General features: G+C 43.5%; 36 protein-coding genes (1 of these 36 running past the window's edge). 21 read left to right on the forward strand and 15 right to left on the reverse strand.

Going from position 1 to position 57,671, the window contains the following annotated elements:
* Window positions 1-58: 58 nt before the first annotated feature.
* Window positions 59-1,762 (forward strand): VapE domain-containing protein, encoded by a 1,704-nt coding sequence (locus tag IR173_RS11880; protein ID WP_394800670.1) that lies wholly within the window; start codon window positions 59-61, stop codon window positions 1,760-1,762.
* 134 nt (window positions 1,763-1,896) lie between these two features.
* The gene (locus IR173_RS11885) at window positions 1,897-3,414 is read left to right on the forward strand and encodes a TlpA disulfide reductase family protein (RefSeq protein WP_237039815.1); all 1,518 of its coding nucleotides are present in this window, start codon (window positions 1,897-1,899) and stop codon (window positions 3,412-3,414) included.
* A 348-nt stretch (window positions 3,415-3,762) separates the two neighbouring features.
* On the opposite strand, the gene IR173_RS11890 is transcribed toward IR173_RS11885, so the two are convergent.
* The 8 genes from IR173_RS11890 to IR173_RS11925 form a co-directional block, all read right to left on the reverse strand.
* On the reverse strand, window positions 3,763-6,885 hold the full coding sequence (locus IR173_RS11890; RefSeq protein WP_237039816.1) for a PL29 family lyase N-terminal domain-containing protein: 3,123 nt from the start codon (window positions 6,883-6,885) through the stop codon (window positions 3,763-3,765).
* A gap of 44 nt (window positions 6,886-6,929) precedes the next feature.
* Window positions 6,930-7,427 (reverse strand): helix-turn-helix domain-containing protein, encoded by a 498-nt coding sequence (locus IR173_RS11895; RefSeq protein WP_237039817.1) that lies wholly within the window; start codon window positions 7,425-7,427, stop codon window positions 6,930-6,932.
* 585 nt (window positions 7,428-8,012) lie between these two features.
* Window positions 8,013-9,536, reverse strand: coding sequence for a pectate lyase (locus IR173_RS11900; RefSeq protein WP_237039876.1), 1,524 nt, complete (start codon window positions 9,534-9,536; stop codon window positions 8,013-8,015).
* Between the two features lie 114 nt (window positions 9,537-9,650).
* Entirely contained in the window at window positions 9,651-11,240 is a 1,590-nt protein-coding gene (locus tag IR173_RS11905; protein WP_237039818.1) for a fibronectin type III domain-containing protein, read from the reverse strand.
* Between the two features lie 29 nt (window positions 11,241-11,269).
* Window positions 11,270-13,045: a RagB/SusD family nutrient uptake outer membrane protein gene (locus IR173_RS11910; RefSeq protein ID WP_237039819.1), complete on the reverse strand. Its 1,776-nt coding sequence runs from the start codon at window positions 13,043-13,045 to the stop codon at window positions 11,270-11,272.
* Window positions 13,046-13,066: 21 nt separating this feature from the next.
* Window positions 13,067-16,282 (reverse strand): SusC/RagA family TonB-linked outer membrane protein, encoded by a 3,216-nt coding sequence (locus tag IR173_RS11915; RefSeq protein ID WP_394800669.1) that lies wholly within the window; start codon window positions 16,280-16,282, stop codon window positions 13,067-13,069.
* Window positions 16,283-16,412: 130 nt separating this feature from the next.
* Complete coding sequence (locus IR173_RS11920; RefSeq protein WP_237039820.1) at window positions 16,413-17,360, reverse strand: pectinesterase family protein; 948 nt, start codon at window positions 17,358-17,360, stop codon at window positions 16,413-16,415.
* 4 nt (window positions 17,361-17,364) lie between these two features.
* Window positions 17,365-18,597 (reverse strand): glycoside hydrolase family 88/105 protein, encoded by a 1,233-nt coding sequence (locus IR173_RS11925; protein ID WP_237039821.1) that lies wholly within the window; start codon window positions 18,595-18,597, stop codon window positions 17,365-17,367.
* 289 nt (window positions 18,598-18,886) lie between these two features.
* On the opposite strand from IR173_RS11925, the gene IR173_RS11930 reads away from it, so the two are divergent.
* The 3 genes from IR173_RS11930 (at window position 18,887) to IR173_RS11940 (ending at window position 22,986) form a co-directional block, all read left to right on the forward strand.
* Window positions 18,887-20,284 (forward strand): PTS galactitol transporter subunit IIC, encoded by a 1,398-nt coding sequence (locus IR173_RS11930; protein WP_237039822.1) that lies wholly within the window; start codon window positions 18,887-18,889, stop codon window positions 20,282-20,284.
* A gap of 40 nt (window positions 20,285-20,324) precedes the next feature.
* Window positions 20,325-21,281: a 5-dehydro-4-deoxy-D-glucuronate isomerase gene (kduI, locus tag IR173_RS11935; protein WP_237039823.1), complete on the forward strand. Its 957-nt coding sequence runs from the start codon at window positions 20,325-20,327 to the stop codon at window positions 21,279-21,281.
* Window positions 21,282-21,510: 229 nt separating this feature from the next.
* Window positions 21,511-22,986 (forward strand): MFS transporter, encoded by a 1,476-nt coding sequence (locus IR173_RS11940; RefSeq protein WP_237039824.1) that lies wholly within the window; start codon window positions 21,511-21,513, stop codon window positions 22,984-22,986.
* A gap of 111 nt (window positions 22,987-23,097) precedes the next feature.
* Here IR173_RS11940 and IR173_RS11945 read toward each other — a convergent pair whose 3' ends face one another.
* The 5 genes from IR173_RS11945 to IR173_RS11965 all read right to left on the reverse strand — a co-directional run bounded on the left by IR173_RS11945 (window position 23,098) and on the right by IR173_RS11965 (window position 32,354).
* Complete coding sequence (locus IR173_RS11945; RefSeq protein ID WP_237039825.1) at window positions 23,098-24,621, reverse strand: M48 family metalloprotease; 1,524 nt, start codon at window positions 24,619-24,621, stop codon at window positions 23,098-23,100.
* 86 nt (window positions 24,622-24,707) lie between these two features.
* Window positions 24,708-28,037, reverse strand: a complete 3,330-nt coding sequence (locus tag IR173_RS11950) for a DEAD/DEAH box helicase (protein ID WP_237039826.1) — start codon at window positions 28,035-28,037, stop codon at window positions 24,708-24,710.
* A gap of 237 nt (window positions 28,038-28,274) precedes the next feature.
* Entirely contained in the window at window positions 28,275-28,838 is a 564-nt protein-coding gene (locus IR173_RS11955) for a DUF4858 domain-containing protein (protein WP_237039827.1), read from the reverse strand.
* Between the two features lie 88 nt (window positions 28,839-28,926).
* Complete coding sequence (locus tag IR173_RS11960) at window positions 28,927-31,392, reverse strand: bifunctional UDP-N-acetylmuramoyl-tripeptide:D-alanyl-D-alanine ligase/alanine racemase (RefSeq protein WP_237039828.1); 2,466 nt, start codon at window positions 31,390-31,392, stop codon at window positions 28,927-28,929.
* Window positions 31,368-32,354, reverse strand: coding sequence for a GSCFA domain-containing protein (locus tag IR173_RS11965; RefSeq protein ID WP_237039829.1), 987 nt, complete (start codon window positions 32,352-32,354; stop codon window positions 31,368-31,370). Before IR173_RS11965 ends, IR173_RS11960 begins: the two co-directional genes overlap by 25 nt.
* A 92-nt stretch (window positions 32,355-32,446) precedes the next feature.
* On the opposite strand from IR173_RS11965, the gene dxs reads away from it, so the two are divergent.
* The 14 genes from dxs to IR173_RS12035 all read left to right on the forward strand — a co-directional run bounded on the left by dxs (window position 32,447) and on the right by IR173_RS12035 (window position 47,504).
* The gene (gene dxs / locus IR173_RS11970; protein WP_237039878.1) at window positions 32,447-34,345 is read left to right on the forward strand and encodes a 1-deoxy-D-xylulose-5-phosphate synthase; all 1,899 of its coding nucleotides are present in this window, start codon (window positions 32,447-32,449) and stop codon (window positions 34,343-34,345) included.
* Window positions 34,346-34,360: 15 nt separating this feature from the next.
* Window positions 34,361-35,701, forward strand: coding sequence for a Trk system potassium transporter TrkA (trkA, locus tag IR173_RS11975; RefSeq protein WP_237039830.1), 1,341 nt, complete (start codon window positions 34,361-34,363; stop codon window positions 35,699-35,701).
* A complete protein-coding gene (locus IR173_RS11980) occupies window positions 35,701-37,155 on the forward strand; it encodes a TrkH family potassium uptake protein (RefSeq protein ID WP_237039831.1) in 1,455 nt (484 codons plus the stop codon). Before trkA ends, IR173_RS11980 begins: the two co-directional genes overlap by 1 nt.
* A gap of 265 nt (window positions 37,156-37,420) precedes the next feature.
* Entirely contained in the window at window positions 37,421-37,651 is a 231-nt protein-coding gene (locus tag IR173_RS11985) for a hypothetical protein (protein WP_237039832.1), read from the forward strand.
* A gap of 107 nt (window positions 37,652-37,758) precedes the next feature.
* Window positions 37,759-38,109 carry an NADH-quinone oxidoreductase subunit A gene (locus IR173_RS11990; protein ID WP_237039833.1) on the forward strand — a complete coding sequence of 117 codons (351 nt, stop codon included), beginning with the start codon at window positions 37,759-37,761 and terminating at the stop codon, window positions 38,107-38,109.
* Entirely contained in the window at window positions 38,100-38,687 is a 588-nt protein-coding gene (locus IR173_RS11995; RefSeq protein ID WP_237039834.1) for an NADH-quinone oxidoreductase subunit B, read from the forward strand. The genes IR173_RS11990 and IR173_RS11995 overlap by 10 nt, the downstream gene beginning before the upstream one ends.
* Window positions 38,688-38,690: 3 nt before the next feature.
* Window positions 38,691-40,247: an NADH-quinone oxidoreductase subunit D gene (locus tag IR173_RS12000; protein WP_237039835.1), complete on the forward strand. Its 1,557-nt coding sequence runs from the start codon at window positions 38,691-38,693 to the stop codon at window positions 40,245-40,247.
* A 29-nt stretch (window positions 40,248-40,276) separates the two neighbouring features.
* Window positions 40,277-41,353, forward strand: a complete 1,077-nt coding sequence (nuoH, locus tag IR173_RS12005; protein ID WP_237039836.1) for an NADH-quinone oxidoreductase subunit NuoH — start codon at window positions 40,277-40,279, stop codon at window positions 41,351-41,353.
* Window positions 41,353-41,805: a NuoI/complex I 23 kDa subunit family protein gene (locus IR173_RS12010; protein WP_237039837.1), complete on the forward strand. Its 453-nt coding sequence runs from the start codon at window positions 41,353-41,355 to the stop codon at window positions 41,803-41,805. Before nuoH ends, IR173_RS12010 begins: the two co-directional genes overlap by 1 nt.
* 15 nt (window positions 41,806-41,820) lie before the next feature.
* Window positions 41,821-42,324, forward strand: a complete 504-nt coding sequence (locus IR173_RS12015) for an NADH-quinone oxidoreductase subunit J family protein (protein WP_237039838.1) — start codon at window positions 41,821-41,823, stop codon at window positions 42,322-42,324.
* An 8-nt stretch (window positions 42,325-42,332) separates the two neighbouring features.
* Window positions 42,333-42,641, forward strand: coding sequence for an NADH-quinone oxidoreductase subunit NuoK (gene nuoK, locus IR173_RS12020; protein WP_237039839.1), 309 nt, complete (start codon window positions 42,333-42,335; stop codon window positions 42,639-42,641).
* 2 nt (window positions 42,642-42,643) lie between these two features.
* On the forward strand, window positions 42,644-44,563 hold the full coding sequence (gene nuoL, locus IR173_RS12025; protein WP_237039840.1) for an NADH-quinone oxidoreductase subunit L: 1,920 nt from the start codon (window positions 42,644-42,646) through the stop codon (window positions 44,561-44,563).
* 28 nt (window positions 44,564-44,591) lie between these two features.
* A complete protein-coding gene (locus IR173_RS12030; protein ID WP_237039841.1) occupies window positions 44,592-46,073 on the forward strand; it encodes a complex I subunit 4 family protein in 1,482 nt (493 codons plus the stop codon).
* 6 nt (window positions 46,074-46,079) lie between these two features.
* Window positions 46,080-47,504, forward strand: a complete 1,425-nt coding sequence (locus IR173_RS12035) for an NADH-quinone oxidoreductase subunit N (RefSeq protein ID WP_237039879.1) — start codon at window positions 46,080-46,082, stop codon at window positions 47,502-47,504.
* Window positions 47,505-48,160: 656 nt separating this feature from the next.
* On the opposite strand, the gene IR173_RS12040 is transcribed toward IR173_RS12035, so the two are convergent.
* Together IR173_RS12040 and IR173_RS12045 are read right to left on the reverse strand one after the other, a co-directional pair.
* Window positions 48,161-50,758: a DUF4988 domain-containing protein gene (locus tag IR173_RS12040; protein WP_237039842.1), complete on the reverse strand. Its 2,598-nt coding sequence runs from the start codon at window positions 50,756-50,758 to the stop codon at window positions 48,161-48,163.
* Between the two features lie 34 nt (window positions 50,759-50,792).
* Entirely contained in the window at window positions 50,793-51,299 is a 507-nt protein-coding gene (locus IR173_RS12045) for a helix-turn-helix domain-containing protein (protein WP_237039843.1), read from the reverse strand.
* Window positions 51,300-51,921: 622 nt separating this feature from the next.
* On the opposite strand from IR173_RS12045, the gene IR173_RS12050 reads away from it, so the two are divergent.
* Together IR173_RS12050 and IR173_RS12055 are read left to right on the forward strand one after the other, a co-directional pair.
* A complete protein-coding gene (locus tag IR173_RS12050; RefSeq protein ID WP_237039844.1) occupies window positions 51,922-56,004 on the forward strand; it encodes a hybrid sensor histidine kinase/response regulator transcription factor in 4,083 nt (1,360 codons plus the stop codon).
* A gap of 200 nt (window positions 56,005-56,204) precedes the next feature.
* Window positions 56,205-57,671, forward strand: the start of a protein-coding gene (locus tag IR173_RS12055; RefSeq protein WP_237039845.1) for a SusC/RagA family TonB-linked outer membrane protein. The gene runs 1,788 nt beyond the window's last position; the window shows 1,467 of its 3,255 coding nt (coding positions 1-1,467); the start codon lies at window positions 56,205-56,207; the stop codon falls past the right edge of the window.

Below are 57,671 nucleotides of genomic sequence, written 5' to 3' on the forward strand. Positions count from 1 at the left end.
TCCTGTTCCCTCCGACGGAACACCACGCCGTGACCTCGTATCCGCCCTCAACGGACTGATGCCGCTTTGTCGGACCATGCCCGGTGTGCATCTGGCAGTGGATATCCGCGAAGGCCGGGTGGCTTTGGTGCTGGACTGGACTCCGCGCACCGACGGAAATGCGCTGGCGGGCAGTTATCACTACATCGTTTCCGATGAAGAAGGGGTGAAGGAAGTGGACAAGTCACAGGTTCTTCTTGCTGAAAACGGCAAGGGAAACTTGTCGGAAAGCAGAAACGGTTTTTCCGGATGTCCGACAGACTTAACAGAAGAAACGGAGGAAGATTCCGTGCGACCGAGAAGCGTTCGAAAGGTCATGAATACTGTACGCTTGAAAGACACTGAAAAGGAAGTCGGACCGATATCTTTGGAAAATATCCGAAAGGAACTCGGAGTGAAGTCCTCGAAATATATTGAAAATAAAGTCGGAGTGATATCTTTGGAAGACATCCGAAAGGAGCCCGGACTGAAATCCTCGAAAGATATTGAAAAGGAAGTCGGACCGATATCTTTGAAAGACACTGAAAAGGAGTCCGCGCCCATATCTCCGGAAGAAACTGTTAGGAAGGCGAAATCACGCTCCTTGATGCAGGAAGTGACCGCTTTCCTTACCTCCCGCTACCGCTTCCGGTTCAACGTGCTGACCGAAGAAACTGAGGTAGCGGGCGTGGAACACGGCATTCCCGATGACCACTTGCGCTACGCCAAAGTGGACGAACGGTGGATGAACTCGCTCAGTCTGGAAGCTATCGAAGCGGGCATAGACTGCTGGGACAGGGATATCCAACGCTTTGTGCGCTCGCGCCGCATCAGCGAATACCATCCCTTTACCGCCTACTTTGAACGGCTTCCCGAATGGGACGGCACCGACCGGGTATCGGCACTCGCCCGCAGGGTGTCTGATGACCCGGTATGGGTGAACGGTTTCCACCGCTGGATGCTGGGGCTCTCCGCCCAATGGATGCAGTTCCGGCCGGATACCAACCGCGCCAACAGCGTGGCTCCCCTGCTGGTGAGCAGTCGTCAGGGACTGGGGAAAAGCACGTTCTGCCGCCTGTTGATGCCCGATGCGCTGAAAGCCTACTATACAGAGAGTTACGACCTCAGCTCCCCGGCATCCGCCGAAGCCAGGTTAGCTGCCTACGGCCTGATTAATCTGGATGAATTCGACAAGTTGGGTGCGTCCAAAATGCCCCTGCTGAAGAACCTGATGCAGGCTTCCGCNCGCAAGGCCTACAAACGCAGTGCCTCGGCACTTCCCCGCATCGCCTCGTTTATCGGCACCAGTAACCGGGAAGACCTGCTGGTGGACTGCACCGGCTCGCGACGTTTTCTTTGTGTCAGCCTGGAACACGCCATAGACTGTACCACTCCCGTAGCCCATGAGCAACTGTACGCCCAGCTCAAGGCGGAGCTTCTGTCCGGTGAACGTAGCTGGTTTAATAAAGAAGAGGAGCAGGCCATACAGCAACACAACGCCCTGTTCTACAAGCATGTACCCGAAGAGGAGGTGTTCCGCCTCTGCTTCCGCTTTGCCACGGAAGAGGACCATCCGCAGGAGGTGCTGACCCTTTCCGCCACCCAGTTGTTCGAGCGGATGAAGTCCGTCCATCCCTCAGCCATGAGGGGCATGACGGCCTACAGCCTGAGCCGCATCCTGCCCCAGTTGGGCGAGCGGGTACATACTGCCAAGGGGAATGTGTATCGGGTGGTGGAATGCTAGGCATATTAGACAAGCGAAAGCTCGTTTTGTATCCTCTATAATATGCAAAAATATTAAAGAATAATAAAGATTGAAGCAGTCTATAAAGAAAAGCTCTACCTTGTGCACTAATCTATAATAAAAAAAATAATATCATGAGAAAATTACTATTTAGCAGCCTTCTTTTATTTGCCTCTCTTGTTGCACAAGCACAAGAAGAATATACGATTGAAGGTAAAGTGGAAGGTGTAAAAGACGGAACTCTTGTTTCTCTATTTTTACTTGACGGGAACGTAGGAAGTACAGTTGCTATGGATAGCATACATAACGGAACTTTCTATTTCAAACGGAAAGCAGGAGAAAGTGGTCTGGATATATTATCTCTTATGTGTACTCGTCAAAAAGGTTTTCCTCCTATGTCACTGAAAATTTATGCAACTCCAAATGCTAAAATAAAAGTGACAGGTACAAATACTTTAATTTATACTTGGGAGGTTAATAGTCCTGTTAAAGAACAGCAAGAATACAATAATTTTACTATGGATTCACGCGATTTATGGGATGAGTACCAGCGATTGGTAATTAAAGAAAAAAGCTGTACTTCAGAAACCGAATGCAAAATACTAGAAGCTAAACAAGATAGCATATCGGCAATAATCAGCAATAGAGAATTAAAGTTGATGCAAAAACTTCCTATTTCTAGTGTATGGATGGAGAAGCTAAATAAATTAAGTATGTCTGTTAAGTATAATCCAAAATTCTCTTATAAAGAAGAAACATTAGCTTTATATAACAGACTAAATGAAGAACAAAAAGCCACTACGATAGGACAGGCAATAACTGTAAACCTCTTTCCTCCTACAGTAGTTAAAGAAGGAGATGATATGGCAGATGCCGATCTATTCGATTTAAATGGGAAAATTTATCATTTGGAAGATTTTAAAGGAAAATATATGCTGCTTGATTTTTGGAGTAGCGGTTGTGGCCCTTGTATCATGGCACTGCCAGAAATGAAAGAGATTCAAGAACAATATAAAAACCGACTGACTGTTATTAGTATTAGCTCTGACACCAAAAGCCGATGGAAGGAGGCTTCGACACAACATGAAATGACTTGGCCAAATTTAAGTGATCTGAAACAAACAGCCGGATTATATGCTAAATACGGTGTTCGTGGTATTCCTAATTATGTGCTTATTTCTCCGAATGGGAAAATTATGCAAATGTGGACAGGATATGGCAAAGGCAGTTTGAAATTTAAAATGCGTAGATATTTGGATACTCCCAAACACGAAATGAGTATTATGCAACGTGGCAACACAAGAATCGTAAATTACCCGTCTATAACTTCAACCAATACTGATATTCTAGAGATAAAACAGGTAGAATTGACTGATACAGCTACCATTGTCCACTTTAATGCTTATTATACTCCTAAATATTGGATACAAGTAAGTCCAAATGCTAAATTAGTTGATGAAAAGGGGGTATCATATACTCTAAAAGGAGCTATAGGAATCACTCCTGGCGAGCATTTCTTTTTACCGGAAAGCGGACAAGCAGAAGTCAGCCTAATATTTGAAGCATTACCTTTGGAAACGAAAGTAGTTAATTTCACAGAAGGAACGGCTAAAAAAGATTGGCAGATAAATGGAATAAAGGTTTCTAAATAAAAGAAGTTTCCTAAAAAATTGTTTTCTACCATTTCTCATTAGCATCTCATTAAAATTGGGACGAATTAAATTAAGCGATATTTAACTAATGGAACGCCAGATATCCGCCTTTCCTTTCCATCCGGATTGTGACAGGATGCCCATTGAGTGCGCTTACGCTCAAGGATTTTTGTGCATGAACCAAGAAAATCGTTTCAATCAAGTTCAATAAAAAAATCGGGAAGTGAATAGAATCCGTTACCGGAGATATTCACTTCCCGATCGAATGGGATATAATTCTCAACTGAGAATTTGAAGCCGCCTCCCACTAAAGAGGAGGCTGGCTTGAAATTGTTCAGGTTGTAATAATTACTTAGTTTTCAAAGTAATAGTAAATGGAACAGTCATAGTCTTATTCCAAGCATCTACTACAATAAGTTGCATTTCAACAGGTGCAGATTCCGTTACGCCTTCTGACAATTCATCAACAGCTGTAATAATTGTACTGCCTGCAAACTCATTAACATTCTTAGTTCCATCAAAGTTTTCTACATTCTTAATCAGAGCTTTTGCATATTCAGGATCAACCACCTTCAAATAAACTGCTTTAATCTTAGCATTGGCTTCTGTAGCTGCTGTTTCTCCAACTTTTATGTCTTTCACTACTGCAAAATTAACCTTGCCTGCATAAGTTGTAAACAAGTCATAAATAGCCTTATCATCATCCGCAACTTTTACAGGTGCATTATCTTCATATTTACGAACATAATAATCGTTATGGCCAGCTGCTTTTACATAATATTTGTTCAAAACATCATCGTTATCAGTCCAAATCTCAGCAAGAGTTTTAACGCCTACATATTCTTTAGAATCCGCATCACTTTCGGTTGCTGTATTTGCAGCCAACAAATAATATTTAGCTGTTCCTTGCTGTGCTTTCAAGATTGCGTCAGACTTGAATCCGAAGGCTTTCATATCTGCAACTACAATTTCAATCATCATATCATTCGCATCAACAGCAAACTTAAGTTTATCATCTGCACTGGCTACTGAAGGAATAGTACCATATTGATAACCATTAACCTTAATGTCGCCACCTTTGACAGCAAACAAGTTATAAGTCTTACCCTTATCAGAACCCGCTACAAATACATTGCTCTTTATAGCTTTAGTTATGTCAATCTGATTAGTCTTGTCTTTACCGCCATATACAGCAGACAATTTATCTTCATTCATAACAATTGCCTTAGAAGCATCTTCGCTATAAACTTCTGATTTAACGATAACTTCGAAATCAAAGTCTACGGTATTATCGGTATTACCAAACAATGGATAAGTAGCACGAACCTTACGTACTTTGTACATTTGCTGCTCGGCATCCGTTACTTCCTCATCATCATCCCACTTATTAGCTTTCAATTTCGGAGAAGTTTCAATCCAGTTCGGGAATGCAAAATGAGTGTTATCACTACCACCTTCTTCTACATAATTAGCATTATCCAAATCTTTAAATGTCACCGAACTAATATCACCTGTAATATAAGTCTTATCGATAATGATACCTTCGGTTAATGTATAATTCACTTCATCATCAGTAGCAATTGACTTACCACCGGTAATTTGCAGAATTCCATTTTCTACGAAAGCAGGATTCAATTTAATAGCAGTAGTCGGATTAGAAACAGTCAATGTAGCTTCTGCAGAGAAGATAACAGTGTTACCGTTGGTAGAAGTCAATGTCAATACATATTCTTTCGGCAAGAACTTTTCTGCTGTATAGTTGTCAAGAGCATCACTTTCAGCTGTAGCATCCAAATTAAATCCGAATGTCACTGCATCGCCATTGTTCCATTTAGATGTAGCACTAGTGTAGGTAGTCTCCTTACCCTTAGCATTGTAGAATGTTACGGCAGCGTTATAAGCTACTTTTTTAGTTTCTGTGTCAGCATCATAACGAGTGGCAGTCAACTTCACATTAGCGCCATCACCGTTCAAGAAATTATCCAACTGAACAGCACTCAGACCAAGGTCTGCAATGTTCCATCTTAATGCAGCATCTGCAGGTTTAGCAGCCAAAGTAACCGACTTGTCAGCCAATTCGCCTGTTGCTTCCACACCTTGAGAAATAGTAAATGTTGCTTCTTTAGAAACAGCAGAACCATTCAAACCAAGAGCTGTCAATTTCAATGTTACAGAAATAGAAAGGTCACTGCTCGGCATCTTAGCAATAGTCAGCTTGCTGCCTTCAATAGACAATCCGTATTTCTCAACCTGAACAGCGTTGGTTGCTTCAAGAATAAAGTAACCGTCATACTGGTTAGCCAAAGTGAACATAGCCTCTTCTGTATCCGATGGTTTTTCAAACACATCAATTGTTTCTGCATATTTTGCTGATGCAGGGCTGGCAGGAGTAATAGTTACATCGCTGTTAATATCATCAGAATACACTTGATAAGCAAATGCAGTTCTTACTACTGTTCCTTTTGCATTTTCCACCAGCAAAGAAGCATCTTTAACTTCTGCATAAGTCTTTTTAACAGCATCAAAGGCAGGTTCTACCTTCAAAGTCCAAAGACAATCGTTAGCACCGGCTACTCTTGTTTGCATTGCTCCGTCCACAAAAGTAGTACCTTCGGGCAAACCCTTAGAAGGAGTAGAAACAATAATATCGGCTACTTTACCCTTCACATCCAACAAACTGTATGAGAAATTGTCAGTCAGTTCAACTGTGGCAGGAGTAACAATCAAAGGCAGATTACCACCTTGTTTTACAGTTTCATTCTTCTTAATGTCAGCAATTCCCGGGAAAGCCTTCAGCAATGCTTTAGACTCATCTTTTGTAGCATTCCATTTAGTCCACTTCGCTGTTTCAAATTTCACATTCACCTTGGCAGCCACAGCTTCCACTACAAATGCATCAGAAGTAGCAGGCAATGTAATATCCTGGAACTTACCAGTTTCATCAGCAATATGCAAGATGTAAACGCCATCTTTTGCTACTACATATGCACTAGTGCCCTGAGCCGGGATTTCAGTAGTCTTTTCTACGAATTCGCCCTTAACGGCATCCCATTCGTAAACTACCCACATGCCGTTGGCATCGATTTTTGGGGAAGGAGCTGTAACGCCTGCTTTTCCGTCTTCACCTACAGCCTGAGAATCGGTCTTTTCACCGTCCTTATACCAGAAACCGTCTTCGCCGATAGTCCATTCAGTACCGTTCTTTCCGTCTGCACCCTTGATGCCGGTTACTGTCTGAGTAGTACCGTCACTCATGGTTACAGTGAAACCATTTTCGATAGAAGAAATAGAGGTTACCCATTTTCCTTCGCCCACCAACTTCTGCAAAGCTGTAATAGCGTCTTTGTTGGAGTTAATTTGTTCTTGCAAGTCTTTGATGTCATCGTCGTAATCTTTACAAGACACAAATGTTCCTGTCGAGGTAACCATCAAGGCTCCGAACAGGATTGCACTTAAAAACTTTTTGTTCATAATAGAAAAACTTTAAATTTATAAATTTAAAAAACTAAAATTGGTTATACATATTCTATCAGTTCCGAGGGCACAGCCCTCTGTTCTTGTTTCATATATCTTTTTGGAGAGACACCCGCTACCTTTTTAAAGGAAGTGTAAAACGTACTTCGCGATAGGAATCCGCATCGTTGGGGCAGTTCCTCCAACGGACATTTGCCTGAACGGAGCAGTTCCTTGGCATATTCCACCCGATAACCGTTCACCAAATCTTTCAGGTGACAGCCGAAGTAGCGGTTCACCACGTTCGACAGATAGGTCTGGTTCGTTTCAATCATATCGCTCAGCTTATTCAGTGAGAGCTTCGGGTCAAGAAACACCTGGCGAACTTCCAAATAGTACAATACATATTTATATAGCTCACAATCGACTTTCCTTGCCTGCTCCACGTTACGGTCTGCGAACTTCTGCTTCCAGTAAAGATGGGCAGCCCGGAAGAGCAGATTCTTCTGCCTTTCGGAAGTAAAGGTGCGCTTGTCGCGGTGTAGGAACAGGTAGTCCATTGTACTCTCTTTTTATCGTCTCTATTTCAGATAAATACACATTTTTCAAACCCTTAAAAAAGGGTTGCGTTCGGTGCATCTCTTAGTAAGAGATACACCGAACGCACATAAACGACTTATTATTAATTATTTAAGCCGATAAAAAAGTATCCTACAACTTAAGACTAAAGATATTTTTGCATTTGTCTTGTGATTTTTCTTCTCAAAAAGTTTTAATTATCAAAACTTTGTGTAAATTTGCATCGAAAAGTGTATCTCTTACTAAGAGATACACTTTTTTTCTTCTTTCCCCGAAAATCTTATTCACTACATTATCAATCGGTTAAGTATCGATTGACATTTCCTTTTCTCCTGAAAAGCAAGCATTAAAAGTTGTAAAGGTATTATAAATGAGGAGCTTAGAAATGTTTCGAAAAGAATGGATTGCTTCAGAAGGAGACTTAAGCTTTTTTCAAAAACTCCACCGACTTAAAAAAGTTACCATACAAAACTCGAAGACCTCCCTGAGTGCGCTGTTCTATGGGAAGCGTGGGAGGTCATATCATTACATTTTTTCTATAACAGCATCAAGCATACACAATATACCTAATTGGCAGGGTATGTACCTGCAACAAGGCTATTGAGATAAACTTCAAGATTGGTATATTCAGGACTCAGATTATACTTCGCACCGTCTGACGCATCATTCGGATTGAGTCCCTGTATCACCTCCCATTCATCGGGCATTCCGTCACCGTCACTGTCTTTCAAGACTTCTGTCTGTTTGTATTCCGGCCATCCTTTTACATCTTTCTGACTGTCTATCAGTCCCAGCTTGCTGCCATTAGAACCGGTATAAGTAAAAGTCCCTTCACGAGTTTCTCTGACAATACGGCTGTCAACAGCATCGCGCGCCAAGGAAGCACCGGCATAATCCAGCACCGATTCATACGCTTGCCGGGCGGTTTCCGTAAAGCTTGTATCTGCAATAGGAAATTCGGCAGAAGAGAGAACTTCGGAAGCCGGAGCAAAATTGCCCTTAATCACGAATCCGGCAGCATTGGCCAAGTTCACAGTTTCCAGCTGCTTCCGCTGCTTATCAGACAGTGCAGGACAGGTAGAGTCGAAATAATTTCCTTTCAAATAAAAGACTCCGTGTGTCCCTTTCTTATTCTGATTCTTCCCATCATCTTCGTATGCCGTAAAAATGCGGGCATAAGAGGATTTTGTAGCCGTATAAGGACCCGGCTTATAGTAGTTGTTCACCAAGTTATAAGACCCGCCTTCACCGGCATAAGCTCCTTCATTGCCGAAATTGTAAATAACATTATTGCGCAAGTCCACCTTCTCTGCATCAGGACGCCCTGTATAACGGCTGCCGCAAAGACGTGGAGTACGGTTGCTGTGATGTGCCAACAGGTTATGATGGAACGTAGCCCCCTCTCCTCCCCAAATGCCGCCATAGCCATGAGCACCTTTGGCATGAACGGAATTTGTGAGACTTTCGCTTAAAATACACCATTGCATCGTAAACTCACCGGCACCATAGAAACTGCCACACTCATCGGTACACCAACTTAAAGAACAATGATCCAGCATAATCTTCCTATTGCCGGAATGTCCGCCCATCGCATCATCTTCCGTTCTTGCCACATCTCCCATGCGGGAACGGATAAAACGGACAATGACGTTGTCGGCTCCTATATAAAAGGTATAATTACGGAGACAGATTCCATCTCCGGGAGCTGTCTGACCGGCAATAGTCACATCGCCATGCTTTATTTTTAAGGGCGATTGCAATTCAATGATACCGCTAACCGCAAATACAATGGTACGCGTACCTTTCTTTTCGACAGCCCAACGGAGGGTGCCTTCCGTCCCGTCGTCGGCAAGTGAAGTGACTGTATATACAGCCCCCCCTGCTCCGCCACTGACATAGCGCCCGGCTCCTGCCGCTCCAGGGAAAGCTAAAATGGTGGAACGGTCGGGAACAGGATATTCTGTCAGTGTACCGGGACTGTCAGGTGATTCCGGTCCCAACGGTATTTCAGGCAGGTCTCCATTGTCTATGCTCCCTTTACCGCAGGCTACAACTGATAAAAACAAGCCCGACAATATAATTTTTTTCATCATAACGTATATCTATTAAAAAGGCACGGATTCAAGGATTGACCGGGGTCACCGCATAAATCCATATAATCCGTGCCTAAAAGTAACTATTTAAATAGTCTTATCCTAAAAATCCTAATACCAACGCGGGTCACCAACCTGATTATAAATCAAGTCTTCATCAGACAGGGTAAAATCACCTCCGGCAGCATCCTTGAAGCCCGGATTTAATGTGGTGGCACTCTTGTCCTCAGCCACTACCTTAGCGGTATCGCCCGAACCGGTGATAATAGAACCGGCAGTCGGAGCGTCAAAGTAATTGTTTCCAGCAAAGTCCGGATTGGCATCCGTGTTAGCCTGATTACTGAACAGGCCGGCAGTCGAGGCTACCAGATTGTTCTTGAAGGTTATCTGATTACCTTTGAAACGGACATACATCAACCGTTTACCGGAATTATTAGAGATGCCCACCAATGTACAATTGGTTATGCTGATAGCAGGAGTAACACCGGCAAATGTAGAAGAGGCATCATCGTAACGCACAAAGTCACGGGCCGCACAGCTGTTATAGAAAGTAGAGTTGGACAAAGTAAGTACTTTAATAGCTCCCTTGCGCGAATCCAACATATCACCTCCGTCACACTCAATGTCGTGAACCAGACAATTATTGAATACAATCTCATTGACCATAGCAGCTACATTCAGATAATACAAACCTTTGGTATAGTTCTTGATTTCGCAATCTTCCACCGTCAGCGCATTGTAAGTGGCACCGGCTGTGTTGAAGGTTATTGCCTGACTGCCATCCGTACCTGTACCGTCCATCACAATCTGTCTCAACAATAGAGACGCACCGTCATTCAACGTGATACATCCATTGATTATAGGACGGTCGTTGGGACGGACTGCTTTCAGTTCAATACTCTTCGAAATGGCAATTTTGGCTATTGACTCCACACCGTCTGCCGTATTCATCACTTTATAAGTCCCCGGATACAGCGCAAAAGCATCTCCATCTTCAGCATTCGCCAATACTTCGGCAAAGTCATCCTCGGGAGTCACGGCAATGGCATCACCCAAATCAAGTAAAGTAGTGAAAGTCAGCGTACCGCGTACTTTCGTTCCGTTCATCAACTTGGCTGTATAAGTGGTTTCGCCGGTCAATCCGGTTATGGTAGCGGCACCGGCTGCTATCTCGTCGGCAGTCACGGTATGAGTGATATCACCCGGAGTAAGAATAATTTCTGTAGCCGCTTCACCGGCAGTCCATCTCAGAGTAGCACCGGTTGCCTGTAAATCTTCATCATTTACCGCTTCAAATATTTGTTCCGCATCTGTTTTAAAGTAAACACCACTCCATTTGGATTCGGCAATTCCTTCGCCTACAGCCTGCACACGGGCTGAGTATTTCATACTGCCCTCCAACTTGGATACTGTATAAGGCAGCTGGTCGGCAGTCACACCGCTGATGGTCTTTGCAGGCGAACCGGCGAAAGTCAGACTGTCGTTCTCAAAAACCTCAATGTTATATGCGGTTGCCCCTTTCACAGTCGACCAAGTCAAACGTACATTGGTACGGTTGGTCACTCTCGCTTCCAGATTGACCGGTGAGAAAAGACGGTCATAGTCAATATTCGTGATTTCTTCGTCCGGGTCATCGCAAGCGGCGGTCAGGGCTGCTATTGCCAGCCCCAACATATATGTATATTTCTTATACTTGTTCATAATTTTGGTATTTATGTGTTTATCAACTATTAGTCGTTGGACAAGGTTCCGTTGCTGCTGTCAACAAAAGTCTGCCAAATGGGCCAGAACTGGTTTTCATCCGGGTTCTTCTGATACAGGACATTGATAAGTTCGTCCGTCAGTTTTTCGGTAGAAATCCATGTTGTACTCGATTCATACCCCAAAGCTGCTCCCTCTTCATCTGTATCTCCATGATTCAAACCATAAATCATCAACGTTTCACCATCTGCGGCAGTCTGATAATAGATTTTTTCGGGCAAATCGGCATAAGCGCCTTCCCGTCTTGCCAACTGCGACATCTTGGTTTTGGCTTCGTCCAACTTCTCTTTCAGTAAGTTCCAACGAATCAGGTCGGCCTTTCGAAGAGATTCTCCGGCAAACTCAAAAGCGCGCTGTTCAACAATGGCATTGAAGAAAGCATCCTTGCCGGCAGTGGCCTGAGCCAGATAAGCCGAAACTTTGGAAGTAGGAAGTGCACGGTCAAGAATCGGTTTCAAATAGGCAGCCGCAGCCGACGGCCCTTCCAGCTCATTGATGGCTTCGGCGGCCATCAGGTAAACATCTGCCAAACGCATATACTGCCAGTTCACACCATCGTCGTTGGTAGAAGTCACCACTCGATTCATCCATTCATAACGCAGTTTTCCAAAACACCAGCTTTTCAGGCTGCGCGGTGTCTGCCAGCTTTTGCCATCCTTCTGGTCTTTTGACCATTCGTAAGGAACGCAAGTAATGTCACGACGAACATCTTCCACATCATAATCATAATATAAATAAGGTAACGGACCATTTACGCCGCCCTGTGCCTGTTGTGTATATTGGTCGGTCTTCTGATGTTTCACACCCAAAGTATACAGCACACGTCCACGACCATCCGAGAACGGAATTTCCCAAATAGACTCGCCTCCGGCTGCTGTATTGTCCTGACAAAGTTTCAAGAAGTTATCTTTGAAAGTACCCAAACGGCATCCACTGTTATTGATGATGTCAAGACACTCTTCCTTTACCAAAGCATACATATTGGCAACGCTCAGTTTCGGGTCATTACTGCGGCGGACACCGTCTGCACGTTGGCTGTATCCGGCTGCATAAAGGGCAATACGTGCACGAAGGCCCTTCACGAATGCCTTATTGACGCGTTCCGTACTCTTGGTTACCGCAGAGCCGTTCGGCCACGGAACCAAATCTTCCGCTTCTTCCAAATCATTTAACAAATGTAAATAAATGCTATCCCGGTCTGTACGAGGCAGATAAACGGTTTCGGAAGTATTCGGTTCAAAACGAGCCGGGACATCTCCCCAACCTTTCACCAAATCAAGATAAAGAACTGCTCTCAATGTAATCGCTTCACCTAGTAATTGCTGAAAAGCAGGATCAGTCAGGTCGGAATAAGTACGCAACCCGCGGATACACAAATTAGCACGCTCGATTCCTTCGTAAAACTTAGCCCAAGCATTGTTTGAGGTATTCATCTGACTGTTCGTGGCGCGAGTGGCATAGGTACAAAGCTCATATTTGCCATCATCCGCCACTTTAGACGCTTCCATATTATTAATCCATTCGATGTCAGTATTGATTCCATAGTAAGGAAGATACCGTCCGCGATAAGAGTTGGTTTCTCCGAAAGACTGGTGAATACCCATTACTGCGGCCTCAGCCAATGATTCTACCGTAAATAGATTGGGTTCTTCCATTGCCGACTGAGCAGGCGACTCTAAGTCACATGAAGTCATAGCTCCCATTAATGACAAAGACAAAAGAGAAGTATATATAAATTTTTTCATTGTTCAATACATTTTTCCTGATTAGAAATTCAAATTAAGGCCAACCACAAACTGACGGCTCTTGGGGTATGCTGAATAGTCCACACCCGGAGTCAGGTTTGTTTTGCGTATAGTGGATACTTCCGGGTCATATCCCGAATAATTGGTCCAGCAGAACAGATTGTAACCGGTCACATAGAAACGTAAGTTCTGGATTCCCACCTTATTCAGCAAAGTGGCCGGAAGAGTATAACCTAATGTCAGTGTATTCAGGCGTAAGAAGGAAGCATCCTCCACTGCCCAATCACTGAAAATCATACGTTGTGTGTAAGGTGACCACATAGTAGTATTGGCATTCATTGCAGCCAGTTTTTCGGGATCGTTGCAAATAGTACCGTTTTCATTCAAATTCGTCCAACGCTTACCGTCAGCCATCTCCGAAATCATGTTGCGGTATTGATATTTACTGGTTTGTGTAAACTCAATCTTGTTGGCATTATATACATCATTTCCCACACTCCAGTTAAAGTTTGCACTCAGGTCAAAACCGTATGCACGGGCATTGATACTGAAACCGCCTGTATGGACAGGATTGGCATCACCTATTATTTCACGGTCGGCAGTAGTGACCTTGCCGTCTCCGCTTCCATCAATATCAGCCAGTTTCATCATACCCGGACGGAGTGTACCTACCACAGCGGAAGCATCGACTACGCCTTCTTTCAAAATCCATTTCTTGGCGGCAGCATCATAACCCTCAAAGTCGCTTACTTCATAACGCCCTGCAGAACGGTAACCGAACATTTTACCTACAGCACCGCCTTTGGCAATCCAAAAGTCATTACCGATTTCTGAAGAAGCCCAATAGGTTTCAGCTCCAAAGTCATCCATGATACCTAAATCTTTAATCTTATTTTTGTTGAAACCGATATTGGCACTAAAGCTCAAACCAAAGTTTTTCTTATCAACGGCAATCCAATTCACACTGGCCTCAAAACCTGTATTCTGTGTCTTGCCCATGTTACGATATTGATAATCATAGCCTGTGCCGGCTACAGGAAACTGAATCAGCAAATCTTTGGTTGTATTGAGATAGGCTTCCAGCGTACCGTTCAATCTTCCGCCCAATGTGGTAAAGTCCAGACCAATGTTACGGGTAATGGTCGTTTCCCATTTCAAATCAGGATTAGGCATCGTCTTTGATGCGGCCCAATAGTTATTAAAGCCGTTAATCCATGAAGTGGAAGAAGAAGCATAATTCAAGTTCATCTGGCCCGACGGAATATTGTTATTACCGGCAGTACCGTAGCTGAAACGGAGTTTCAAATCGTCCAGCCAACTCTTGGTTCCTTCCATAAACGGTTCTGAAGACACACGCCATGCAACTGCTGCCGAAGGGAAATAGCCCCAACGGTTTCCGTCTGAGAACTTGGAAGAACCGTCGGCACGGAAAGTAGCACTTAACAAATATTTGCTCTTATAGTCATAATTGATACGTCCGAAAAATGACAAGAGTTTATCGTCAGGGTTAAGGTAATTATCAATGGAATAAGGAGTACCCTGTGTAGAATATTTCCATGCATCCTGTGATGTGAACGATTCGGGGAAACCGTGAACCGTATTGGTCAGTTTCTTTGATTTGGTGACAATCCATTCATGGCCTATCATGGCATTTAAATGATGGTCATCATTCTTCAGCAATTTTTCGAAATCATAATTAACGGTATTCGTATTGCGGAACTTATGACGGAATGTGTTTGCAATCTCCATAGCCGGTTTGCCTTGATTATCCTTTGCAGGAACATTCTTTATATAATAAGTTGTCAATCCCCAAAAGCGTGAATCTTCTTCGCGGTAATCATCATAACCGAATTCTGTCTTGGCACGGAAATTCTTGAAGATTTCCCATGTAAAGCTACCTGCCATATTCAGATTCTTACGCTCACGTTCACGGTCATTATCCGAAATGGCTGTCAATGGATGATACAGGTTACCTAAATCATCATCCGAACTGCCACTTTCCGAATTCAGGTTTTCCAAAGGTATCGGAGTATAAATCACTGAATATTTCAAACGTTTGTCCGAGTCATACGTGCTGCTGGTATCATTGGCACCGCCACCCTTTACATCTGTATCCGAATAACGGACTGAAAAGTCAAGAGTCACATTCTTTACCGGCTTGCTATTCAACTTCAGACTGAAATTATCACGCTTAAAAGATGAACCTTGCATAATAGCCTTATCATTCATGTGGCTGTAGCCGAACGCATATTTTATTTTATCGCTACCGCCATTAATGTTCAAGCTTTGATTGAAAGCGTGTCCGGTACGTCCGAAAGTCTGATCCTGCCAATCATTTCCGGAAATATTCTGATACATATCCATATCCTGATAGTTTCCAAAATAATCGATATAAGAACTCATATCATTTTCTTTAATCAAGCCGGCCAGCTCATATTGCCATTTGGCATAGTCGTATGGAGAAAGTACATCCAATGTTTTTGCAATTTTCTTAATACTGTAATATGCGTTATAAGTCACACTCAGTTTTCCCTCCTTACCGGATTTAGTTGTTACCAAAATAACTCCGTTCGCACCGCGGGAACCGTAGATGGCAGTAGAGGAAGCATCCTTCAGCACCGTCATATCTTCAATATCGGAAGCCGGAATGTCGGAAATGGTTTCTACAGGAAAACCATCGACAATAAACAATGGAGTATTATCACCCGTAATAGAGCCACCACCACGCACACGGATTTTCATTTCGGCATCAGGAGAACCTTCTGTAGTGGTAATCTGTACACCGGCCATTTTACCGGTCAGCGCCTCTGTTGCCGAAGCAACCGGAACCGCAGCCAACTTATCAGCACCCACTGATGTGACAGAACCGGTCAAATCCTTACGTTTTACCGTACCGTAACCAATAACGACCACTTCTTCCAATGCTTGTGAGTCATCATTCAATGTTACATCAAATTGTGTTTGATTTCCGACCTTAATTTCTTGTGTGACGCACCCTATGTAAGAGAATACAAGGATATCACTCGACTTAACGTCGGACAAGGAAAATTTACCTTCAAAATCGGTAATAGCGCCGTTGGTTGTCCCTTTTACTAAAACATTTGCCCCAATCAGTGATTCGCCGGTAGCGTCTTTCACAATACCGCTCACCTGATGTCCTTGAGCAAAAGCGACCAAACAAAGCATACTCAGAAAAAGGGTTGAGACTGCTTTTCTAGCTAATTCTTTTAGATTCATAAGATGTGTTTTTATAGTTGTTATTTTTTCTAAGGCTACAAAGAACCTATATTCACTGAGGCAAAAGTAGATGTTTCAAAATGTCCCGATGTGTAGTTTTTATCATTTTATGTGGATTAATCAACTATTCTCAGAATTTCCACGTATTACACCGGCTGTAAAACAGATTTTCAACAGTTATCTTTTGAGCCTCTTCCGATGATAGCTGCCTGCTCCATTCTACCCTTCCGGAAATATCAGCGCCCTCACCTGCATTTTTATATTCCCGATAACGGACTGTCTGTTCGTTATCAGAATTCTTCCAATTATGCCATCCGGCAGGAAGAATATGTTTTCCTAATTCGCACTCTATAAATAAGGTATAGGCAAAAGGACGCCACGGACGCCCCAGATATACCTTTTCCACTCCGGGAGCAGCCGTCAGTTTGCAATGTTGAAAGACATAACCGTATTCCGCCTCTGCAGGAGTGGAAGCGGCAGTTATATAAGAATCTCGTTTACTGTGAATAGTACACCCCTGAAACAGAGCTGTGGAAGGTCCAAAAATAAAATCGGTAGTTCCCTCAATATAGCAATCTTTAAAATACAGACGTGTAAATTTTGCTCCAGTATATACCGTATCCTGATTTCCAAGGAAACGACAATTGATAAAACGAAGACAATCCCCTTCCGTATGGAGTGCTACGGCTTGTCCCAATGGAGCAGCATTATTTTCAATAGTCAGATTTCTAAAAGTAACATGACTGCCTTCCACCTTTACCGTATAGGTACGGAAGGTTCCCATTTTATTTATATTGGCGTGGTCGTCATAGGTAATAACGGTCTTCTCTTTGTCTTCACCTATTATCTCAAGGTTCTCTAACCAGGACGGAACAACCACTTTCTCTTTATACACACCATTCTTTATATAAACGGTCACTGTATAGTCCATAAAAGCGCGAACACTTTCCAATGCATCTCCCAGAGTGTGGTAATGGCCTGTCCCATCGCACGAAACGATGAGTGTATCTCGCCGTTGTTGTCCCCATAAAGTAGCGACAACCAACCACATACATCCTATAATCGCTATTCTTTTCATTTCATTATTCCAATGGAGTTTTACAACCGCTGCCACCATTTGCATGCAAGCGCTCCCATTCCAAACTTGCCATGATAAACGGACCTACAGCCTTCGCATCATTGACACGTATCTGTTCATTTATATAATAGTCATAGTCTCCCATACGATAGTTTTTACCTCCCAAACCGGCTACGGCACACGCACTCGTAATAGAAACCAGTCCTTTATCATCCACTTCTATAAACTGCTTCAAAATACCTTCATATCCTTTTTGAGCCACCTCCATATAAGATGGACAGATATATCCTTTACGAACAGCCTTCAACAGTGCGTACACAAACATAGTAGAGCAGGAAGACTCCAAATAGTTTCCTTTATCACCGCTACGGTCTATCACTTGATACCATACACCGGTGCGGGTATCTTGAGTACGTTTTATTTGAGCAGCCAACTTATTTAAAATGGCAATCACCGAATCCCGTCCCACTTCATGCTGCGGAATAAAATCAAGCACATCTACACATGCCATAGCATACCATCCCATCGCACGCCCCCAGCAATGTTGTGATTGTCCGGTGACCTTATCCGCCCATCTCTCCCGTTTACTTACATCGCAGGCATGACGATAAAGATCATTTTCTGCATCGTAAGTATGGCGGGCAACTGTAACAAATTGGTTAATAATATCCGCATAGTCATTTACACGATTATTGCGATAGGCATATTCTGCATAAAAGGGCTGTCCCATATACAGTCCATCCAACCACATCTGATGCTCATAAATCTTCTTATGCCAGAAACCGCCGTCAGCATTCCGGGGATGTGTATCCAATTGACTTCGCAACAAATCCAAAGCTTTCCTATACTTTTCATCCTTAGTCTGCTCATAGATACGAAATAACATTTTGCCTGAGTTCAGACGGTCAATATTATACTCATGCAACTTATAAGTCTCGATAGAACCGTCGGCATGAATCATCGTATCGGCATAGGCCACCGCATAATCAAAGAATTTCTTGTCTCCATACGCATCATACACATCAAGCATCGACTGAAGTTCCAGTCCATGACAATAATCCCACTTCAAACGAGTCTGGAAGTCAAGTTGCCAAGACTCGGGACAACGCATCATTTCTGAAGTTGCCATACGGACAGACCACGGCTGTTTATCACACACCTTCTGAGCACCGCACAATAGCGGAGCAATCATCAGTAATCCTGATACAATAAATTTACAGATAGATTTACTTTCCATGCTGTTGTTTTGTTTTAGTATTAGACCTTTTATCTTTTATAAAACAAAAGTAGTTCTTTTACTGAAAAACATTGTGGATTTTTAAATATAGAGAGTGTATTATTTGGTTTTCGTGTACGAAAACGATAAAATTGTGCACGGTAACGATAAAAAGTGTGCAAAATTGTCCATTTTACTAATAATTAAGGTTTTCCCGTTTGATTAATTGAGAAAAGGTTTTATTTTTGGGGCAGTTTTTAATTCATACTATTGTAGGAACACATTCATTTAACTATTAAATCACAAGAGAATGGAAGAAGTTTTCAGTTATATCATCGGTCTGGGTGCAGCTGTGATGATGCCTATTATCTTTACAATCTTAGGAGTTTGTATCGGTATTAAATTAAGCAAAGCATTAAAAAGTGGTTTGTTGGTCGGAGTCGGTTTTGTTGGATTATCTGTTGTTACAGCCTTGTTAACCAGTAGCCTTGGTCCCGCTTTAAGTAAAGTTGTCGAAATATACGGTCTCCAATTAAAAGTATTCGATATGGGTTGGCCTGCTGCTGCTGCCGTTGCTTATAATACTTCCGTAGGTGCATTTATCATTCCGGTTTGTCTGGGTGTCAACATATTGATGTTATTAACAAAGACTACACGTACGGTTAATATCGACTTATGGAACTATTGGCATTTTGCCTTTATCGGTGCAGTAGTCTATTTTGCAACAAGCAGCATCCTATGGGGATTCTTTGCTGCTATCATCTGTTATATCATCACTTTGATTCTGGCAGACTATACGGCAGACAAGTTCCAGGGCTTTTATGAAAAGATGGAAGGAATTTCCATTCCCCAGCCTTTCTGCGCAGGATTTGTGCCATTTGCTATTGTTATCAATAAAGTATTGGATAAAATACCCGGATTCAACAAATTGAATATTGATGCCGAAGGCATGAAGAAAAAGTTCGGTCTGCTAGGCGAGCCTTTGTTCTTAGGTATTTTGGTCGGTTGCGGTATTGGCGCACTGTCTTGTAAAAACGGACAGGAAGTGGTAGACAAGATTCCTTATATTTTAGGTTTAGGTATTAAGATGGGTGCCGTTATGGAATTGATTCCACGCATCACCAGTTTGTTTATTGAAGGTTTGAAACCCATCTCTGACGCTACCCGCGAAATGATTGCAAAGAAATTTAAAGGTGCAGTCGGACTGAATATCGGTATGAGTCCTGCTCTGGTAATCGGCCATCCTGCAACTTTGGTCGTATCATTGTTACTGATTCCCGTTACACTGTTGCTGGCAGTGGTACTCCCCGGCAATGAATTCTTACCTTTGGCTTCATTGGCAGGTATGTTCTATGTATTCCCATTGGTATTGCCCATCACTAAAGGTAACGTATTAAAAACCTTCATTATCGGGTTTGTTGTATTGGCTATTGGCTTGTACTTCGTAACAGATTTAGCTCCTTACTTTACTCAAGCCGCACAAGATGTTTATGCCAAAACGCAAGATGCAGCCGTTAATATCCCCCAAGGCTTTGAAGGCGGTGCATTGGACTTTGCATCCAGTCCCTTCTCTTGGGCAATATTCCACATGACTTATACATTTAAGATAATCGGTTCGGCTATTTTAGTGTTAATAACCCTATTCCTGATGGTATTAAACCGTCGTGCCATCATCAAATATCAGAAGTCGGTAAAAAACGCTCAATAATAAAAACAGAAAATAAGATAACTAATAAATAAGAACGAAAATGAAAAAATTAGCAATTGCAATGATGCTGGGCGTGTCTGCTTTGGCAGCTTCAGCTCAAGTAAATTACAAGGTACAGACAGCTTGCCATCCGCAAGATGTAAAACACTATGATACAGAACGTCTGCGCAACTCGTTCATGATGGAGAAAGTAATGGCACCGGATGAAATCAATGTCACCTATACTCTCTACGACCGCCTCATTTATGGAGGTGCCATGCCTGTAAACAAAGTCCTGAGACTGGAAACATTCCGCGAACTGGGTCCGGAAATCACTTACTTCCTCGAACGCCGTGAACTGGGTGTGATTAATGTTGGCGGTGACGGTGTAGTCACTGTAGACGGTAAGGAATATCCCATGAAGTACAAAGAAGCACTTTATGTAGGGTGCGGCAACAAAGAGGTTACCTTTAAGAGTAACGATGCTACCAAACCGGCTAAATTCTATATCAACTCAGCACCGGCTTACAAGCCATACGTCACTCAGCTGATTACAACCGATGCCAAACTTCAAAAGGCAAACCCCAAGAAATATGCTTTGGCTATCTCTGACCACTACGGAAAAATGGAAGACAGTAACGACCGTATCGTAAACCAGTTGATTGTGAAAGATGTATTGGAAAGAGTAAAAGACGGTGGTACGAACCAATTGCAGATGGGACTTACCGAACTTGCTCCGGGTTCTGTATGGAATACCATGCCGGCACATACTCACACACGCCGTATGGAAGCCTATTATTACTTCAACCTGCCCGAAGGAAATGCTATCTGCCACTTAATGGGTGAACCCCAAGAAGAACGTCTGGTGTGGTTGCACAACGAACAGGCTATTACTTCTCCCGAATGGTCTATCCACGCAGCTGCAGGAACCAGCAATTATACCTTTATCTGGGGTATGGCAGGAGAAAACCTGAAGTATAGTGACAAGGATGAAATCAAATATACAAAAATGAAATAAGCGGATTCCACTCTCGTCCGATTCTCATTGATGTTTGTCATTCTGAATGTGATGAAGAGCTTTCATGATTATGATTGAGATTCTTCGCCGCTTTCGGAATGACAAACTTGTTTTTTAATCATTGTTGACCGAATAATACATGGTTTCTACCAATTTTTACATAGAAACCGACACCAAAATACTTACTTTTGTACCATTAAGAAAAATATAATCTACTAAATCTATTATTATGAGTACATTTCAAAATGCCAGCGGGAAGATGACAAACTTCAGATGGATTATCTGTGCCATGTTATTCTTCGCCACTACTGTCAACTATCTGGACAGACAAGTATTGTCGTTGACCTGGAAAGATTTCATCGCTCCCGAGTTTCACTGGACAGATTCAAATTATGGAGATATCACGGCTATTTTCTCTATTGTATATGCAATAGCCAACTTATTTGCCGGACGTTTTATTGACTGGATGGGTACCAAGAAAGGTTATCTCTGGGCTATTGCCGTATGGTCAATAGGAGCTTGTCTGCATGCACTTTGTGGTTGGGCAACCGAGCATACACTAGGTATCCACAATGCGGAAGAAATGATTTCCGCCACCGGAGCCGTCGCTTCTACCATTGCCATCACCAGCGTATATTACTTTATTGCAGCACGCATCGTGCTTGGTGTAGGTGAGGCCGGAAACTTCCCTGCCGCCATTAAAGTGACAGCCGAATATTTCCCCAAGAAAGACCGCGCCTATTCCACTTCCATCTTTAATGCAGGAGCTACCATAGGAGCTTTGGCTGCTCCCGTTACCATCCCGACTTTGGCACGTTACTTCCAGAGTATAGGTATCGGCAATGGTTGGGAGATGGCATTCGTTGTCATCGGCGGACTGGGCTTTATCTGGATGGGATGCTGGATGTTCCTTTATAAGAAGCCGGCAGCCAACCCACGCGTCAATGCAGCAGAACTCGAATATATCGAACAAGATAATAACAATGCAGACCAAACAGTGGAGCAACAGGCCAGCGCCAATGAATTCGACAACAAGAAAATTCCATTTTGGAAATGTTTCAAATTTCCTCAAACATGGGCAGTATTCATTGGAAAGTTTATGACTGACGGTGTGTGGTGGTTCTTCCTTTTCTGGACCCCTGCTTACATTTCAGATGTATATGGATTTGCTTCCGACACCGGTACGGCACAATTGTTGATTTTCGTTTTATATGCCATCACCATGTTATCTATCTATGGCGGCAAGCTTCCTACTATCATCATCAACAAGACCGGCAAGAACCCATATGCCGCCCGTATGCAGGCTATGTTTATCTTTGCCTTATTCCCTTTATTGGCCTTATTCGCACAGCCGCTTGGCAACTATTCCTATTGGTTTCCGATTGTTATTATCGGCATTGCGGGAGCAGCACACCAATCTTGGTCTGCCAATATTTATTCCGTTGTAGGCGATATGTTCCCCAAGAGCACCATTGCCACTATTGTAGGTATTGGCGGTATGGCAGGCGGTATCGGCTCATCCCTTATTAATATGGGGTCGGGCAGACTGTTCGATTATGCCGCACAGACCGGTATGAAGTTTATGGGATTCGAAGGAAAACCTGCCGGCTATTTCATTATCTTCTGCATCTGTGCAGTAGCCTACCTGCTGGGTTGGGTAATAATGAAAATACTAGTACCGAAATACAAACCTGTCGATGCCTAAAGTCCAGTCAGCCGGTTCATTATAACCCATATAAATTCCCCTGTCCCGAAGAATCGAAACAGGGGAATTTTCTGTTTAGTTTTAGTGTTGCGTTCTCTGATTTATAGCCTTTTACATAATATATGTCCTATCCAGTAGTTTCTCCGCCCAGGTATGTTCGCCGGCAATCCACTGTGAGTCTTCCTGACTGTGAGGTTGCTGATACATCCTGTTTAACAGTTCCTGATACTCATGCAACAAATTAACGGCATCCGCCTGTTTGTTTTCTCTGAGCAGCAATAATATCTTCATCTTACAGATATTCACATTCGTTATTTTAGATGTCTCATCCGCCTTATTCAGGTACTCCAGACATTCTGCATTGCTTTCTTTGCTATTAGACAATTTCATAATGCTGCGTGCCACCATCAGATAATCATCCGAACAAGCCATAGCATTATTTATATTCTTCATTGCCAAACGCCTTGATTCGTTATATTTCTTATTATAATCCATCATGCCTGCCTCATAGCTGACCACAGTAGAGGTTTTCTTTAAATAATTCCGGTCTTCAGCCAATGGGGTGAACTTACCCAGCTTCCCCACCCTTTCGGGCAAAGAACCATACGCACCGTACTTGGATAATACTTCCACATCTTTATTGCGCTGATAATATTGATTGATTTTATTCAAAGCAGAGATGACTGCCTCCTTATTCTTTTCCATCAAACTCATAAAGCTCATGGCCATACGGTCAGCCTCTTTCTCTTGTTTCTCCGAGTAATCCAGTCCCATACGGTTAGCGATATTATCATTAACCAATGCCTGAACTACATCATTCGTTGCAAAAATCAGTCCGGGAACATAATAATCATAACGATCATACAGATATTCCTCCGTAGCGGCAACCACTCCGTCCGCTACAGCTCCCCAAAACTGTGCACGCTTGGCACGGGCAATATTCTTGTTTACGGTGATAATGGCATGATCGAGCACATAATGGGCCACTTCACGACTCATTACCGCATACAGTTCCTCTTCACTGTCCAATGTAGTCAACATTCCCGTAGAAACCAGCAAGCAGTCATTTCCCAACATCAACATATCAGGAGCCGGAGATTTCAACACACGCACCAACGGAGTTCCGTCGCGCATTACTGCCATCTTTTCGGGTATGATACTCAACAGCATACATTGCAAATAATCCTCTATTGCGGCATCATCATAAAAGAGTTTGGCCTGCTCCAATTCTTTCATATAATCATCTGCTTCACGAGCCTGCTCTTTCCGCATTCCCTCTTGATAGCCTTTCTTCTCGTAATAAGAGATTAAATCATTTGATAACTGTGCTGTCTGCCAGAATGAATTCTTATCCGTGGCTTTGAGCGCTATCACACCCAATTCATTCACTGGAACACCTACCTGTATTCCATTGGCAACCACCACAGCCTGCAATTTGGACTCACCCTGTTCAGTCGGTCTTTTCAACTTGATAACACGCTGCAAAATACAAGAGGTGCCTTTCTTCACATCTTTATAGTCCTGTTTGAACTCACCCGGAATATTCAACATCGGACTCAATGGCCGGTTATTCTGCGAAAACATGATTCCGCATTCCAGCATTGCGGCTAAAAGAAAAAGAATGTATCGTTTCATAGTGCCTTATTTTTAGAACACTACAAAAATAGGAAAGGGAAAAAATACAATAAAAGGAAAAGCCCTACAAACAGGTAGGGATTTCCCTAATTAATAGCCTGTATCAGACGGCGATATATCAGGTTATGGTTCAAAATATCGGGCACTCCCGTTATATACAACTGCTTTCGGGCACGCGTCAATGCCACATTTAATTTACGGTCTATCCATACTCCATTCTCTTCCGTCAGGTTAGGCAAGAACTTCAACTGATAAAGGTAATTTACACAAAAAGAATAAATGATTACATCACGTTCACTTCCCTGATAACGCTCCACCGTATCCACTGATATTTCATTCAAAGCCGGTATCCCCAAAGACTGAATTTCTTTCCGAATCAATGCTATCTGACTACGATAAGGAGTGATAACCCCTAAAGTACGGTTAGTATCAAAACCCTCCTTATAAAGATGATACACATCAGCCGCCAATTGAGCGACAATACACGCTTCATTCCGGTTCGTCTTTCCCGAAACACTTTCCGTATTCCGCTCCGAAGGAATAAACCGAACCGGAGCATCAACATCTTCCAACTGATGCGGCAGTCCCAACGCCTCCAACTTTCCGGCATAAAACTCCCGATTAGGAAACAAGGCCACACCGGGATGCATACGTCCCTGACGGCAAAGCATATCCACCGCCGGAGAATGTTCTTCCTGCAAATGAAAACGATAAAGCCGTTCAAAAAGAGAATCTTTCAGATTATAAAGTCCTATCCGCCGCAACTCTTCATCGTGCACTTCAGACTGTTCATTACTCTGCAACACAACAGCCGGCAACTGTTTATGATCACCAATCAGGATAAACTTTCCTATTCCGTTACGTCCGTCCTTAAACCGTGCACAAAGGACTCCCAGTAACTGAGGTTCCAATATTTGTGTAGCCTCATCAACAATTGCCACATCAAAATGCTTCAACTTGAACAGTTCCGATTTAGATGCAATTGATGCAACCGTTCCCACATAGATACGACAATCTGCCATACGGATGTTTACCTCCCGACGGTTGTTACATTCCGACAACACATTTTCCAACAAATGTTTGCGGAAACGCGCATCACAAGACAATTCACTTCCCACTCGTATGTAATCCACTTGCGGCCGGATGGAAGAAAGCGACTGGCATATCTCATCCACGGCCCGATTGGTGTAAGCCAACAATAGAATCTGCATCGAGGGACAAGCATAAAAATGCTCCACCATACGCCTCAAAGCGCGAGACGTCTTTCCGGTTCCCGGAGGCCCCACCAACAAGAAATAATCACGGGCTGCCACCGCTTTCAGAGCTACCCGTTCAAAATCATCGGTCGCACAGGCTATTCTATTTTCATAAGCTGTATCAAAACGAGGAGGACGTTGTCCCAACAATAAATCCCTACGCTCCGGATTCGCATCCATAAAAGAAGACAGCCCCAAATACATACTTCGGAAAGTGGTATCCATCGTATCATGCTCCACAGCATAACGGCTGTTTTCGGGAAACACCAACGGATTCCGTTGTGATGCCCGAAGGCGAATCCGCAACTCACTGTCGGTTATGGATTCTATATTTCCCTTAAACACCATTTTATTGGTCACGTTATCCGTATCTTTATTACGTTCATAAAGCACCACCACATCTCCATTACGGAAGTTGGGCAGAAAAGTTTCTTCATATTGAGGTATAGCCAACACAATAAAGGCTTTATGAGCCTGTGATGCACGGTTTTCAACAATGGCAAGATCATACAAAATCTCGCCGGCCTCCCGTTTTTCATCCAGCGTACTAAGCCATAAGGCAGAAGCACCTGTTCTGCTATCGCAATCCACATCCCCCGATTTAGAAGTATAAAGTTCTTTTGTAATAAAATTATAGAGCGTATAGAAATAGACACGTTCCAACGGAGTAAGCAATTCCAAACGCTCACCAAAACGAGAAATAGACGGTTTAAGATACTGCTCCCAAAACCGTCCTTGTAAGCCCTTCTGATTGAGTACAGAAGGATTGATTTGCGCCAACAGCTGTTGGGTGAACGAAGGATGATTATGCAACTGCACCCCATATTCCAAAGCAACAATACAGTTGCGCAGATTAATGATGCGCCGCACTTGCGCCCAAGACGCCCGTGCCGGATAAAGTAACGGATAACGAGTATATAATAAGTAAGGATGCATACGGCGACGGTCTTGCTCCATGCTATATTCCAACACCGCCATATAGAGCAACATCTGTACACGATTATTCTCTTTCGGTTCCAGCCTGCCTTGCATGGAATATTCGTCCGCCTTGCCCGACTTCATTTCTATAAAGCTGCTCATGTCACGCTGCATATAGTCCAAACGCCCCTGAATGCCGAGTGCCTCACAAATATAAGAAGGTTCCAACACAGCATCGTTCTTATCAAGATTATATCCCGGTTGCATAAATGTCTCCTGCACTGTTTCACGGATATGTTCGAAATGCATTCTACAGTCTTGTGCGAACTCTTTCTCTTTTTGAGGATTCAAAAGCTCCTCACAAGCAGCCAGTTCGATAGGATACTGCCGGAAAGCCTTTCTCATACATTCAGTGTAATCGGGCTCTTCCTCTTCTGCATGTATCCATTCATCCAAAAACAGATTGGCAATGTTACCCAGCAATAAGGGACGGGCATTTTCAATAGGAACCAGACGGCTCAGGAAATAATTGGCGGGATGGCTGCCATAATCCTTATAACACTCCGCCAATGAACTGATATCCAATAAATAGTCAGGCTCAAGTACTATAAAAGAAGGAGTATAAACCCCATCATCATCGACGGTTACATCCAGCAAGTTCAATTGAGCATACCGCCAAAGTGCCTCCACCGTATCTTTAAACTCCTCATTTACACCAGACTTGTTATAATTCACCTTTACCGGTTCTTCTTCAAGCACATCTATCGGGCGAACATACAAATAGCTTTCATCAGCATATTCAAAGCACACCCGGATACGACGAATCCGGGCCTCTTTCGCCCTTTCCATCACAGCAATCACTTCCTGCTTAGGAAGCTGCACATAAAGTTTCAGCGGAATATCTTCATGAAAAATCTTCCGATAGGCATAAGCCACGGCACGGAGGTCTCGCAAAAATTCCTGTTCGGACGGTTCCTTGCGGTGATTCAGAATATCATTCGAAGTCAGACGAAATGTATGTAATTGATTCTGTTCCTTACCATCCAACGCAAATTGAGTGGACACATAATTAATACGGGCAGCCAAATCTGTAACTTGCAGACTCGTTCCCTGCATTTGCTGCCTCATCACCCGTTCCAGTGCTTCACGCAACTGCCTGTAACGGCGTGTCAAAGGCTGTTCCTTTTCAACGACACACAGGTTGTATAATTCTTCGTAATATTCTGCTATTTCTTCATTCATGCTTTTCTTGATTTGCTCTCACGAATACAAAGGTACTAAAATGAAAGCAAACCACCCTCTATACTCATCCGGAATCGTTAAGCAGATGAAGCAATTCCTTACTAAAGACTAAGGTCTTTTAAGCGGCAGATTATTACGTTCCACTATAATGGGACGTACGTTCTACTGTAGCGGGACTTAATAATCTACAGTACAAAATGGCTTAATAGAAAGGAAGAAAACGCTTAATCCTGTAAGCTAATATCCTTCCCACGACTTGGCTTCCTTGGTATTCTTTTCCTTGGCACGCATTTTTTTGCTAAATATGATGCCCAAGAGTTTATCTGCATTAAAAGTGGTGCTGATACCGGCTCCCACCATCAAAGCACTGGGAGTGAACTTTCCTGCCGATGCCGGTTCGAGCCGCGAATCATAACCAGCCAGATATTCCTTATTAAGCGGAATCTCCACATAAATCTTTTCTTCGTCAGGAGAATTAAAAGGACCGTAAGGCAACAGACGGATATACCCTTGGCCGTCAATCGTATCTATCTGAGAAATATAATAGCGGGGAAGTTCTGTCTCAAACTTCATATTCTTTTTAGGGAAAGGAGTGGACTTCATTTTCCACTTCTCCGGATTAAACAAGCGGTCTATCTCTTGTTGGGTTTCATCATCGATAACGATTTCCACCTGTCCGTTCAACAACTGTTGCAAACGCAATGAATCCTGTTTTGTCAATTGCCTTGACTCTCCTGTCTTCTGGGCAAAAGAAAAGAACGGCAAACACAAACATACTAAAAGGAAGAATATACGTTTCATGGCATTCCGTTTTTTGGTTATTTCCAAATATACAGAAAAGAAACGTAAATTCTTCCTTCTTACCGGGATTATTGAGGTCGTTTTTTCGTTAATCCTGGTAATAAACTCTTTTCACCCGATTAGAGACACTTGTCAATATCTCGTAAGGAATTGTCTCCAGAATTTCAGCCAAGACCGTTACCGGTAAATCATCACCAAATATCACTGCCTTGTCCCCTTCTTTGCAGTCGATATCCGTCACATCTATCATGCACACATCCATACATATATTACCTACATACGGTGCTTTCTGTCCGTTCACCAAACAGTAAGCGTGTCCATTACCCAATTTACGGTTCAATCCGTCGGCATAGCCGATAGGGATGGCCGCTATGCGGGAATCACGCTCCAAATGCCCCTTCCGACTGTAGCCCACAGTCTCCTCTTTGGGTACATCGTGTATCTGGAGAATCGTTGTTTTCAACGTACTGACATTATGAATAATCTTATTGGTAAAAGGATCCACACCATATAGCCCTATTCCCAGACGAACCATATCGAACTGCGCACCGGGATAACGCTCTATGCCCGCAGTATTACAGATATGGCGCAATATCTTATGCGGAAAAGCATCCTGCAACTCCTGTGATGCTTTTTCAAAAGTTTCTATCTGACGGCGCGTGAAGGAATCAAACTGTTCGGCATCACTTCCCACCAAGTGCGAAAATACGGAACGAGGAATGACAGCCGTCTGCTTTTTCAGACGCTCTATCAACTCTGGTATCTCATCCGGCGTAAAGCCGAGCCGATGCATACCGGTATCCAGTTTGATATGAATAGGGAAATTAGTCACTCCTTCTTTTTCGGCAGCCTTTATCAATTCATTCAATAAATGGAAACTATAAACTTCAGGTTCGAGCTTATAATCGAACATGGTTTTGAAGGCGGTCAATTCCGGATTCATAATAATGATGGAACTGGTTATACCGGCTTTTCTCAAGTCCGAACCTTCATCGGCAACCGCTACAGCCAAATAATCCACCCGATGGTCTTGAAGGGTCTTCGCTATCTCGTATGAACCGGCTCCATAAGCCGATGCCTTCACCATACACACCATCTTTGTCTCCGGTTTCAACTTACTACGATAATAATTCAGGTTATCAACCAATGCATTCAGATTTATTTCCAGAATCGTTTCATGTACTTTCAGCTCCAGACGATCCGAAATATCATCGAAATGGAAACTTCGTGAACCCTTTATCAAGACAACCTCATTACGCAAGTTGAACAATAGGTCAGACTTCAACAATTCTTCCGTGCTGTGAAAGAAATACTTCTCTATTTCAAAACGAGAAGAGGCTGTACGAATCTCATCACCTACCCCGATAATCTTTTCCACTCCACGGCTATGCACCAGTTCGGCCACCTGACGGTAAAGCAGTTTACTGCTTTGCCCCGTTTCAAGCATATCCGAAAGAATCAGCGTACGTCTCTTGCCTTTGTCTTCCGAGCGGCGTGACATAAAATCAAGTGCAATATCCAATGACGCCAAATCCGAATTGTAACTATCATTGATAATGACACAGCCATTCTTTCCTTCTTTCACCTCCAAACGCATCGCAATTTGTTCCAAATGCGCCATACGCTCTGCAATGTCTTCGGCAGGTACCATCATATATAAAGCCACCGCCAGACAATGCAATGAGTTTTCAATAGATGCATCATCAATAAACGGTATCTTATATTCATTCGGCATCCCCAAATAACGGTATTTAATAGTGGTGGAGTCCTCTCCTTTCCGAACAGACTCTATAAACAAAGGACGTTCATTGTCCTTCTTAGACCAGGCAATCTCACGCGAAGTAAAAAGAGACTTACTTACACAAGAACTGATTAGTTCATTATCACCATCATAGATAATCACATCACAGTCCTTAAAAAGTGTCAGCTTCTCCATACATTTCTCCTGAACAGAAAAAAAGTTCTCTTGATGCGCACCGCCGATATTTGTCAATATACCGATAGTAGGACGGATAATACTCTGCAAAGCCTCCATTTCACCCATCTCAGAAATACCGGCTTCAAAGATAGCCAACTGGGTTTCTTCATTCATCAACCACACAGAAAGCGGTACCCCAATCTGTGAATTATAACTGCGAGGAGAACGAGTAACCGCACGGTCGGGGCTGAGCAACTGATACAACCATTCTTTCACTACGGTTTTGCCGTTACTTCCGGTAATGCCGACCACCGGAATGAGGAACTGCTCCCTGTGTTTCTCCGCCAGCTTTTGCAACCCCTTTAACGGATTGGCCAATTGCAAAAAATTGGCATCGGCATAAACATCCTTGTTTTCAGGCAGTTCACTCACTACAAAATTACGCACTCCACGTTCATACAAATCGGGAATATACTTATGACCGTCATTACGTTTGGTTTTCAACGCGAAAAATAAAGTTTCTTCGGGAAAGCACAACGAACGGCTATCCGTTAAAATCCAATCAATCTGTGCATTGCGGTCACCAACACGTTTGGCACCCAAGACCTTTACTATATTTTCAATTGAGCTTGACATTGTTCTAATTCTTTTTGAAGTTCAAAATACGGGAACTTTTCTTTCATCCTGCTTATCTTTAACACTATTTGAGTTAAAAAACTACGGTATGCCTCTGAACCGGCATCGAAAGGTTTATGATTCAATCCTTTGCATATCTCTTCCCATTCTTTCATTATCTGCCGTGTCTGAGTACTGAAATAAGTATCTCCGAAGCACTCCCACAAATAAGATACGGCCACACGCGAAGGATGAAGCATATCGTCTGCATAAAAGCGGTAATCGCGAAGTTCATCCATCATAATCTCATAAGAAGGGAAATAATGACACATCGGAAAATGGCGTTGTAAAGTATCTACCGCCAATAAAAGGGTCGACTTACTTATCTGATTACCATGCATACCATCTTTAGCGTGCCGGATGGGACTGACCGTGAACAGAACATTCAGACGAGGGTTCAATTCCCGCAAAGTTTTCAACAAGTTGAAATATTCGCTCACTATTTCTTCTACTGAAAGAAGCCTGCGAGTGAACAATTTATCCGGTTGTTTATGGCAGTTACCCACAATCGTCCCAGTCTCTTTCAGAGAATAGACCCATGCCGTCCCCCACGTTATCATCAGCCAGTCGGTTTGCGGCAATTCCATGGCAGCTCTCCCCAACCTGTCATTAATCCGCGACAGACATTCTTCTGCCGAATTGCCTGAAAAAGAGCTATGATGCATAAAACTATGCCAACCCGCCCTGTCGCAAAACAAATCCGCCTCATTATAAGTTTTATAAGAGAGAGTTTGACGGATAGCCTCTGCCACAGATAAAGGATTATATAGAATACCAAAAGGGTTCACATCACACCGAAACTTATTTGCCAGCAACAAATTTCCGATATTTTCGGCAAAACAGGAACCAAATAGCATAATTCGGTCAGAATGACGGATTTCTGTTTCCTTTTTAGGCAGTTCTACTTGCGTTCTGAAATTCATATCAATAAGAGTCTATCTAATTTTTAAGGACAAATGTAATCATAATACACATAATTATGCTATTTTTGCAAGATATTTATCATATCATAGGAATGGAACAGGATACTTCATATATGTTGCTGAAAAGTTTAGATACACCGGAAGATTTGCGCCGCTTAGGGGCAGACAAACTGCCCGAAGTATGTAAAGAGCTGAGGCAAAAAATAATAGATGAGCTCTCACGCAATCCGGGACACTTCGGTTCCAGTCTGGGAGTGGTAGAACTGACCGTAGCCTTACATTATGTATTTGATACTCCTTACGACCGCATTGTATGGGATGTAGGCCATCAGGCTTACGGCCATAAGATATTGACAGGCCGCAGGGATACATTCTGCACGAACCGCAAATTACACGGTCTGTGCCCTTTTCCATCTCCTCACGAAAGCGAGTATGACACTTTTACGTGCGGGCACGCTTCCAACTCCATTTCAGCTGCGCTCGGAATGGCTGTTGCAGCCAAGAAAAACGGTGAAAACAACCGCCATGTGGTGGCAGTCATCGGTGACGGCTCAATGAGTGGCGGTCTGGCATTCGAAGGGCTAAACAACGCTTCTTCTACTCCCAACAATCTCTTGATTATCCTGAATGATAACAATATGGCTATCGACCGCAGTGTGGGCGGGATGAAACAATATCTGCTAAACCTCCAGATGTCTGAAGGTTACAACAAGATACGATACAAGATTTCAAAAATGTTCCATAAGTGGGGCATACTGAACGAAGAGCGCCGGAAGAGCCTGATTCGCTTCAATAATAGTCTGAAATCCATGCTCGTACAGCAACAAAATGTGTTTGAGGGAATGAATATCCGCTATTTTGGTCCTATTGACGGGCACGATGTCAATAATCTGGCACGTGTCTTGAAAGAAATAAAAGACATGCAAGGCCCCAAGTTGCTCCATATCCATACCACTAAAGGCAAAGGATTTGGCCCGGCAGAAAAAGCTGCTACCATTTGGCATGCACCCGGCATCTTTGATAAGGAAACCGGAGAACGCATTGTGGTAGATACCGACGGACTTCCCCCTTTGTTTCAGGATGTATTTGGCAATACGCTATTGGAGCTGGCACAACAAAACGATAAAATAGTGGGAGTGACACCGGCAATGCCATCGGGCTGCTCTATGAATATATTAATGAAAGCAATGCCCGACCGTGGATTTGATGTAGGCATAGCAGAAGGTCATGCTGTTACCTTCTCCGGTGGTATGGCAAAAGACGGATTAATCCCATTCTGCAACATCTATTCGTCCTTCATGCAACGTGCATACGACAATGTCATCCACGATGTAGCCATTCAAAAGTTGAACGTCGTTCTTTGTCTGGACCGGGCGGGAATTGTGGGCGAGGACGGCCCTACCCATCATGGTGCATTCGACTTGGCATATATGCGCCCCATTCCTAATCTGACGGTGGCATCTCCTTACGACGAGCATGAGCTGCGCAATCTGATGTATACCGCACAACTTCCGGATAAAGGACCTTTTGTGATTCGTTACCCACGGGGAAGAGGAGTGCTGGTGGATTGGAAATCTCCTTTTGAAGAAATTGAGATAGGCAAAGGACGAAAACTGAAAAACGGAAAAGATATAGCAGTCATCACCCTCGGTCCGATTGGCAATGTGGCACAAAAAACAATTGCCCGCGCTGAAGCTGAAAGCAAGATGAGCATCGCCCATTACGACCTGCGCTTCTTAAAGCCGTTGGACGAAGAGATGTTGCACGAAATAGGAAAGAACTTCCACCGGATAGTCACCATCGAAGACGGTGTGCTGAAAGGTGGAATGGGCAGCGCTATTCTGGAGTTTATGGCAGACAACGGATACACTCCCACTGTCCGCCGCATCGGTTTGCCGGATAAATTTGTAGAACACGGTCCGGTGAAAGACCTGCATCGTTTATGCGGTATGGATGAAGAAGGTATTTACAAGGTATTGGTATCATTCTAAAAGAGAAAGATAAAAATGAAGATTATTATTGCAGGAGCCGGAGCCGTAGGCACCCATCTGGCAAAACTGCTTTCAGGTGAAAAACAAGATATTATCCTGATGGATGAGAACGAGGAGAAGTTGAGTAAATTGGATTCCAACTTCGACTTGATGACAGTCAATGCATCCCCGACTTCCATTTCCGGTCTGAAGAATGCCGGGGTAGCGGGAGCCGATCTCTTTATCGGTGTCATGCCGGAGGAAAGCCGCAACATGACAGCATGTATGCTGGCTACTAACCTAGGTGCCAAAAAGACTGTAGCCCGTATTGACAACTACGAATATCTATTACCCAAACATAAGGAATTCTTTTCACACCTAGGGGTTCATTCACTAATCTATCCCGAAATGCTGGCTGCAAAAGAAATTGTAGACGCCATCAAGATGAGCTGGATTCGCCAATGGTGGGAGTTCTGCGGCGGTGCACTGGTGTTGATTGGTACAAAGATGCGTGAAACGGCAGAAATCCTGAATGTGCCTCTGCACGAACTGGGCGGACGCAATATTCCATTCCACATTGTAGCGATTAAAAGAGGCAATGAAACGATTATCCCACGCGGAGATGACACCATCAAACTACATGACATTGTTTATTTTACCACTACCAAGAAATATATTCCTTATATCCGTAAAATAGCCGGAAAAGAAAATTACGCAGATGTGCGTAACGTAATGATTATGGGAGGCAGCCGCATAGCCGTCCGTACGACTCAATACGTACCTGAATACATGCAGGTAAAAATCATCGAAAACGATATCAACCGTTGCAATCGCCTGACCGAAGTGGTAGACGATAAAGTAATGATTATCAATGGAGACGGTCGGGATATGGATTTGCTGTTAGAAGAAGGTCTTCGCAATACCGAGGCCTTTGTAGCGTTGACAGACAATTCGGAAACAAATATCCTGGCATGCCTTGCAGCCAAAAGAATGGGCGTAACCAAAACCGTTGCAGAGGTGGAAAACATTGATTATATCAGTATGGCAGAAAGTTTGGATATCGGTACGGTCATCAATAAAAAGATGATTGCTGCCAGTCATATTTACCAAATGATGCTGGACGCCGACGTATCCAATGTAAAATGCCTGACTTTTGCCAATGCCGATGTTGCTGAATTTACGGTAAAAGCCGGTTCACGCATTACCAAAGATACCATTAAAGACATGGGGCTTCCCAAAGGAGTGACCATCGGCGGCCTGATTCGAAATGGAGAAGGTATCTTGGTAACAGGTAATACAATCATCCAGCCGGAAGACCATGTAGTAGTATTCTGTTTGGGGATGATGATTAAAAAAGCTGAAAAATTCTTCAACTGATGATTAACTCTAAAATGATATGCAAAATCATGGGCTCTCTTTTCTTTATCGAAGCGGGCTTCCTGATTTTATGCGCATTGCTTGCCATATATTATAAAGAAGCAGATTTAACTGCATTCCTTTCTTCGGCCGCCATCACAGCAGGGGCCGGTATTGTCTTCTCCCTATTCGGAAAGAATGCCGAAAGGAAAATCAGCCGTCGCGACGGCTATGTAGTAGTATCCCTTGCTTGGATTTTCTTCTCCCTGTTCGGAATGTTGCCGTTTTATCTGAGTGGACATATTCCCAGCATCACTGATGCGTTTTTTGAAACCATGTCGGGATTCACCACTACCGGAGCCAGCATTTTGGATAATATCGAATCATTGCCCCACGGGTTACTTTTCTGGCGAAGTATGACCCAATGGATCGGAGGGCTGGGAATTGTATTCTTTACCATTGCCGTACTACCCATTTTCGGAGTAGGCGGTGTGCAGTTATTTGCAGCCGAAGCTACAGGACCTACCCATGACAAAGTACATCCCCGCATCGGTGTCACCGCCAAATGGATTTGGAGCATCTATCTGGGACTGACCATAACGGAAGTATTCTTACTATTGCTGGGCGGAATGAATCTGTTCGACAGTGTGTGCCATTCATTGACAACTACTGCTACAGGAGGATACTCCACCAAGCAAAACAGCATTGCCGCTTTTCATTCTCCTTATATAGAATATGTAATCACGCTTTTCATGTTCTTGTCGGGTATCAACTTTACCCTGCTGTTTCTATTCTTCCTGAAAGGAAAGTTCAAACGGCTGATTGAGAATACCGAGTTTCATTGGTATCTGGGTACTGTAGGCTGTTTTACCCTGTTCACCACCATTACACTGGTCATTACCAGTCCGATGGGAGTGGAAGAATCATTCCGAAAAGCTATTTTTCAAGTAGTCTCCTTACAGACCACCACCGGATTTATTTCTGCAGATTACATGACCTGGGTGCCGGTACTGTGGACATTAATGTGTATCATCATGTTCTTCGGAGCATGTGCAGGTTCCACTTCCGGAGGTATAAAATGTATTCGTATTGCCATCATGAGCCGTGTATCAAAGAATGAGTTCAAGCGAATCATCCATCCCAATGCAGTTCTGCCGGTCCGTATCAACCGTCAGGTGATTTCTGCCACAACCAAATCGGCTATACTGGCATTTACCTTCCTTTATATAACTATTGTCTTTATAGGGTGGCTATTGCTTATGATGTTGGGAGTAGGATTTGAAGAAGCATACAGTGTCGTGATTTCCAGCTTAGGCAATGTCGGCCCGGGCATAGGCAAGTGCGGACCTTCTTATTCGTGGAGCGGATTGCCCGATATGGCCAAATGGATTAGTGCATTACTCATGCTCATCGGCCGTTTGGAATTATTTACCGTCCTATTGTTGTTTACTCCCGGATTTTGGAAGAAACACTAAGAAGTACGGAAGTCGCTTCACCTATGGAAAGAGAAAAAAAACAATTTATAATGATAAAATTCCAAATTTATGGCTAACTTTGTGACCTCTAAATAAAATCATCATTATGAACAATATGCTGAAGATATTTATTTCTCTTTTGTTTTCCCTGCTCTTGATGACAATAGTGGGACAAGAAGAGTGTACTTCAGTGACGAGTTCATCTCCCCAGAAATCAAGTATAACCTCTTCTTATCAGCAAACACAAAGTCCGTGTAAAAAGACCATGGATTTCCTGTTTATCAACCGTTTTGCTGATATGCCACAAGTAGCAATAGCTCTTGACAATCCGGATTTGACTTCAAAATCCAAATGTGCTCTCCGTCTGCTTGCGACACTGAATGATTTCTGGAAACAGGAGCTACAAACAAACAACATACATTTTCATTCATTCATTTCCCATTACTCGCATGCCGTGGATTACTATATCTATGCACTACGGCGAATCATTATTTAATTTTATACATTCAGGTCAAAGGCCCAAACAAAGTATCTTACATTAAGCGTTATGTAAGCAGGCTTTGCATTCAATCACATTTTGTCTAATCACAAAAAAGTTTAGATATGTATTTTACATTATTAGTTGTCGTTATCCTGACGGCAATCGCACTAGTTGCCGTGGCTTTGGGCATTGCCCGTGCCATATCCCCCCGTTCGTACAACCCGCAAAAAGGGGAGGCTTATGAATGTGGTATCCCCACGCGCGGACAGTCATGGATGCAGTTCAAGGTAGGTTACTATCTGTTTGCTATCCTATTTCTTATGTTTGATGTTGAAACGGTATTTCTTTTTCCGTGGGCGGCAGTCGTTCAGGACTTAGGAGTATACGGTTTAGTCAGTATCCTCTTCTTTATTGTAGTACTCGTATTAGGTCTGGCATACGCCTGGAAGAAAGGAGCATTGGAATGGAAATAAAGAAACCGGTCATAAAATCTATCCCTTATGAAGATTTCAAAGATAATGAGTATCTGGAGAACATGGTCAAGCAACTTAATGAAGGAGGTACCAAAGTACTTATCGGTTGTTTGGACGACCTCATCAACTGGGGACGCAGCAACTCGCTGTGGCCGCTTACCTTTGCAACCAGTTGCTGTGGAATCGAGTTTATGGCAGTCGGTGCTGCCCGGTATGACTTTGCCCGTTTTGGGTTTGAAGTAGCCCGTGCCAGTCCGCGACAAGCAGATATGATTATGGTAGCCGGAACCATCACACACAAAATGGCACCGGTATTAAAACGACTTTATGACCAAATGGCAGACCCTAAATATGTGATTGCAGTGGGCGGATGCGCCATCAGTGGAGGTCCGTTCAAGAAGTCATACCATGTGCTGAACGGAGTTGACAAGATATTACCGGTGGACGTATATATCCCCGGATGCCCTCCACGGCCCGAAGCCTTATTATACGGCATGATACAACTGCAACGTAAAGTAAAACTGGAAAAATTCTTTGGCGGAGTGAACCGCAAGGAAGAAGAACCACGAAAGGAATAACTTATGGATGATATTATCAAAATAGAGCCCAACGAACTCCGCACCGAGATGCAAAAGCTACGCGCGGAAGGCTATGACTTTATGCGTTCGCTCACCGGCATGGACTGGGGAGAAGATGGACTGGGAGTAGTCTACCATCTGGAAAAGACAACTACCGGAGAGAATAAAGTAATCAAAACCGCTACTGCTAACCGTGAGAAAGCTGAATTGCCCACTGTCTGCGATATTTGGAAAGGCGCAGAATTCAACGAACGTGAGGTATATGATTACTTCGGCATCCGTTTTGTGGGACATCCCGATATGCGCCGCTTGTTCCTGCGCGAGGACTGGGTGGGCTATCCGCTCCGCAAAGATTATGACGAAAGCCTCAACCCGCTGCGGATGACCAACGAAGAGCCGGTCGACACTACCCAATATATGGAAGTGCAGCATGACGGCAGCGTAATTGAAAAACGAGAAACCATCTTCGACGAAGATGAATACATTATTAATATAGGCCCGCAACACCCGGCAACTCACGGAGTGCTCCGCTTCCGCGTATCACTGGAAGGTGAGATTATAAAGAAACTGGATGTACACTGCGGATATATCCACCGTGGTATCGAAAAGATGTGCGAAAGCCTGACCTATCCCCAAACACTCGCCTTGACCGACCGTCTGGACTATCTGGGCGCACATCAAAACCGCCATGCACTCTGTATGTGTATCGAAAAGGCAATGGGCGTGGAAGTGAGTGAACGGGTACAGTATATCCGTACCATCATGGACGAGCTGCAACGCATTGATTCACATTTATTGTTTTTTTCCTGCCTGTGCATGGACTTGGGAGCGCTGACGGCCTTCTTTTATGGATTCCGTGACCGCGAAAAGATTTTGGACATCTTCGAAGCAACTACCGGAGGCCGCTTAATCCAAAATTATAATACCATCGGTGGTGTGCAGGCCGATATCGCACCGGACTTTGTACAAAAGGTAAAAGACTTTATCGCTTACCTCCGCCCCACGCTAAAGGAGTATCACGAAGTCTTCACCGGCAATGTCATCGCACAAGAACGCATGAAAGGCGTAGGAGTGCTCACCCGCGAAGACGCCATCTCTTTTGGTGCAACCGGAGGAACAGGACGCGCCAGCGGTTGGGCTTGCGACACCCGCAAACGCCACCCCTACTCCATGTATGACAAAGTAGACTTCAAGGAAATTATCCATACCGAAGGTGATTCATTTGCACGCTATATGGTGCGCATGGAAGAAATTATGGAAAGTATGAACATCATCGAACAATTGATAGACAATATTCCTGAAGGAACATTCCAACAAAAGATGAAACCGATTATCCGTGTGCCCGAAGGTTCTTATTATGCTGCAGTGGAAGGCAGCCGTGGAGAGTTCGGCGTCTTTTTGGAAAGTCGTGGAGACAAATATCCTTACCGCTTGAAGTTCCGTGCTACCGGACTGCCATTGGTTTCGGCAATGGAAACCATGTGCCGCGGTGCCAAGATAGCCGACCTGATTGCCATCGGCGGAACGGTGGACTACGTGGTACCGGACATAGACAGATAAGATTAATAATAAACGAAACGAAATAATATATGTTTGATTTTAGTATAGTAACCCAATGGATACACTCGATGCTTACTTCCTTCATGCCCGAAGGGTTGGCCGTATTTATAGAGTGTGTAGCTATCGGTGTATGCATCATGCTTGCCTACGCAGTGATTGCTATCATTATGATATTCATGGAACGCAAGGTCTGTGCAGCATTCCAGTGTCGCCTGGGGCCGATGCGTGTAGGACCTTGGGGCACCATACAGGTCTTTGCCGATGTATTCAAGATGTTGATAAAAGAAATCATCACCATCCGTCACGCCGACAATTTCCTTTATAACCTCGCTCCCTATATTGTGATACTGGCATCTATCCTGTCATTCAGTTGCCTGCCCTTCAGCAAAGGAATGGAAGTACTCGACTTCAATGTCGGTATCTTTTTCCTGATGGCAGCCTCCAGTATCGGTGTGGTAGGTATCCTGCTTGCCGGATGGAGTTCCAACAACAAATACTCACTAATCGGTGCCATGCGAAGCGGTGCACAGATGATTAGTTATGAACTGTCTGTCGGACTGAGTATCCTCACTATTGTCGTATTGACCGATACCATGCAACTTTCAGAAATAGTAGAACGTCAGGCCGACGGCTGGTTCCTTTTCAAAGGACATATCCCGGCAATGATTGCCTTCATCATCTATCTGATAGCCGGTAATGCAGAAGTAAACCGTGGTCCGTTCGACTTACCCGAAGCCGAAAGTGAGTTGACGGCCGGATATCACACCGAATATTCGGGAATGCACTTCGGGTTATTCTATGTGGCAGAGTTCGTCAACCTGTTCATTATTGCCGGGGTAGCCACCACCATTTTTCTGGGCGGCTGGATGCCGTTGCATATTCCCGGTTTGGACAGCTTCAATGCTATAATGGACTATATTCCCGGATTTGTATGGTTCTTTGCAAAGTCATTCTTTATTGTCTGGCTGCTAATGTGGATAAAGTGGACTTTCCCGCGTCTGCGTATCGACCAGATTCTTACACTGGAATGGAAATATCTGGTACCGATAGGTCTTTGCAATTTGTTGCTGATGGTTATTATTGTTGTATTTAAATTGCATTTCTAATGAAAGAAGAAAAACGTTCATATATAGGAGGACTGTTACACGGTATCGGTACACTACTCACCGGAATGAAAATCACCGGACGAGAATTTTTCACACCGAAAGTGACCGAGCAGTATCCCGAGAACCGTGCTACACTGGAAATCTCTCCCCGCTTCCGTGGTCGCCTCATCATGCCGGCCGATGAAGACGGAAACAATAAATGTATTGCCTGCGGACTGTGCCAGATGGCCTGTCCCAACGACACCATTCATATCACCAGCGAGACACAGACTGATGAAGAAACAGGCAAGAAGAAAAAAATATTGGTGAGATATGAATATGACTTGGGCGCCTGTATGTTCTGTCAACTCTGCGTCAATGCGTGTCCGCACGATGCCATCCGCTTCGATACGGAGTTTGAAAATGCCGTGTTTGACCGCAGTAAATTGGTTCTCACCTTGAATAAGAAATAAAAAACAAACGATATTATGACACTACAACTAATTGTATTCATTGTGCTGGCATTGTTTATCGCTGTCTGTTCAGTATTGGCAGTCACCACATCACGCATCCTGCGTGCGGCGACCTATCTGCTGTTTGTGCTATTCGGAACGGCAGGCATTTACTTCCAGCTCAATTATTCGTTTTTAGGAGCCGTCCAATTACTGATTTATGCCGGCGGCATCACGGTACTGTATGTTTTCAGTATTCTGCTTACCTCCTCACAAGGAGACAAGTCCGAACGGCTGAAAAACGGAAAGATGGTGGCAGGAGCTGTTTCCACCCTTGCCGGGCTGGGTATCTGCCTGTTTGTTATGTTGAAAAACGAGTTTCTCCCCTCCCACTTCACTCCCGGCGAACTGCATGTGCAGACCATCGGCCACACATTGATGGGAATGGGGAAATATCAATATGTACTGCCTTTCGAAGTAATCAGCATATTGCTGCTGGCTTGCATTGTGGGAGGTATAATGATTGCACGTAAAAGATAAGTTTGACTATGGTACACATGGAATATTACCTGGTGGTTTCCACCTTTATGATGTTTGCAGGCATCTATGGTTTCTTTACCCGCCGCAACCTGCTTGCCATGCTGATTAGTGTGGAACTGATTTTGAACTCCGTCGATATCAACTTCGCCGTGTTCAACCGCTACCTCTTCCCCGACGAACTGGAAGGAGTGTTCTTCGCCCTGTTCGCCATCGGAGTGAGTGCTGCGGAAACAGCGGTAGCTATTGCCATCATCATCAATATCTATCGTAACATCCGAAACATACAAGTGAAGAACTTAAACGAAATGAAAAATTAATTATGGAATATACAATTCTAATCCTCATCCTTCCTTTTCTCAGTTTTCTAATACTGGGACTGGCAGGTATGCGCATGAAGAACAGCGTGGCAGGTGCCATCGGCACAGCTTCACTGGCAGGGGTGGCATTGCTTTCCTACCTCACCGCCTTCCACTATTTCACAGGCGGCCGTACGGCAGCAGGCACCTTCCCCACCCTCATGCCCTATAACATTGAATGGTTACCGTTCACAACCGACCTTCATATCAACATGGGCATCTTGCTCGACCCTATTTCCATCATGATGTTGGTTGTGATTTCTACCGTATCACTGATGGTACACATCTACTCCTTCGGCTATATGAAAGGTGAAAAAGGCTTTCAACGCTATTATGCTTTTCTGAGTCTGTTCACCATGTCAATGCTGGGGCTGGTAGTAGCAACCAATATTTTCCAAATGTACATCTTTTGGGAATTGGTAGGTGTCAGTTCTTATCTGCTCATTGGTTTCTATTATACCAAGAAAGAAGCCATTGCAGCCAGCAAGAAAGCATTTATCGTCACCCGTTTTGCCGACCTCGGGTTTCTTATCGGTATCCTTATCTACGGCTACTATGCAGAAACATTCTCTTTCACACCGGCAGCAAGCACCCTGGTTGCGGCAGGAACAATGATTCCATTGGCACTGGGACTGATGTTTGTCGGCGGAGCCGGAAAGAGTGCCATGTTTCCATTACACATCTGGCTGCCCGATGCCATGGAAGGCCCTACTCCGGTCAGCGCCCTGATTCATGCCGCTACCATGGTAGTAGCCGGTGTATATCTGATAGCCCGCATGTTCCCATTGTTCATCGGTTATGCTCCCGAAGTGCTCCATTGGACAGCCTACATCGGTGCTTTCACGGCATTCTACGCTGCCAGTGTAGCTTGTGTGCAAAGCGATATCAAACGCGTACTGGCTTTCTCCACCATCTCGCAGATAGGTTTTATGATTGTAGCCTTGGGCGTTTGCACCTCGATGAATCCCCACGAAGGAGGATTGGGCTACATGGCTTCCATGTTCCATCTGTTCACCCACGCCATGTTCAAGGCATTACTCTTCTTGGGAGCAGGATGCATCATTCATGCCGTACACAGCAATGAAATGAGCGCGATGGGCGGGTTGCGCAAATACATGCCCGTCACCCACATCACTTTCCTGATAGCCTGTCTTGCCATTTCGGGCATTTGGCCTTTCTCGGGCTTCTTCTCCAAAGACGAAATTCTGACCGCCTGCTTCCAGTTCAGCCCGGCGATGGGATGGATTATGACGGGTATTGCCGCCATGACCGCATTCTATATGTTCCGCCTTTATTATTGTATTTTCTGGAATGGAGAATGGAAAGGACAAACAGCCACCGTAGGGGCGGCCCCATGTGTCCGCCCGGAAACGCATACCCCACATGAAGCTCCATTAACTATGACCTTCCCCTTGATGTTCCTGGCTGCCGTAACCTGTGTGGCCGGATTCATCCCCTTCGGTGATTTAATCAGCAGCAATGGAGAAGCCTACACCATCCATCTGGATATGCAGGTGGCCACAACGAGCATCATTATTGCACTGCTGTCCATCGGCCTTGCCACATGGATGTATGCAGGTTCCAAACAGCCTGTTGCCGACAAGCTGGCACGCACTTTCAGTCGTTTACACACAGCTGCCTATCACCGCTTCTACATGGACGAAGTCTGGATGTTCTTCACCAAGAAGATTGTATTCCGGTGCATCAGCACTCCGATAGCCTGGTGGGACCGTCACGTCATCGACCAGTTCTTCAACTTCACCGCCTGGAGCACTCACGCCACAGCCGACGAGATACGCGATATGCAAAGCGGAAATGTGCAGCAATACAGTATTTGGTTTCTGGCAGGAGCCCTGATATTGACACTGATTCTATTAGTTTAACCAGCCAAACGAATAATTAAGTATACAAATGAACATACTAAGTTTTTTCATCATAGTTCCTTTATTGATGCTCGCGGGGCTTTGGGCTTCGCGCAGCGTCAATAAAGTACGCGGAGTGATGGTAACCGGTGCTTCCCTACTGCTGGCACTGTCTGTCTACCTCACCGTCGATTATATCGGGCTCCGCCAAGCCGGTGCCATGGAAGAAATGCTGTTTACCGACAGCATGTCCTGGTATGCCCCCTTACATATATGTTACTCCATCGGAGTAGATGGCATCTCCGTAGCCATGTTACTGCTGAGCGCCATCATTGTCTTCACCGGAACATTTGCATCATGGAAGCTTCAGCCTCTCACCAAAGAGTATTTCATGTGGTTCACACTGCTTAGTTTGGGAGTGTTCGGCTTCTTTATCTCGACAGACCTATTCACCATGTTTATGTTCTATGAGGTAGCGCTTATCCCGATGTACCTGCTGATTGGCGTATGGGGAAGCGGCCGTAAGGAATATGCCGCCATGAAACTCACCCTGATGCTGATGGGCGGCTCCGCCTTTCTGCTGATAGGTATTCTGGGTATCTTCTACGGAGCAGGAGGCGAGACAATGAACCTGCTCGAAATAGCCAAACTGCATATTCCCGATACAATGCAGCACATATTCTTCCCGCTTATTTTTCTGGGATTCGGTGTGCTGGGCGCACTATTCCCATTCCATACATGGAGCCCCGACGGTCACGCTTCCGCCCCCACAGCCGTCAGTATGCTTCATGCCGGCGTACTGATGAAGTTGGGAGGTTACGGCTGTTTTCGTGTGGCCATGTATCTGATGCCCGAAGGAGCAGCCATGTGGGGTGATGTATTCCTCGTGCTGACCACTATTTCTGTGGTTTACGGTGCATTCAGTGCTGTGGTACAGACCGACTTGAAATACATCAATGCCTATTCATCCGTATCGCATTGCGGCTTGGTACTTTTCGCTCTTCTGATGATGACACGCACCAGTTGTACGGGAGCCATCCTCCAAATGCTGAGCCACGGCCTGATGACTGCTTTGTTCTTTGCCCTAATCGGTATGATTTACGGCCGCACCCATACACGCGATGTACGCCTGATGGGAGGACTGATGAAAATCATGCCTTTTCTGGCTGTAGGCTATGTCATTGCCGGTCTTGCCAATCTGGGACTGCCGGGACTGAGTGGATTTGTAGCAGAAATGACCGTCTTTGTCGGCTCATTTCAAAACAACGACACCTTCCACCGTATATGCACGCTGATAGCCACTACAAGTATCGTGATTACTGCGGTTTATATTCTGCGTGTGGTAGGTAAGATTCTGTATGGCAAGGTATTGAACCCTAATCATCTGAAACTCACCGATGCTACTTGGGATGAAAGAGTGGCAGTCATATTCCTGATAGCCTGCGTAGCCGGACTGGGTCTTGCCCCATTCTGGATAAGCAACCTGATTAGTAACAGTGTAGAACCGATTATCACTCAATTAATACAATAACATACGATTATGGACATTACATCTATTTTACAAATGCATCAGGAGCTGAGCCTCACCGCGGTATTTCTGTTGATGTTTGTACTCGACCTCTTCCTGCCTGTGCGCCTTCGCCACTGGTTGCGCCCATTGGCCTGCATTCTGTTGGGAATTGAGTTGTTCGCCAATATATGGCCCGATGAAGTCATCCTTTTCGGAGGAATGTATCATTCCACTCCGATGGCCTCCATCATGAAAAGCGTTCTCACTTTGGGCACCATCCTTATATTCCTGCAATCCACTCATTGGCTGCGCCGTTCAGACACCCGTCACAAAATGGGAGAATTCTATACACTCACACTGAGCACGTTGCTGGGAATGTACTTCATGGTGAGCGCAGGTCATTTCCTCCTGTTCTTTCTGGGGCTGGAACTGGCTACCGTTCCTATGGCATGCCTTGTTGCCTTTGACAAATACAAAGGACACAGCGCAGAAGCCGGAGCAAAATTCATCTTATCCGCCCTCTTCTCCAGCGGTATATTCCTCTATGGCATCTCAATGATTTACGGAACCGTAGGCACGCTCTATTTCGATGACATCCCGGCCGGCATCACCGGAAGTCCGCTTCAAATATTGGCATTGGTATTCTTCTTCTCCGGACTGGCCTTTAAGCTGAGCCTCGTACCTTTCCATTTATGGACTGCCGACACCTATCAGGGAGCCCCCACCACTGTTGCCGCTTACCTGTCGGTCATCTCGAAAGGTGCAGCCGCTTTTGCACTGATGACCATTCTGGTCAAAGTATTCGGTTCCATGACCGCCCAATGGAGTGAGATGCTATGCGTGGTCATTGTCGCCACCATCACCATTGCCAACCTGTTTGCCATCCGCCAAAGCAATCTGAAACGCTTTATGGCATTCAGCAGTATCTCACAGGCAGGATATATCATGCTGGCAGTCCTGGCAGGCACTCCGCAAGGAATGGCGTCATTGGTTTATTATATCATTGTATACATTGCAGCCAATCTTGCTGTCTTCGGTGTAATCAACACCATTGAGCAGCACACCCACGGAATGGTTGAGCGCGAAGATTATAACGGGCTCTACAAAACGAACCCCCGCCTGACGATGGTGATGACGCTTGCCCTTTTCTCTTTGGCAGGTATTCCCCCATTTGCCGGATTCTTCAGTAAATTCTTTGTATTTGCGGCAGCTTTCCAAAGCGGATATTATCTGATAGTATTTATTGCATTGGTAAACACCATCATTTCACTCTATTACTATCTGCTGATAGTGAAAGCTATGTTCATTACTCCCAACGATGAACCAATCGCCACCTTCAAGACCGGCGTTTCCATGCGTGCCTGTCTGTTGATTTGTGTGGCAGGCATCTTCATATTGGGCATTGCCAGCAGCATTTACCAACTGTTGAGCGATACAGCTGCGCTTTATTAAGAGAAAAAAAGAAAAACTGTCACATCGCGGTTATAGCCGGTGATGTGACAGTTCTTATACCCCAAACAATGGGCATTGTTTGCAAAGATTGTTACCATTGTTTGCTAAAACTCTCTCCATTGTTTATGAAAAACCTCAAGAGGTTTAAAAAACTCCACCAGCTTTTCGGAAAACTCCACCAACTTTTTCAGAAACTCCACCATCTTTTTTTAAAAGACTAAGGTGTTTTGACACGAGCAAAACGCCTTTTGAAAAAAAACTTATTCTTTTTTGAAAACATTTTCTTCCGAGTTTGCCTACTGATTGAATGAATGAACTGAATCCCGAAAGAAAGTTGATAAAACTTCCTTTCACGTTTCACAAGTATCGGAAACCGCCTGTTCATAGGGGTTTCCGTGTGAAAGCAACAAATTCACCTCTTAAAAGCTCCTTTCACCCAAAAAGCCGATGAATAAAGGGTTTCAGTGGGTGAAACGTGTGAAAGCAACTTGTTATCAACTTTTTTGTGGAAAACATTTTTGTCTATTTAGACAGGACAAGAAAGCGACTCTCTATTTTTACAAATATATTTGCGCCATACTATCAAATACAACTTAAACAAAAAAAGAGCACCCCGAAGGATGCTCTTTATATTAGCTAATCATTAAAACGAATGATTATTTTTTCACAGTCAAAGTAACTTTCTGAGCAGGAAGTTCAACACCCCACTTATCAGTAATGTTCAAGTCGAATGTGATAGTAGCTCCGCTTTGGATAGCAGTGTTCGGTTTAAGAGCGATTGTCCAACCTACCAATTTACCGTCAGTCTCTGTACCATCTACAAGCTTACCATCAGAATCAATCTTCTTATAAACATAAGTTATAACAAATGCACCGGCATTTTCACCTGTAGCAACCAATTCGATATCAGCAATTCTTTCATCTTGTACGTCCTTAGCGGCTGCAGCTGTTTTAACACTTCCATCAGCATTCAGCACTTCAGCAGTAAATGAGTTCAATAACTTGTATGCCTTGTTGAATGCATCCTTACCGGCAACGTCTGCGCTCAAGAATGAGTCAGAACCGGTTGCAAGGTCAAGAGTAGTCTTGCTAACAGTGATTGTACCATCTTTTATCGGGCTTTGACCTGTGATATAGATAGTTTCAGTAGTAGCATTGTAAGTTGCATTTTTAAAGTTCTTATAAGAAACTTCGAACTTCTGAGTTTCAGTATACAACTTGTCCAAAGGAATCTGGACTGTGCTACCACTAACTGTCCATGCATCTTTGTCTGCTTTTGCTGTTACAGTAAAGTCTACTGCTTTATCAGCATTGTTATAAGCTGTTTTTACATCATATTCCAAATCAGTAGCAGTCGGAACAGCACCATAAGCAGCCAGCTTATCACCGTCAAAGTACATCGGAATTCTACTTACAGCAGATGCCGGGTTAGTCAATGTCAACTCTACAGTTGCAGGTAAAGTCAATGTCTTAGACTGATTGTCTACATCATTAGCAGTAACAACGAACTGAATCAAAGCACTATAAACATCAGCAGTTACATTTGCCTGTTCAGGGTCAACAGTAATAGCCAAATAAGCAGCCTCACTTAACTTAGCTGCAGCAGTTTTCTTATCTGATTTAACTAAAGTAAAGCCGTTCAATTCAGTATCCTTAGCAATTTTCAAATTAGCCGGAGCAGCACCATACTTCTTGCTAGAAGTCAACGCAAATCCGGTAGCAGGAGTATTGTTAGCAACAGTCTTATAAGTGAATGCAGTAGCATTATTCCATACAATCTTATCACCGGCAGCAGTTACAGAAGCAGCCAAGTCAGCCAATGGCAAGTAAACAGTATTCTTAGCTACATCAGTTGACAATACATGAGATGCCTTCAGAGTAACACCTGCTGTAACAGCAGCATTCTGAACTGTTACTTTCAAAGTTGTACTAAGAATTTCAGATTTCTTAGTAGAAGCACTATTAGTATATTTCACAGTAAAGGTAATTTCTTTACCATAAGCAGCTTCATTAGAGATAGTGAAATTAGTACCATCGATAGTAATGCCATACAAAGATTTCAAGTTTTCATCCAATGACAAAGCAATATCTGAAACACCAACCAACTTAGTTAAGAATGCTTGAGCAGCGGCATTAGGATTTGCAGAAGGATCTGCAGCATAACCTTTACCAAACAAACTGTAAGTTTCACCTAATTTCACAAAAGTATTAGTTGAAGCAGCATAGCAGTTGGCAGAATTTGTTTCCCCAACAGTCAAACCGGCAGCTAAACCTGATTTATATTCAAAAGCAGTAGTAGCTTTACCACAAACTACAGCAAGAGCATCGTTTTGACCGATAATCTTATTATCGTTGATATCAGCTACAGTCACACCTTCTTTAAGAGCGAAGTGCAAAGTATAAACACCGTCCATGGCTGCTCTCTGCAAAGCACCCTTAGGAGTAGAAACTACAGCCTCTTCAAAGATGGTAGCACCTTCAGAATTTACCAAATTGAACTTCAAATCAGCCGGGTCAATGTTAGAAGGAGTAACCACAACATTGATTTCAGCACCTCTTGTTCCATCTATATTTAAGGCTGAAAGGATAGCATCTTTTGCATACTTGGTTTCAGATGTGTTAATCAACTCTTTTCCTTTAGAGAAAACTACATTTCCCCAGTGAAGCAATGTTGTACCTGCATTCAAATTAGGCACAGCAATAGCAATAGAAGTAACTAATGAAGAAGCAGAAGGAACTTTCACTTCCTGTGATTTGCCGTCTTTATCAAAGATAGTCAATGTAAATCCATCAGCTTCGCTACCTGCTACACTAACGCCTGATACGGGAACACCTGTAGATTTGTAAGTTCCGTCTTCCTGCAATACAGCCCATACACCATCCTGCATAATGATAGATGGTTTTGTTTCGCTTGTAGCAACCTTCAGCTCTTGAGGCTCATCGTTGATGTACAGAATGCCATCCACTACTTTCACAACATCACCACCTTTTTCATCATCCAAAGTGATAGTTACAGGATCACCCTGATTGAATGTAAAGGTAATACCGTGTCCGTCAGCTGTTTTTGCGACTGAAGTCACATACTTACCGCTACCAACGAGATCCTGCAAAGCTTTGATTGCATCAGCATTTGCAGTGATTTGTCCCTGCAAGTTCTCGATGTCATCGTCGTAATCCTTACAAGACACAAATGTTCCTGTTGACGAAACCATTAAGGCTCCGAACAGGATTGCACTTAAAAACTTTTTGTTCATAATAGAAAAACTTTAAATTTATAAATTTAAAAAACTAAAATTGGTTATACATATTAGTTATTGATTGAGAGCATAAAGCCCTCTGTTCATGCAAAAAATAACGTTTGGGAGATTCGCCTACTATCTTACTAAAAGCTGAATAAAAAGCACTTCGGGAAGTAAATCCACTCTTTTCCGGGACTTTATCCAACGAGCATTTATTACTGCGAAGCAATTCTTTGGCATACTCTACACGGTAAGTATTCAGAAGTTCTTTCAGATTACACCCAAAATACCTGTTCACTACATTGGAGAGATAAGTCTGATTCGTATCGACCAGTTCACTCAACTTCTTCAAAGAAAGAGTAGTATCCAGAAACACTTGACGAATTTCCAATTGATAAAGGATACATTTATATATATAGCAATCCACTTTCCTACCCACCATTCCTTGTTCGGCAAACTGTTCGTCCCAATGACGTTCAGCAGCCTTGAAAAGCAGGTCTTTCTGCCTTTCAGAACTTGCGGTGCTCTTTTTACGTTTTAGAAACAGGTATTCCATATCTTATCCTTTACTTTTGTCTTAGTTTGCGGACCTTCAAAACGCAGATTTACAGGCATTTTTATATAGATTCGCGAAACGAAAATCGGTGTATCTCTTAGTAAGAGATATACCGAACAAGGTAAAGTGTCAGATTATCAACACATTAACAGCTGATTTTTAACTTTTAGAATGCTAAAGAATGAAAAAATAAAATCTTTTTTCGGGCTCATACCCATTTTTTTCACGTAAAAGTGCACTAATTCTCAAAACTTTGCTTATTTTTGCAGCGAAATGGTAAATCTCTTACTAAGAGATACACATTTAGTTAAAGTTTCCAACCACTACAAATCCACTCATTCCCAACCATTTACCTTTTCGTTTTTCTATTAAGAGATACTATCATTAGATTTTATTCACATTTCCTACGACTCTAAATTTGTTTCAATAAATCAAAAGACAGAAAAAAGAAGGATATGCAAGATTTATGAAAAAGAGAATAGAAATGCGAAAATAACCGTAGACACCGGATTTATGTATTAAAGAATACGGAAACGCCAAGACTGTTATCACTTTTTTTAGAAAGGATTAAAGATTCTCCTTAAAAAAAATTATCTTCGCAGTGAATACACAACTAAAAGCTATGAAAAAAACGGGTCTATTACTTCTCTTTTTATGGGCATTTATCCAAATTCAAGCAATCCACTTCAGACATATAGGAATGAAGGAAGGTTTGTCACAACTGTCTGTTATGGCCATTTATCAGGATAAACTGGGAAGAATGTGGTTTGGCACTGAAGAGGGACTAAGCATTTATGACGGAGTGAATACAATTGCATACAAACCTGCAGACTACAAAACTTCCGGTAACTTTATCATCGGGAATAAAATACATTATATTACTGATGACAGAGAAGGAAATGTCTATTTCAATGCAGATAATACATTGATTCGTTACGATATATTCAGCCAACAATTTTCCTGTTTGAGACAAAGTGGAATTCATGCTCTCTATTCTTACAAAGGTAACTTGTGGATAGGCGTAGGCGACTCGGTTAATATAATGGATACCCAAACAGGAGAAATGGAATTCTTTTGTAAATTGTCCACCCCCAAACAATTTGCTTCTGCTATATGCATCGACTCTTCACAGCGATGCTGGATTGGTACCAATACCGGATTATATCTAAAAGAGAAAAATAAACCGCTGAAATGTATTATTCCACACTATGAAATTCCCAACATCTTTGAAGACTCAAAAGGGAATATATGGATTTCCACTCGTATGAATGGTATGTTCATGCGTACTCCCGACGGCAATATGAAACACTTCCTCCACTCGTCGGTCAGCTATCGCTCCGTATATAATCCAATCGGCTACATTTCCAAGAGCACCAATCAGTTGGCAAGCAACCAAGTGCGTAACTTTGCAGAAGATAATTATGGCAATATATGGATAGGCACCTTTCAAGGATTGAACAAATATAATCCACATAACGAAGAATTCACTGTATATACTCACAATAACAGGCCGGGAAGTATCAGCCATTCTTCCGTATTCCCCGTTTATAAAGACCGCCAAGGAAGTATATGGCTGGGAACCTATTATGGAGGCGTAAACTATTTCAATCCGGAAGCTGACCTGTTTACCTTTTATTCTGCCGATATCACCCGCGACGACTGCCTCAGCTATCCGTTTGTGGGACACATGGTGGAAGATAAAGAAGGAAACGTGTGGATAGCCACCGAAGGAGGAGGTCTGAACTTTTTCGACCGCCAAACCAAAAAGTTCACTCATTACCTGATGAATGAAAACGGTAACTCAGTAGCCCATAACAATGTAAAAAATCTCTTGTATGATGCCGAACACGATAAATTATATATAGGTACACATACCGGCGGTCTGAGCATTTATGACATGCGGACAAAAAAATTCCATAATCCGTTTCTGCAAAACGACCGATATGCCGAAGAAATAGGAGACCGCATAGCCGGTATGGAATTGTGGGGCGACACCTTGGTGTTTACTACCCAACGAGGCTTATGGAAAATGAATGTGAAAACTTACGAAGCCACTGCTTATTTCTCCTCAAAAAAACAATATGGCACGACGTGTTTTCTCACCGACAGCAAAGGATATATATGGGTAGCGGCAGGCAGGGGGATTTATCGCCTGAACTCCAAAGATGATAAAGAACATTGTTACTATAAATATGACGAAAAAGGATTAGGACACTTCCCTGTCATCCGGTTGCTGGAAGACAAGAAAGGGCGTATCTTTCTAGGAACTAACGGTTCAGGTCTCTATTATTTCGATGAAGAAAATGACTGCTTTATCGGCTATAATACACAGAACAGTGATATAGCAGGAGATTATTGTTATGACATAGTCCAGTTCACGCAAGGTCAACTTCTTATCAGCAGTGATAAAGGACTGACTTTCTTTGACCCCGACAAACAAGAATTTAAGGTCGTGGAACTGGGGCAAGCACTTCCGCTAAACGGTATCAATGCGGGCTGTGGAGTACTGGTATGCCGCAATGGAGAAATATTTGTGGGAGGAACCAATGGGGTAACCACTTTCTTCGAGCAACAATTAATGAATCAGGGAAAAGAATATCAACTTTATTTCTCTGAACTTTATATTAATAATGAAATAGTGCGTCCTAACGATAAAACCCAAGTGCTGCAACGTGCCTTGCCTTATACACAACATTTGGAACTCCGTCACAATCAAAATGATATAGCCGTTCGGTTTGCAACCAATAATTATATCACTCCCCTGCAACGTCCGGTGTATGAATATCAATTAAAGGGATTTGATGAACAATGGATTCAGTCACCCTATGGAAAAATCCACTATACCAATCTGAGTCCGGGCAAATACACATTGATTGTTCGCGAAAAGAAACAAAATATCACCCATCAACCGAGAAGTATCGAAATGGCATTCGTTATTCATCCGCCTTTCTATGCGACTCCCCTCTTCTATTTGCTTTATATCATAACGGCTTTTAGCATTATATATAGTATATTCCGGTTTAAACAGTCACAATTCCGGTTGAAAACCTCGCTGGAAATGGAAAAGAAAGAAAAGGAACGTATAGAAGAGTTGAATCAGGCTAGGTTACAGTTCTTTGCTAATATTTCGCATGAGTTCCGTACTCCGCTCACATTGATTATCTCACAACTGGAACTGGTGATGCAAGGAAGTTCCCTGACTCCGCCCATTTATAATAAGTTAAAAAAAGTATATCGCAATACTTATCATTTGCGTAACCTTATCAGTGAATTGCTTGATTTCCGCAAATTAGAACAGGGACATGTAAAACTGAAAGTCTCCGAACTTGACATTGTCCCGTTTTTGGAAGAGATATATCTTACTTTTGCCGATTATGCCGCAACACGCCCCATCAACTATCATTTCAACCCACAACAAGCGTCCATCCATTGCTGGTTCGATCCCAAACAAATGGAAAAAGTGGTATATAATCTGCTTTCGAATGCCTTTAAATATACCAAATCACAAGGAAATATAGAATTGAACGTTTCAGAAGAAGAAGATGCCGTACTCATAAAAGTGATAGATAATGGAATTGGCATCAAGAAAGAAGATATAAATCAAATCTTCGACCGTTTCTACCAAGCCGGAAACGGTATAGCCGACATAGCCCGGACACCAAGCACCGGTATCGGCCTGGCTTTGGTGAAAAATGTAACCGAACTGCATCATGGCATCGTAAAAGTAGAAAGTACTCCCGGATATGGCACCATATTCATTGTCCGCTTACAAAAAGGACGCGCACATTTCACAGATGAAGAATGTGTGGAAACATTAGCCGAAAACGGACTGATTTACTCTTATGAACCTTTACAGGAAATTCCCGAAGATATGAAAGAAGCCACCCCGGACAACGACGTTTCGGAAACAGAACAGGACGAGGAACAATGCCGCCACAGCGTCTTACTGGTAGAGGATAACGAGGAACTGCTACAGATTTTAAAAGCTTTGTTTGAGCCAACTTATCGGGTGATACTTGCTACCAACGGCCAAGAGGGACTGGATAAAGTGCGTGAGGAAACACCGGATATAGTTGTCAGCGACATTATGATGCCCGAAATGAGCGGTACTGAAATGTGTACCCGAATAAAAAATGATTTCAATATCTGCCATATACCGGTCGTGCTGCTCACAGCTTTGGGCTCTGCCGAACAAAGTATCACCGGACTAAAACTGGGGGCAGACGATTATATCGGCAAACCTTTCAATGCAAGCGTATTGTTGGCACGCTGCAACAATCTGGTAAGAAACCGCCGCATGTTGCAAAAGAAATTTCATAAAGAGGAAGAGTGTGACAGCCATTTGCTTGCAACGAACCCCATCGACCAGAAGTTCTTAGATACTGTAAATGGTATTATAGAGAAGAATTTGGATAATTCCGAATTCGACATTGATGTATTGGCACGGGAGTTGGCCCTGAGCCGCAGTTCTTTTTATGCCAAGTTTAAAGCACTCGTCGGAATGACACCGAATGATTTTGTATTAAACTACAAGATGAAACGTGCTGCCACATGGTTGCGCAACAACCCCGAAATGCAGATAGCCGAAATAACCTATAAATTAGGTTTCAGTTCACCCCGCTATTTTACTCGTTGCTTTAAGGCACAATTTAACCTTGTACCAACCGAATACAGGAAGCAAGCAGAAAAGTCCAAGACAATTTAGGCACTTGCTCACCCCTTCCACAACCCCTTTCTGCAAATGTTAAGACAATAATGAGAGACAATTTGGGCACTTAAAACGCACAAATTGCTCTCTCGTTACATTTGCATATCTCCTACTTTTGCCCTCGACAAATAAACACGATAGTCTGTTTTACACGTTAAAAACAGACTGTTAATCTTAAACTAATATTATTAACTCTTATGGAAAAGAAATCTAATCGCTTCCATCTGTCGAGAAAGATGCTCACCGGAACAACTCTGTTTCTTGCATCTATGGGTATGGCTTCAGCCAGCCCGACTGACATCGGGCCTTCATTGCCCAAGTCTGACTTGATTGTCGCTTCTCCGCAACAATCTACAGTTACGGTTACCGGTATTATAGAAGACCAAATCGGTCCGGTTATCGGAGCCAGTGTGGTAGAAAAAGGAACAACCAATGGTACGATTACCGATATGGACGGTAAATTCACACTTAATGTTTCTCCTAAATCCACACTAGTCATTACTTATATCGGATATGTAGAACAGCAAATCCCGGTAGGTAGTCAACGAAACTTCAAAATCATGATGAAAGAGGATACTCAGACATTGGATGAAGTGGTCGTAGTGGGGTATGGTACGCAAAAAAAAGTCAATCTGACAGGTTCCGTATCTACTATCAATGTCAGTGAAATGGCCGAAAGCCGCCCTATTACCAATGTATCGCAAGCCTTGGCAGGTATGGCAGCCGGTGTGACTGTAAGCTCCAGCAGCAACCAGCCGGGTAATGACAACGCTGATATCAAAGTACGTGGCCAAGGTACCTTGAACTCTTCTTCACCCCTTATTATCATTGATGGCGTAGAAGCCGGTATCAATACTGTAAACCCACAAGATATCGAAACTATGACCGTATTAAAAGATGCCGCATCAGCTTCTATCTATGGGTCACGTGCTGCAAACGGTGTAATCCTTATCACAACCAAACAAGGTAAGACCGGCTCTATCAAGTTGGAATATAATGGATATGTATCATTTGCTTCTATTCGCCAGACTCTAGAACCGGTTTCGAACTATGCCGACTACATGGAGTTAATCAATGAAGGCTATAAGAACAGCGGTTTGGGCGAAGACCACGCTGTATTCAGCCAAGAAAGTATCGATGCATGGCGTAACGATGCCGGACGCAATCCTCTGAAGTATCCGAATACAAACTGGATTGAAGAAACATTCAAGCCCTCAACAGCAACAAACCATGTGGTATCAATGAGTGGCGGTAGCGAGAAAATCCGTTTTTACAGCTCATTTGGATACAGCGATAGCCCGGGGGTTATGCCCAATTCAGGATATACCAAATATAGCGGACGTTTAAACCTAGACGCTGATGTAAAATCATGGTTGAAATTGGGCATGCAGCTAAATGGATATGTCTCCGACATGGGACCTGCCGGTAAATACACTTCTTCGGGTACTGTTGTAGATGATATCTTTACTTATGCATCTGCCACCACTCCGGGTATGGTGTTCGAAGCCCCGGACGGACGCCTTGGTGCAATGAATAATCCGGAAGATGATGCTCAATGTGCTGTGAACAATCCTATTGCGCGCGCCAAGAGAATCAGTGGAAATATCCGCAAAAACAACATCCGTGCACGGTTTGTCGGAACATTGACCCCGATGGAAGGTCTT

Origin of the sequence: Phocaeicola faecalis (genome assembly GCF_021730445.1) — a bacterium.
Classification (GTDB): Bacteria; Bacteroidota; Bacteroidia; order Bacteroidales; family Bacteroidaceae; genus Phocaeicola; species Phocaeicola faecalis.

Bases quoted from the DNA above. Each gene is read 5' to 3' on its own strand.
- IR173_RS11895 (WP_237039817.1), bottom strand. From the start codon at position 7,427: ATGGACTACCTGTTCCTACACCGCGACAAGCGCACCTTTACTTCCGAA.
- IR173_RS12050 (WP_237039844.1), top strand. From the start codon at position 51,922: ATGAAAAAAACGGGTCTATTACTTCTCTTTTTATGGGCATTTATCCAA.
- IR173_RS12030 (WP_237039841.1), top strand. From the start codon at position 44,592: ATGAACATACTAAGTTTTTTCATCATAGTTCCTTTATTGATGCTCGCG.
- IR173_RS12000 (WP_237039835.1), top strand. From the start codon at position 38,691: ATGGATGATATTATCAAAATAGAGCCCAACGAACTCCGCACCGAGATG.
- nuoL (WP_237039840.1), top strand. From the start codon at position 42,644: ATGGAATATACAATTCTAATCCTCATCCTTCCTTTTCTCAGTTTTCTA.
- IR173_RS11965 (WP_237039829.1), bottom strand. From the start codon at position 32,354: ATGAATTTCAGAACGCAAGTAGAACTGCCTAAAAAGGAAACAGAAATC.
- IR173_RS11960 (WP_237039828.1), bottom strand. From the start codon at position 31,392: ATGTCAAGCTCAATTGAAAATATAGTAAAGGTCTTGGGTGCCAAACGT.
- IR173_RS12045 (WP_237039843.1), bottom strand. From the start codon at position 51,299: ATGGAATACCTGTTTCTAAAACGTAAAAAGAGCACCGCAAGTTCTGAA.
- IR173_RS11985 (WP_237039832.1), top strand. From the start codon at position 37,421: ATGGATTTCCTGTTTATCAACCGTTTTGCTGATATGCCACAAGTAGCA.
- kduI (WP_237039823.1), top strand. From the start codon at position 20,325: ATGAAAAAATTAGCAATTGCAATGATGCTGGGCGTGTCTGCTTTGGCA.
- IR173_RS12040 (WP_237039842.1), bottom strand. From the start codon at position 50,758: ATGAACAAAAAGTTTTTAAGTGCAATCCTGTTCGGAGCCTTAATGGTT.
- IR173_RS11945 (WP_237039825.1), bottom strand. From the start codon at position 24,621: ATGAAACGATACATTCTTTTTCTTTTAGCCGCAATGCTGGAATGCGGA.
- IR173_RS11930 (WP_237039822.1), top strand. From the start codon at position 18,887: ATGGAAGAAGTTTTCAGTTATATCATCGGTCTGGGTGCAGCTGTGATG.
- IR173_RS11955 (WP_237039827.1), bottom strand. From the start codon at position 28,838: ATGAAACGTATATTCTTCCTTTTAGTATGTTTGTGTTTGCCGTTCTTT.
- nuoK (WP_237039839.1), top strand. From the start codon at position 42,333: ATGGTACACATGGAATATTACCTGGTGGTTTCCACCTTTATGATGTTT.
- nuoH (WP_237039836.1), top strand. From the start codon at position 40,277: ATGTTTGATTTTAGTATAGTAACCCAATGGATACACTCGATGCTTACT.
- IR173_RS11990 (WP_237039833.1), top strand. From the start codon at position 37,759: ATGTATTTTACATTATTAGTTGTCGTTATCCTGACGGCAATCGCACTA.
- IR173_RS11920 (WP_237039820.1), bottom strand. From the start codon at position 17,360: ATGAAAAGAATAGCGATTATAGGATGTATGTGGTTGGTTGTCGCTACT.
- IR173_RS11940 (WP_237039824.1), top strand. From the start codon at position 21,511: ATGAGTACATTTCAAAATGCCAGCGGGAAGATGACAAACTTCAGATGG.
- IR173_RS11910 (WP_237039819.1), bottom strand. From the start codon at position 13,045: ATGAAAAAATTTATATATACTTCTCTTTTGTCTTTGTCATTAATGGGA.
- IR173_RS11905 (WP_237039818.1), bottom strand. From the start codon at position 11,240: ATGAACAAGTATAAGAAATATACATATATGTTGGGGCTGGCAATAGCA.
- trkA (WP_237039830.1), top strand. From the start codon at position 34,361: ATGAAGATTATTATTGCAGGAGCCGGAGCCGTAGGCACCCATCTGGCA.
- IR173_RS11925 (WP_237039821.1), bottom strand. From the start codon at position 18,597: ATGGAAAGTAAATCTATCTGTAAATTTATTGTATCAGGATTACTGATG.
- dxs (WP_237039878.1), top strand. From the start codon at position 32,447: ATGGAACAGGATACTTCATATATGTTGCTGAAAAGTTTAGATACACCG.
- IR173_RS11980 (WP_237039831.1), top strand. From the start codon at position 35,701: ATGATTAACTCTAAAATGATATGCAAAATCATGGGCTCTCTTTTCTTT.
- IR173_RS11890 (WP_237039816.1), bottom strand. From the start codon at position 6,885: ATGAACAAAAAGTTTTTAAGTGCAATCCTGTTCGGAGCCTTGATGGTT.
- IR173_RS11950 (WP_237039826.1), bottom strand. From the start codon at position 28,037: ATGAATGAAGAAATAGCAGAATATTACGAAGAATTATACAACCTGTGT.
- IR173_RS11900 (WP_237039876.1), bottom strand. From the start codon at position 9,536: ATGAAAAAAATTATATTGTCGGGCTTGTTTTTATCAGTTGTAGCCTGC.
- IR173_RS12015 (WP_237039838.1), top strand. From the start codon at position 41,821: ATGACACTACAACTAATTGTATTCATTGTGCTGGCATTGTTTATCGCT.
- IR173_RS11885 (WP_237039815.1), top strand. From the start codon at position 1,897: ATGAGAAAATTACTATTTAGCAGCCTTCTTTTATTTGCCTCTCTTGTT.
- IR173_RS11915 (WP_394800669.1), bottom strand. From the start codon at position 16,282: ATGAATCTAAAAGAATTAGCTAGAAAAGCAGTCTCAACCCTTTTTCTG.
- IR173_RS12010 (WP_237039837.1), top strand. From the start codon at position 41,353: ATGAAAGAAGAAAAACGTTCATATATAGGAGGACTGTTACACGGTATC.
- IR173_RS11995 (WP_237039834.1), top strand. From the start codon at position 38,100: ATGGAAATAAAGAAACCGGTCATAAAATCTATCCCTTATGAAGATTTC.